Origin of the sequence: Methanimicrococcus hacksteinii, assembly GCF_032714515.1 — an archaeon.
GTDB lineage: Archaea > Halobacteriota > Methanosarcinia > Methanosarcinales > Methanosarcinaceae > Methanimicrococcus > Methanimicrococcus hacksteinii.
In genome coordinates, this window is sequence record NZ_JAWDKC010000007.1 from 1 (window position 1) to 57,671 (window position 57,671).

The window sequence follows — 57,671 nt, forward strand, 5'->3', positions numbered from 1 at the left end:
TCAGGTTTCCGTTTGGCACAGATTACCTTCAGGTTTCCGTTTGGCACAGATTACCTTCAGGTTTCCGTTTGGCACAGATTACCTTCAGGTTTCCGTTTGGCACAGATTACCTTCAGGTTTCCGTTTGCACAGATTACCTTCAGGTTTCCGTTTGGTACGGCTGCCTCAGGGTTTCGTCAATACAGTTGCAGACTTGCCGGCCCGTCTGCTGCCGCTGCTCTCTGCCTGCTGCCGCCGCCATTTGGCGCGCGCGAACGGCACAATTTTGAAAATCACTCAAAACCGAATATCGGTTTTTGAATAATTTAAACAAAAATGAGATGAACAAAATCAAATCAAACCAAATCAAACCAAACCAAAAGAAAAACAAAAATGAAAACAAAAAAAGGAAAAAACGGGCCTATTGCGACTCGAACGCAAGTCGACGGATGCCTTCACAATTTGTTTGTTTCGAAGTCCGTCAGGATATCCGCTACCCTATAGGCCCTGTTTGAAGTTTCGGGCTCAAAGACGGTGTCTTTGATTTTATAGTTTTTGCAAACGCCCGATTCGAAATTGAGTTAAACGAATTTGTTCATTCGGTCATTTAAAGAGGCCGAGGATGAAGCCGCTGATGTGAGGCCAAATGAACATAAGGATGAACGACAGGAAAATGAAAGCCGTCAAATAAGAACTGACTCTGAAGGAGAGGCGCGTCGCTTTTTTGGGCTCCATTTTCAATTTTTCGGCAATCTTGACGAAATAAGTTCTGAACAAATGACCGCCGTCTAAGGGAATGGCCGGCAGGCAGTTGAAAAGGCCGACATAAAAGTTCAGCCAGGCGACCCAATAAAGGAGATTTGCAATCCAGAAGATGCCGATTCCGAGCGGTTCGGCCCATCCGGCGGGCTCAAAGAACTGCATCATGGTCCCCGTAAAGCCGCCGAAACCTTCGCCGAGGATGCTTAAGAAAGGCATCATCATGACAAGAAGCCAGGCGGAAATCATGGTCGTCAAAGATTCTTTCGGCTGGGAAATGTCAAAGGAAACAAGCAGAGACGGCAGAGACTTCAGGAAATCCAGGTAACCGCCGGCATTGAATTCGCCGACCGAAATGTCCAAAAGACCGATGTACAGCGGTCCCGGGGAATAAAAAATGCCGATATATGCTTTGGACGCGTTGTTCGGCGTCTCGCCGAGCACGACGGAAATTTCCCGAGCACCGGTTTCGGCACCGATTTCGGCGCCTGTTTCAACCCCGGTTTCAGCCCCGCTGCCGTCATATTCCCGAACCGTAAAAACGACCGTATCGCCCGGCTTTTTTTCAGACATCGTGTTTGAAAAATGTTCGGAATCAATGACATAATCGCCGTCGATTTTAAAAATCAAAGAATTCGGCTTCAAGCCGGCAGCTTCCGCCGGCGATTCGTCGGCAACGGAAGCGATTAAAACACCGGCGTAATTGATATTTTCCGCCGCCGGATTTGTCGGAATCGTATAATTTTCAATCACCCGATCATAAGAAGCGCGTACGGCAACAGAATTCCCGGGAACCGTCTCCGAAAGAGCCCGATTCACGGAATCAATATCCGTCACTTTATAGCCGTTGATTTCAACCAAAACCATTTCCGGCGTCAAACCCGACTGAACGGCGGAGTCGCCGGCATCCGTGATTTGGAAATTGCCGATCGGCGCCATTGCCCCGATGACGGGTCCGAAGAAGAGAACCGCCGCAATCAGCGCGACGCAGAAGTTGGCCATCACGCCGGCCGCCAATATGCGCGAACGCTGTGTTTTCGTGGCGGCTTTGGGCGCCTCCGATTTGGCGGGAGCGTTTTTCATGTATTCAAGACGCTTTTCGGCCAGTTGTTTGCTTTTCATTTGATTGCTTTCAGGCTGTTCAGATTCCAAGCGTTCGGTTTTCAATTGTTCAGATTCCAAGCGTTCGGTTTCCAGCTGCTCAGCTTCCAAACGTTCCGTTTCCAGCCGTTCGGCCTCCAGCTGCTCGGCTTTGAGCCGTTCCGTTTCCAGCCGTTCGGCCTCCAGCTGTTCGGCCTTGAGCCGTTCCTTTTCCAGCCGCTCATGTTCCCGAATTTCTTCAATGGATGCGGTCATATCGTCAAAGCCGTCAAAATTATCGCCGCCGGTATCTTCAAAGGATTCTTCAATATCTTCAAATTCGTCGCCGTAAAGTTCTTTTTCATCGATTTTGGCAAAACCGCCGATCGGGAACAGCGCGACAATCAATCCGACGGAATGGACGCGAATGTCTTCGACGCGGGCAAGCACCGAGTGCATCATTTCGTGAATGAAAACAGCGACAATTAAAGCAATTAAGCCCCAGACAAATGGGATAAACTGATTGACGCCGGGAATTAAAAAGATGTTTTGGATTTCCGTGTATTCGTTCGGCTCCATGACCGTGCCGTCCAGCGCGGACTGAAGAAGAGCAATGTCTGAAAAAACGACAAGCGAAAACATGAAAATCATGCCGGCAAACATTAAGATGATGCCGATATTTGCAAACAGGCGCCAAAATCGTTTCGGGAGCGCGATTTTATCCAGCAGATGAAGACCTTTGTTTGTTTCAATCATCAGTATCGGGCCGAATGTGGAAATATTGTATTTGGCCAATATGCCTCTTTTTTTGAGCAGATAAATAACGGCCCAATAAACCAAAAAGACCAAAATGAAAAGCTGTGTCGTTGTTTGCAAAGAATCACCTTAAATTTCAGAGCATTCGGGAAAATCCGAGAAAATCCGGGAAGGCGGAAATCCGGCGAAAACCTGAAGGCTGTTTAGACAAGCATTAGACAGTCATAAATTAAAATCATTTGGATTTTTATTGATTTTTCAAAAAGAATGATTTCTAATTCAAATAAACAATTCAAACAAACCTAATTCAAACGAAACCTAATTCAAACAAACCTAATTCAAACGAAACCTGCAAACCCAAACATCCCTTTTCATAACTTTTCAAACCCGAACCCCCTCTTCCGCAAAATAATAAAAATAAAAACGGGGTTCGTTTTTCTTTAACATTAAATAAAAACGATGTTTCAATTCGAAAAATAAATAGAAAATCAAAACAACTGCCGCGAATGATGCGTTTTGTGAGCGGCAGCATTTCCATATGCATCATCTCATTTTTATCACATCCGCTCGCTACGCGAGCGTGGGCACAGATTACCGTCAGGTTTTCGTTTGCTGCAGATTACCTTACTGTTTTTCGTAAATACAGTTGCTGACTTGCCGGCCCGTCTGCTGCTGTCTGCCACTACTGCCTGCCGCGCGCGAACGGCACAAATTTAAAATAAAAAATAAAACCAACCTGCGGTTTTGAAAAACATAAAAAATCGAAAATCGGCAACAATATACGCAAAAAACAGATGAAAAATAAAACAAAAAAAAACCGGCTGAAAGCCGGCTTTAGAAATGATTAAAATTAATGGCTGCCGATTTCGCCTTTAACAATGTTGACGACGGTGATGTCGAAAACCAATGTTTTGCCGGCGATTTCACGGTTGAAATCGATTGTAATGGATGTTTCCGTAACTTCGGTGACGGTGCCTTCAACGACGGAACCGGTGGTTGTCATCATCATTAATTTTTCACCGACAGCGGGGACAGCGCCGAGGCTTTCAACAACATCTGCTCTGTCGTATGTCATGACAAGCTCGGGGTAGTACTGGTACGCGTCTTCCGGTGCGATTGTCACGGTTTTGGATTGATGGACTTTCATTCCGTGGACTGCGTTTTCGAATCCGGGGATGACTTCATGATTTCCCAAAACGAATTTTAAAGGTTCTCTGCCGTCTTCGCCCGTATTGGAGTCAAAAACAGTGCCGTTTTGATATTTTCCGACATAGTGAACAGAAACAGTGTCACCGTCGGTGGCTTCCATAACAGACGGTCCCGGATAAAGGACGACTGCGATAATTGAAAAAAGCAAAAGGACGCCGAATAATCCGCCTACAATTGCCAACATTGGATTTATTTTTTTTGCCATATGCATAACCCGAATGAGTTTGTTTCATTTATGATTTTTTTATTTTATGATTTGAAAAAATCAACATGAATCATGAGTAATAAACATGATAAATTGAATCGTCATCAATAAAACGATTTTTAAGATGTGTAAAAACCGAAAAATGTTAAATTTAAACAAATTCCAGAGTTCAAAAAATTGCCGGACCGGAAGTTCAAGACGTAATTCAATACGTGAAACAGCGGCGGCAATACAATTGATTATGAAAAGAATCCTTTATTTAAAAAAGTTACCTTTGGAAATGTCATTTTCGCGCTTAGATTAAAATTTCAATTCCAAAATTCAATTCCAATATTAATTCAATTCAATTCCCGGGAAATGTCAAATTCGGAACAGGAATATATAAATAAAAACGGATGGATTTATCATATGTATATTTATAAAAATCCGTGAGAAATCATCGGACTTTTTAATAAAACAAAATGACAAATAAATATTAACAGAGAGGGAAAAAAATGGAAGAACAAACCGGAAAAGAAATCGTGCAAAGCATCGGCGAAAAAATGGGATTTACCCCCCATGTTCTTGAAACGCTGGCTGAAATTGACGAAGACTTTGTTGTCCGTTACGGACGCTGTGACGGCAGACTTTTGACCGACGGCGTTCTGCCCGCAAAAATGAAAATCTTAATGGCACTTGCCGTTGTCGCTTCGAAACAATGCGAATCCTGCGTGATGTCACAGATGAGAAGCGCCATTCACAACGGCGCGACCAAAGATGAAATCATGGAAACCATGGAAGTCATTTCAATCACATCCGGCGCACCCGCCGTTGCCGCCTGCCGCGAAGCATTAAAAGTTTTGCTGATTGAAGGAAAAACAACCGGCGGAGATGTTCAAAGAGATTGAACAATATTTTAGTTTATTAGAAAAATAATTTATTAGAAAAAGGGTCATAACAAAAGATCAATCAGAAACTTAAATTATGGCCCGATTTTTTTAAAATTAATAATCGAGTATGAAAATTAATTCAAAACTAAAATAATACTAAAAAATAAAAACGAAATTTACTGTTTTCTTCTTTTTGAACGTAACAAAGAAAACAAAGACGGATTTTGAATTATCACGAGCGGGCTCAATTTTGAATAATCCGTGCCCGTTGCTGTTTTATCTCCGGTGGGAAATGAATTTTCATCTCTTTTTGTGTTTTTCGTTCAAATTCCTCCAATCAATTGTTTATTTTTTAAATAAAAGTAAATGACAGCTAAACAAGCTGAACAAACAGCGGCTAAAAACAAAATGAGTGACAGCCTTAAATAATTTACTCTTTTGTTGTTCATCTCTCTTTTGCAAATATGAATATCATTCAATGAGCCCAAGTATATATTCTCTGATGATTCTTCACCCACATTTTTCTTATAGGCTTTATCAATTTCTCCCGCACTTCCCAAATTCTAATAAGCATATCTCCATTGAGTGATAATCGCAAAAATAAAACTGAAGATCAAAGGTGTAAATGTCATGCCGATTATTGAAATTGTTTGATTTGAATCAAACCCGATTTTTTCAAGAGAAATAAAAGACAACAATGCCACCGTAAAAATTGAAATGGAAGTCAGCATCTTCCCGGACTGATCAAAAAGATTTTGTTCTCTTTTTTCTTCGATACCGTAAGTGAGCAAACTGAGTTCCTTTGTTTTTTCAAACAAATCTTCCGGCGTGTCATTTGTCATAATTTCTAAGAAATCGTTGTCTGTAAAAATGTTTTTAAATAATTTGGATTCGAATTTAAATATGAATTATAAAGAATGCAAAAATAAAAAATAAAAATAAAAATAAAAACAAAAATAAAAAAAATAAAAATAAAAACAACAATAAAAAAATAAAACGATAAAACAAATTTTTTCGGAAATAAAACCTTTTTATAACCCAATCGTGTTTACCATTCTATTTCAAAAACAACCAACATGTTGATATTTAATAGAAAGGAGATTTATTTTTATGACCGGCCCTGAAATTCCGAAAGAATACAATGCCGCCGAAATTGAAATTAAATGGATGAACGAATGGGATTTATCCATGTATCATTTTGATTGGGCTGACCGCACGAGACCGCAATACATTATTGATACGCCGCCGCCGTACCCGACGGGCAATTTCCATATCGGCAACTCACTCAATTGGTGCTACATCGATTTCGTCGCCCGCTACAAGCGCATGCGCGGATTCAATGTCATGTTCCCGCAGGGATGGGACTGCCACGGACTGCCGACAGAAGTGAAAGTCGAAGAAACGCACAAAATCACAAAGAATCAAGTGCCGCGCGCGGAATTCAGAAAAATGTGCGAAGAAATGACGCACGGAAACATTATCAAAATGAGAGACACGATGAAGAGGCTCGGTTTTTCCAATGACTGGAGCAACGAATTCATCACAATGGAACCGTCTTATTTTGTGAAAACACAGCGCTCATTCTTGAAAATGCATGAGAAGAATTACGTGTATCACGAAGAGCATCCGGTCAACTGGTGCCCGCGCTGCGAGACGGCAATCGCGCTTGCCGAAGTCGAATACAAGGCAAACGTATCAAAACTCAATTTCCTTTATTTTGCGCTTGCCGAAGATGAAAATGAAAAAGTTCACATCGCGACATCACGTCCCGAACTTCTTTGCGCCTGCGCGGCCGTTGCCGTCAATCCCGATGACGCCCGTTACGGAAAATTCGTCGGCAAAGAACTCGTTGTTCCGATTTTCGGACAGAAAGTGCCGATTATTGCCGACGCCGATGTTGACGCGGAATTCGGAACAGGTGCCGTTATGATTTGTACGTTCGGTGACAAGCAGGACATTCGCTGGACCAAAACGCACAATTTGAAAATTACAAAAGCCATCGACAGAAACGGAAAAATGACGGCAGCTGCAGGCAAATATGAAGGTATGAGCATTCCCGAATGCAAAGCCAACATTATTGAAGATTTGAAATGCGGCGGATTCCTTTACGAGCAGCAGGATTTGGATCAGAATGTCGGTCTCTGCTGGCGCTGCAAAACGCCCATTGAAATCCTTTCCGAAATGCAGTGGTTCGTCAAAGTCAAGCCCGAAGAAATTTTGGCCGGCGCCGACCAAATCGAATGGATTCCCGAATACATGAAAGTGCGTCTCGAAAACTGGACGAACACGATGGAATGGGACTGGTGCATTTCCAGACAGCGTATTTTCGCAACGCCGATTCCGGTCTGGTACTGCAACAAATGCAATGAAGTGCTGGTTGCCGAAGATTCCTGGCTGCCGATTGACCCGACACAGGAAAAACCGCCGGTCGCCTGCCCGAAATGCGGTGCCGATGATTTCCACGGCGAAACCGATGTGTTTGACACGTGGATGGACTCGTCACTGACCGCCCTTCACGTAAGCGGCTGGGACAGCGAGCACGAACTTCGTGTTCCGACACAGCTTCGGCCGCAGGGACACGATATTATCAGAACATGGGCGTTTTATACGATTCTTCGAACCGAAGCGATTGAAAATAAAATCCCGTGGGAAACGATTATGATTAACGGCATGGTGCTCGGCCCTGACGGTCACAAGATGAGCAAATCCCTCGGAAATATCATTTCCCCCGAGGATGTTTTGGTCGAACACAGCGCCGATGCTTTCCGTCAATGGGGCGCGCTCGGCGGCAGTGTCGGATCCGATGTCATGTTCCGCTGGAACGATGTTGTTTCCGCCTCCAGGCTGATTCAGAAATTGTGGAACATTTACCGCTTCTCACTTTCCAACATGGACGGTTTTTCCGAGCAGGATGCTGTCTCTTTCGATGTGTCGCAATTGAAGCAGGCCGATTATTGGCTTCTCTTCAGGCTCAACGAACTGATTGACGAAGTGACCGGCGCAATGGAAGCTTACAAGTTTGACGACGCGTTTAAAGCGATTCGTGTTTTTGCCTGGGACACTTTGGCCGACAACTATATCGAGCTTGTCAAAGGCCGTTTGTACGGCGACGACTTAAACGGCAAAAACGCGGCCAGATTCACGCTCTTTACAGCTGTTTCGACATTGTCCAAACTGCTGGCGCCGTTTACGCCGTTCCTTGCCGAAGAGATGTATTCAAGACTCGGCGAAGGCAGTGTTCATCAGCAAAACTGGCCGGCAAAAGTCGGCGGCATTCCCGCTGACGCTGAAGCAAAAGGCGAATTAATCAAAGGCATTACAGGCGCGATTCGCTGCTACAAGTCGGACAATAAAATGGCGCTCAACGCCCCGCTGAAAAAGATTGAAATTTACAATGCGGACGTTGACACGGCAGACATTTCCAACACCGTGACATCGCCGACGGACTTAATTGCAGGCGCGCCCGAATTTGAATCTGTCCCGGTCGAAGTCAAACCCAACATGGGCATGCTCGGGCCGATGTTCAGAGACAAAGCCGGTGCCGTCATCGGGGCGCTTAAAGCGCTGCCGCCCCAAACCGCTGCGGAAATGAAAGAAGCCGGAAAAGTGACGGTCACCGTCGCCGGCGAAGAAATTGAGCTCGGCGCCGATGCTGTTGAGATTAAAAGCGAAATGGTTTCGGCCGGCCGCGAGATTGAAATTCTCCATGCCGACGATGCCGTAATTGTGATTGTCAAATAAAACAGCAATCAAAAATAGAATTTCATTTAATGTAAAAATCAGGATGCAGCAATTTCTTGCTTGCATTCTCTTTTTCTTTTTTTCAGAAATATTTCATAAAAACCAAAAACGGCTGAAATCAGATTCTTGTCAGAACGATTTTATCGGACAGCGTTTTTGAAAGATGATGATCTTCTCCGCAGCGGCCGCATTTGATTAAATCACCGACTTCTTTTTCGATGATGTAAATCCAATTGCCGCATTTTCTGCATTTTCGGACAAGATTCATGATAATCATACCTGTTTAAAAAAAGAAATGAATCAAAAAATAATTCTGTTTGATAAAACCGCTTGCGTGTTTATATTTCTTGTCGTCTTTTTAAGAAAAGAGAAAGCAGAACACAAAAATGAATAGAACATAAAAATAAACAGCAAAACGGTTTTTTAAAAAATTCAAGATTCGGAAGCTAAAAAATGAATTTCGTTTAAATGAAATAAAAAATAAAAGCGAAATAAAAAATAAAAATAAAATTCAAAAACAGCCGGGATTAAAGAAAATCATTCTTTAAAAGCCAGCCGAAGATGGTTTCATAAACTTCTTTGCGGACTTTTTCATCCGACAAAAGCAAATCGTAAACGCCGCCGTCAAATTGGACGAAATCGATTTCGCCGTCGATGTTGTCGGATACCGCGGAAATATCGCGGACATCTGAAACAATGTCCGATAAATGAATTTTTTTCCGTTCCGTCAGATCGATTAAAGATTCTCCCGAACACATCACCAAGACGGGTTTTTTCACTTCAAAGCGGTTTAAAAGCTCCCGGTGCGCGGAAAAAGCCGCGCGAAGCCAGCTCAATGGAATTTTCGGGGCGCGATGCGGCTTCCAATTCAAATTGTAGTTCCATTCGCCGCGGCTGTCTTTGTGAAGGCTTTTGCCGTATTCCTCGGAAAACGACGTGCTGATTTCAACATCCGGCATGATGCGTGCCAAATGAGAAGCAAGAGTCAGCCATGTCTTTTTTGTTCGGACCGTATTGAAGCTGTAAAACGGGCTGTTCAGAATCAAGCCGTCAAAAAGGTTTTCATCGGAATAATCTTTTGCAAAGAGCGTCAGAATCAGACCGCCTAAGGAATGCCCGAACAAAACGACATCCTGATTGCCTTCCAGATAGATGATTTTCAGGACTTCCAATATTTCTTCATGATAAATGCGCATGTCTCCGATGCCGTCAAACTTTTGGCAGGAAGAAGCGGAGCGGCCGCATTTGCGAAGGTCCAGCCCGTAAAAATTGTATCCTTTCTCGTTGAAAAAATAAGCCGCTTCCTTTTGGAAAAAGTAGTCGTTGAAACCGTGAACGTACAAAACGGCTTTCTGAACAGAAGGGTCCAGATTTTCACCCGAAGAGCAGTCTGCAAGGCGGCGGACAAGAACGGCTGTTTCAGTGCCGCCGGAATCCGCCTCAAGATTAAGAATACGCTGCTGAAAGCCGTTATGAAGAATGTCTTCAAGATAAGCAGGATTGTCATATTCACCATTCAAAAGCAAACATTTGGGCATATATGGAATAATAGGATCAAATGTATATAAATTTGCGTAAAATAATAAGAGAAGAGCATTTGATAAGAATTAATCAGATAAAAATCAGATAAAAATCAAATGCAAAATTAGTGAATTTGAATTTAACTTAAAAAATTAATACAAAATTAATACAGAATGAATTTAAATTCGAATTAAAAAATTAAATATCAATTAATTGCAGATGAGTGCAATTAATTGAAAAATTCAATCTTAAAAATTAATAGAAAACTTCGCCCGTCCGAATTGTAATTGCTTTTTCGACCGGAACAACAAAGATACGTCCGTCTCCGATTTTGCCGGAACAGGCGGTTGTCCGGATAATTTCAATCACTTCGTCCGCTTTTTCATCGCAGGTGGTGAGCTGAATTTCCGTTTTTTGAATCACATCGACGTTGATTGGTCTTCCGCGGTACTGAAGACAGACGCCTCTCTGTTCGCCGCGCCCGGAAACATCTGTTACGGTCATGCCGAAATAGCCTTTATCCGCCAGCGCCTGCTTGACAGCGTCAAATTTTTCGGGGCGGATGACTGCCATAATCATTTTCATACTTATTTCTCCTGATATTGAATTTTTCAGATTTTGAATTTATTTCTGAATTCATTTCTCATTTTTTTCGATTTTTTTCAATTTGTTTCGGTTTTTTTCCAATTTGTTTTCGATTATTATTCGATTATTAATTCAATTAGATTCGACATTCTGTCATCGTTTTCATTAAGCGCGTTCCCCGTGATTTGAAATATCCAGGCCGAGCTCTTCTTCGATTTCGGAAACACGCAGTCCCGTTACTTTCTTGACAAAAAGCGCAATGACGTAAGTGACAGCGAACGAGAAAACAACGGCAATGACCGCATCTCCCGCGTTGACGGCAAACTGCATGACGTTGCCTTCAATCAGGCCGCCGACACCGGCAAGCGCGGAAGAGGCAAAAATGCCGGTCGCAACGGCTCCCCAAAGGCCGCCGACACCGTGAATCGCCCAGGCGTCCAAACTTTCGTCCCAGCCTTTTTTAACGCGGAAAAGAAGCGCATAATAACAAACGACAGAAGCAACGCCGCCGATGAGAATTGCGGGAAAAACTTCAACATAGCCGGCAGCCGGCGTAATGCCGACAAGACCTGCCAAAGCGCCCGACACCAGCCCGACAGCACTCGGCTTTCCTTTGACTGAGCTGACGGCCATCCAGACCAGCGCACCGGCAGCCGCGGCAAGCGCCGTGTTCATGACGGCAAGCGCTGCAATACCGTCGGCGGCCAAAGCCGAACCGCCGTTAAAGCCGAACCAGCCGACCCATAAAAGACCCGCGCCGAGAAGTGTGAGCGGAATGTTCTGCGGGGCCGACACCATTCTCGCCTCGCCGAATCCGGAGCGTTTGCCGATGACGAACGCTGCCGCAAGCGCACCGAAACCTGCGCTGATGTGAACCACTGTTCCGCCGGCAAAGTCCAATGCGCCGAGCGCGTGTGCCCAGCCGCCGCCCCACGCCCAGTGCGCGAGCGGATCATAAACAAGTGTCGTCCAAAGAAGGCCGAAAAGGATGAATGCGCCGAGTTTAACGCGTTCGGCAAAACCGGATGTGATAATCGCAAGAGAAAGACCTGCAAAAATCATCTGAAAAGCAATGAAAAGAAGATCGGGAATGCCTTCAACAAGAGTATCGTCAAGGCCGATTCCGATGAGGCCGACATAATCCAAGCCGCCGATGAGACCGGCGATGTCGGGCCCGAACGCCAGCGAATAGCCGACGAGAACCCACTGGATACTGGCAATTGAAAGCGCGAGGAAACTTAAAAAAACCATTGAAATAATATTTTTCTTCCGGACCAGGCCGCCGTAAAACAGACCGAGCGCGGGAACCATAAGTGTTACGAGTGCGATGCAGATAAGTACAAAAGCCGTTGAGCCGCTGTCTATTGCCAAAAATTTTCACCTTTTATAAAAAATTACAATATTGGAACAAAATCGTATTCGTCATCGATACAAATTTTCGGCGGCCTCCGTTTGAATGATGATTCAATATTTTAATTCAAACGGACAGCAAACCGAAAAGTCAGGTTGTGTTTTCGGATTGAATGAAGCTGAATGAAGCTGAATGAAACCTGTATTTGCCCGCCTGCAGATGATTCATTTACGGATTTATACAAGACAGATCCAAAATCAAAAGCAATCGGCATCCAATCCCGTTAACAATTAATTGAAAAATTCGCAAATATATAATATTTGTGGTTCTGAAATATGCATACAAGTAATATTTCCAAAAACAGACATTCTAAAAAATGGAATGAAAAACAGACACACCAATATCGAATTTATGAAGTTTTATAATTATTAAAAATAAAGATTCATTGAATAATCATGACAAAACGGTGTTCAAAATTTTTTATAATGTGGCCGTTTTTTGTCATAAATTTGACAAAACCGCCGTTATAAATTTTTTGTTTTCAAAAATTTCAAAAAATATATGTGTCGTCACTGAATCGGAATATATGGTGATTTTATGAAAACAGAATACAAACTTGTCTTTATTTTATTTGTAATGGCGTTCTCAACTGTTTTTTTGCTTTATGCCGTTGTTTCAAACGATTCGGGCCAATTTTCGGGCGGCGCGCCGGTTATTCCGACCGCAGACGACATCGGAAAAACGGTTTACGTTGAAGGAACCGTTCTCAGCAAAAGATCAACGTATCAAGGCGAACATCTGATTGTCAATATCGAATGCAGCGACCGGACGATTTTAATGGTTTTTGTTTCCAAATCCGTCGGCGCCGCTTCGGTCAGCCAAAAAATCAACGTTAATGATTTTGTCGGAATTCAGGGAACCGTTCAGGAATACAACGGAACGTTGGAGATTGTTTTAAAAAATGAATCACAATTTCTGAAATTGAAATGACCGGCTGAAAGAATCGGCCGTATCCGTTTCAATCGGTTTTTCATTTTTGTTTACCGGCGTTATCAGCAAATATATATCTGATTAAGAAAATATCTAACCGCTGAACGAAAACGTTCACCCTGAATTCATTTTATTATGATATGAATTGAGATTTAATTCCTCTGCCCCGCTGTTTTGGCGGAAATTGCCGTCAATGGAACAAACGGCATGAGATCCTGTCGGCAGAGATTTCCCGAGATTTATTTCACGCGGGGATAAGTGAAATAAATCAAATGAATTAACAGAAATGATGAACCATGTTCACAATAGAAAATACAGAGGGGTTCAGTCAAAAAGTTCTTGACCAGATGAACGCCGAAGTGAAAGAAAAAATGAAAAAATACGACCCGAAATCAAAAGATTATAAAAAGAAATTGGCGGAAGTTGAAGATGAAGTCTTTGACGATTATTGCTTCAACGCTTTTTCGCCGTCCATGAAATTCTGATTTTATCGTGTTGATGAAAATTTAACAAAGTCAATAAAACAAGGAAAACAATTCCTTGTTTTCTTTTTATTTTTGGTTCCGTTTTTATTTCATTTTGAGTTATTTTTCTTTTGCCTTTTTTTCTGTTTTCTTCTATTTTTTTGTTTTCTTCTGTTTTTTTGTTTTCTTCTGTTTTTTTGTTTTCTTCTGTTTTTTTGTTTTCTTTTATTTTTTTCTTGCTTTCCTTTTATTTTTTGATTCTCTTTGCTTCGTCTGATTTCCGTTTCATTCTTCTTCAGTTTTTATTTTTCATTTATTTCGTTCATTTATTTCGTTTCATTTATTCCGTTTCATTTATTCCGTTTCATTTATTCCGTTTCATTTATTCCGTTTTATTTTTCCGTTATTTTCCGTTATTTTTCTTTTATTGTTCATTTTCAGCCGGCCGGCCTGTTTTTGCCGCCGCCCGCGCGCGCGCGAACAGACAAAATTTGAAAATAAATCAAAAAGGGGGACGAATTCTTCGGATGCTTTTTTTAAACAGGGGACAACATCAACTATTTATACTTCTTTTTTAATATCTTTAAATTTAAGTTAGCATAAGACAATTTTCAGCTTGAATTGACATGCTGAAATTGTTCGATTAAAAACAATTGTCAGGTCAAACGCGTTAAATATTAATTAGGGTAATTAATTATTAATTCAAAAATAACTAAAATGGATCGAATCCATGAAATCAGGATCAATTTTAAGGCAGGAATTCAAAATATGAAATATATTGTTGTTACGGGCGGAGTGATCAGCGGTCTCGGAAAAGGCATTACGACGGCTTCAATCGGAAGAAACCTGAAAAACAGAGGGTACAAAGTAACGGCGATCAAAATTGATCCTTATTTGAATGTCAACGCGGGAATCATGACGCCGCTTCAACACGGTGAAATCTGCGTTCTCAATGACGGCGGCGAAGTTGATTTGGACCTCGGCAACTATGAGCGTTTTTTGGATGTTGACTTAACGGCCGACCACGACATTACGACCGGCAATGTTTATTCAACTGTTTTAGATCGCGAGCGCCGCGGCGAATTCCTCGGAAAAACCGTTCAGATTATTCCGCATATCACAAATGAAATCAAGCACAAACTCAGAACAGCCGCCAAGAGAAGCGGTGCCGATGTTTGTTTGATTGAAATCGGCGGAACGGTCGGCGACTACGAAAGTATGTTTTACATGGAAGCCATCCGCCAGATGAAAACCGAAGAACCGCAGGGAAATATGAAATTTGTTCATGTCACGCTTTTCTTTGACGACACGCAGGGCGAACAGAAAACAAAACCGACACAGCACTCCGTTAAAGAAATGAGAACGCTCGGTTTGTCTCCGGACTATATTGTCGGCCGGTCGGCACTCCCGCTGAAAAAAGAAACAAAAGAAAAGATTTCCCTTTTCTGCGACGTTCCCGAAGAATGTGTAATCAGCGCCTTTACGGCAGAAAATTTATACGAAATCCCGAAAAATTTGGACAATCAGGGATTAACGGATCATCTCATTCAATCTTTGAATCTCGCGGCTCCCGAAAATCCGCCGGCGGCCGACTGGGATGAAATGGTTGACAAAATGAAAGAAGTTGCAAAACAGCCGGACTCCGAAGCCGTCCGTTTGGCAATGGTCGGCAAATACACCGATCTTCCCGACTCTTACATCAGTATTTTTGAAGCCGTCAAACACGGTTCCACCGCAGCCGGCATTAAAGCTTCCATTGATTTGATCGGTTCGGAAAAAATCGAATCCGACAAATCCCTTTTGGAAAGTCTGAAAGAATATGACGGCATCATCGTTCCGGGCGCATTCGGCGAAAGAGGTTCCGACGGCATTTTCCAAACCGTGACATTTGCACGTGAAAATGATATCCCGTTCCTCGGAATCGGCTTCGGAATGCAGGCGGCAATCATTGATTTCGCAAGAAACGTTGCCGGTCTGAAAGACGCCAATACGACAGAATTGGACGAAAAAACAGAATACCCCGTTATTGACGTCACCTCTAAAGAAAGCGACATTTCAGGATTCCGCGGAATCATGAAAGTCGGCGAATATGAAGTGGCCGTCAAAGACGGAACGCTTGCCAGAAAGATTTACGGCAAAGATGCGATTTCCGAACGTTTCAGAAACAGATATGAAATCAACAATGAATATGTGAAAATTCTTGAAGAAAAAGGTCTCGTCTTTTCAGGCGACATCAACGGTGCCAAACAAATTGTGGAGCTGCCCGATAAAAAATTCTTCATCGGCACTTTGTATCACCCGCAGTTTAAATCCAGACCACAGCGCGCCGAGCCGATTTTCACGGCATTGGTGAAAGCGGCGAAAGAAAATAAGAAGTGAAGTTTTTGGCTTCACAACTTTTTATTTAATTTTTTTGTTTTTCTTATTGTCTGATTTTATTTCTGTTTTTAATTTTTGTTTTTAATTTCTGTTTTTTAATTTTTCCATAAATTTTATGAAAAATTTAGGTTTAATTGTTGAAAGTTCGGTAACAACAATATGATCTTTGGGCCTGAGAGAATCAAGCGGATTGTGCTTTTTTAATTTTTCCGAGTCATTCGTTCCCATACAGATATTCTCCTGTTCTTAACAACCATTAATAGTAAAACAAGTAAGATATTTGATATTTTTTAAATTTTTTAAAAAAATATCAATATCAAGTGAATAAAAATAAACGGATAATATTCTTAAAAATTACATCGACATATATCACAATAATTATATAAAAATAAATAGTATTTGATATGGTGATAAAAAATGGATGATGAAAACACGAAATTAAAACCGATTCATTACATTGTGATTATTTTAGTTTGTTTAATTTTAATAACGGCAGTCGGAATTTTTTATTTTCTTTATTGAATCAAAAAACTGAATTCAAAAGAAATCAAAAACAAAGAAAAACAATCAAAAAACTGAATTCAAAAGAAATCAAAAAAAATAAAAAACAATCAGGAAACTGAATTCGAGATAAATAAAAAGAAATAAAAAACAATCAAAAAACTGAATTCAATAAATCAAAGCAAATAAAAAACAATCAAGAAACAAATAATCGAATAAAATGAATTAAAACAAATGCCGATATTAAAAAGATCAATTAAGAGTCGGAAACGGACTGAACCGAAACCGACTGCTTTTTTTCGGCCCGGCTTTTCTTAATTTTGTGATAAACGTCATAAAAGAAAATGACAGCCAGGCTGTACAAAATAACGAACCAGAACGTAAAGAATCTGAAGACGACCGCCGTGATGACCGCCTGCTCCGATGTCAGGCCGAACATAATCAACAGGCTTGAGAGCGTGACTTCAAAAACGCCCAGGCCGCCGGGAGAAACCGGAATCATGGCAATGAAATAAGCCGTCAGCGTCGCGCCCAATATCGCCAATGGGCTGATGCCGCTTTGGTACCGGCCGGCCAATATTGCCAGCTTAAACGGGAACAGCGCCCAGATGAAAACGGATAAGGCGAGCTGAAACAAAAGAGTTTTTCCGTTTCTGATTTTTTGTGCGTGTTCCGAAAATTCAATCAATCCTTTCTGCAGTTTTTGCAGAATCGGGCGCTTGAAATCATAAGAAGCGAGTTTGTCTGACAGAATTTGCGGGCGGAACAGCAAAAGGATGAACAAAATCAAAACGGCCGCCATAACCAGGAACAAAACAATTTTCAAAACAGGGGTTAAAAACGAAACGGACGCCGGTAAAAAGAGAAGCGCGATCAAATTCAGAAGAATCAATGAACCGACGCTGATGATTTTTTGAATCGCAACCAAAGAAGCCGCGTCTGCCGTTGAACAGCCGAATTCGGATTTAAACAAATACCCGCGGACAACTTCCCCGCCGACTTTCGCGCCGGGCGTAATCGCTTCTGTAAGCGTCCCCTTGCAATTGATGTAAAACATTTTCCAGAACTTTGCCTTCAAACCCATCGCGCCTGCGATATGGCACCACTGGTAATTGAGCAGAAGCTGCGTCAAAAGCTGAAGGCCCGCAAGCAGCAGCAAAAGCGGCAGGGTGATGGATTTCAAACTGTCTATGATTTCCGAAAGATTCATGGAGCGAAGAAGAACTGCAAAAAGCAGAAGAATGATAATCCACAAAATAATTTTGAAAAATTGTTTCCTGTTCATTTTCAATCATTGAATGTAAAATCGGATTAAAACACTTTACGGCAGTCACTTAACATAAATCGACGTTGAACCGACGTTTGCAAACAAGCCGTGTTTGACTTTTTCCCGCGGGGAAACATCTTCGTAGATGAACGAAGAAGAATCATGAGAATCATGAGAATCATGATGAACATAAAGTTTTCTTAACTTATGTTTCGGAAGGCGCATTAAAATCAGACTTCCCTCATCAGCTTTTTCCCAAACGGCATTGAAAACTTTTTCTTTGGGAGTAATCTGGGCAGCGATATGAATCACGGAAAAATTCGAAGCGTCCAGACATTCGCCGTCCTGAAGAACAACGGAAATGTATTTTTCAACGCCTTTGCGTTTTAAAAGTCTTTTAGAACAGCGTACGCTGGCTTCATCATTGTCAACAACCGTGACTTTCGCGCCGGTCATGGAATGAATCAAAAGCGCACTGTACGGACACGGGCCGCCGCCGATACATAAAACGTGATCATCGGATGTAATGCCCGCGTATTTTATTTCGCGCCTGACCATACTTCGATAATAAGCTGTTGTGATTTTGAAAATAAACGGATGTTTGCAGGCAATCCGCTCTGTTTTTTGTGTCCAATTAATATACTTCATTGACATACCAAACCCTGTAAAGATATAAAATAATATCTAAGAAGATTATAAACCTCACAAATTTGAACAAATAAAACGTTTTTAAATTTCAGCAATTTTAATAAAATTAAAATTGAATGTTTGCAGATTCGGATAATTAAAAATATTCAGAATATCTTCAAAGTATCCGAACCTTCCGATTAAATCAAATCAATGCGAATATGAATGATCCGACATGATTAATCACACCGCCCACAAACAGCGCCGAAACCGTTGTCAATAAAACAATTCCGACCGCCGTTTTCGCATTGAATTCTTTTGCCAGAATACCGAAAACCGAAAGGCACGGCAGATAAAGCAGCGAGATAATCGCGCCGATGTACATTTGAAAACCGCTTAAATGAAGCATCAGAAGCGGCGCAACGGACATTTCGCGGCGGACAATGCCTAAAATCAGAGCCATGACGGCTTCGCCCGGCAGTCCGAGCCAGCCGACCATAAAAGGCTCCAGCCAGACAGCCAAAAGATCAAGCATTCCCGTTTCTTTGAAAATCGCCGCGATAAAAACGGCCAAAAGCATCGGCCCTTCCGCTTCCCAAATGAATTGTTTGATACGGATCCAAAGCTTTTTGAAATAGGCTTTCCGGTTCGGCATCAGCAGATTCGGCACTTCAATCACAAGCGGATCGACTTTGCCTTTGAAAACTTTGTTTGCAAGAAGCGCAACCGAGATGAAGATAATGAAAGCCGAAATCAAAACCGCCGCGAACAAACTCATCGAATAATCGGATGTCATCGCGATTAAAACGCTCATTTGAGAAATACACGGAACGGAAAAGCAAATCATGGTCGTTACCATTAAACGCTCTTTTTTCGTGGTTGCCGAGCGCGTTCCGATGATTGCGGGAACAGCGCAGCCGAAAGCCAGCATAATATTAATCAAACTGCCGCCCTGAACACCTAATTTTCGCATAATGTTGTCAAAGAGAACTGAAATGCGCGGCAAATAACCGCAGTCTTCAAGGAACGTGAAAACGAACTGGAAAATAATAACATACGGAATAACGAGTCCTAAAATCCATTCGAAACTGATTACAAAAATACCGTATTCGCCGACGAGCACATTCAGCAGAATGCCTTCGGGAATGAAGCTTGTGAAAAGATTTTGGAAAAATGGAACAATGATATTGTTAATCAGCGGCAGAATGAGCGCGGCACGTAATGCTTTTCCGGCGCCCACAACAATTCCGAGAGAGAGAACGATAACAAAAATCGCAATCGGAATTCCCGGCCACGGCTTAACCATTTTGTCGCCGAGGCGGTCTAAAAAGCCGGGTTTGACTTCTTTTGTTTCCGTTACTTCTTTGGCAAGCGTTTTGGCTTGTTCCCAATATTGAACATATCGTTCACTTTTTTCTTCATCCGAACACGATGCACCGCATGAATTTGAAGATGAAGCGGAAGAAGACGAATCGGAAGAAGATGAATCGGAAGAAGAAGAACCGGAAGAACTGGGAGAAGATGAATCCGGGAAAGATGAAGCAGAAGAACCGGAGCAATCGCAGTTACAGCCGCAGGAAGACTCCTGAGAAGAGCTTCCTTTTTGAAGCGTTTCTTCCAAAACGGTTTTTAATTCATCGAATCCGTCTTTTTTGACGGCAACCGTGGGAATAACCGGCCCGCCCAATTTTTGGGAGAGAAGTGAAACATTAATATGAATGCCTTTTCTTTCAGCAACGTCGGTCATGTTCAAAGCGTAAACAGTCGGAAGGTTATATTCTTTTAATTCCAATGCCAAACGAAGGCCGCCTTCCAGATTTGTAGCGTCTAAAACAAAAAGAACCGCTTCCGGGCCGGATTGCGCGAATCGGACGGCGATTGCTTCCGCTTCAGAATTGGCGGACATTGTGTATGTTCCGGGAACATCGATTAAAGAATAAGACCGGCCGCCGAGCTCCATTTTTCCTTCCATGTAGCTGACGGTTGTTCCGGCATAATTGGAACTGACAACATGAATGCCGGTTAATGCGGAAAAGAAAACGCTTTTTCCGACATTCGGGCTGCCCATTAACAAAACTTTATTTTGAAAACCCAGAATTTTCGGGTCTTCTTGAAGGTCATGGCATCCCATGAATCATTCAGCCTCCCGAACGATAATCTGTGATGCCAGATCTTTGCCGACAGCAACTTTTCGGGAAGAAAGATGCAGAATGACCGGTCCGCCCAGCTTATAGCAATGGCTTTTTCGGATGACGGATTTCGGGTAAATGCCAAGGCAAGAAAGTAAAGCGGCATCCGGAACACTTTCAACAACAAACTCCGTGTTGTTTTGAGCTGTGTAAATGTTTAATTGATTTTCACCATGTTGAGTTATTTTAAACACCCCTATAAAGTTTAACTGAGTAGAATAAAATTCGTATAATCGAAACTAATTTTAGAACCAGAATAATTCTATAAATAACTAACCGTGAAAAAAGTTAGTCGATTTTGTTTTTTTCAAAAATATATATAATATAGAATAAATGGAAATCTGATTAAAACATCAGTTGTAAATTACTTTTTTGAAAAGGATTTGATTATTTGAAGCATCAATCACAATCAATTCCGCCGATTCGCCGGTTTTTAAAACATTTTGAGACGGCTTTTTTGTGCTTCCCGAAACAGGATAAGCCAAAACTGCGGTTTTGCTGCTTCCGATTCCGCAAACGGCAACGGATTCTCCAATCTTGAAAGTTTCACCGGAATAATAAGATAAATCCGATTCGGACTGATTCAGCAAAACCCGTATTTGAGACATTTGAAGCGGGGCGCCGCCGGCATGTTCCAGCCGGATGACAGTGTAATCGGTTCCGCTGACATTGACGGACTCGATGCGGGCATTCAAGCTCACCGGCTGGGACGGCGTTTGGAATTCGTAGCTTAACACTTCTGTTGCCAAGTAGCCGGCCATCACGACAGTGATTGCCAAAAGGAGCAAAACGCCGACAACAGGAGAAATTCCGCGGTTGTCGGACAGGAAATTGAATTCGGATTGAGATTTTGGATTTGTTTTGGAACTCATTTTAACACCAAAATGAAATGAGAAACAAAAGCGGATAAATGTTTTTAAATAATTCAAGAAGTTATGAAATAAAAACGATAAAAATGAAAAATGATAATGGAAACTTGTATGGAAACTTGGTATGGAAACTTGGTACGGAAACCTGGTAGGAATCAAAGTAAGCAAATCGAAATAAACAGCCAAAATAAACAACCAAATAAACAAAAATATTCAGAGAGATTATATCAGCAATTTTTCCCGACCATTTTCGTGACGTCACGAAAATGGTCAAAGGATGGATTCATAAAACAGCAACAGACGACAAATCGAATAATCGGAAACTCTTTTCAGACCAATTTCGTGACACCACGAAAATGGTCAAAGACCGGACCATAAAACAGAAACAGGCGACAAATCAAATAATCGGAAACTCTTTTCAGACCAATTTCGTGACACCACGAAAATGGTCAAAGGCCGGACCATAAAACAGAAACAGGCGACAAATCAAATAGTCAGAAACTCTTTTCAGACCAATTTCGTGACACCACGAAAATGGTCAAAGACCGGACCATAAAACAGAAACAGGCGACAAATTAAATAATCAGAAACTCTTGCCCGACCAATTTCGTGACACCACGAAAATGGTCAAAGATCAAGCCATAAAACAGAACAGGCGACAAATCGAATTAGTCAGAAGCTCTTGCCCGACCAATTTCGTGACATCACGAAAATGGTCAAAGATCAGATCCATAAAGCAGAAACAAGCGGCAAAATCAAATAACCAGAAACTCTTTCGACCATTTGCGTGACGCCGCGAAAATGGTCAAAGATCAGACCCATAAAACAACAACAGGCGACAAAAACAAATAATCAGAAAATTATCCCGACCATTTTCGTGGCGCCGCGAAAATGGTCAAAGACCGGATCATAAAACAACAACAGGCGACAAAAACAAATAATCAGAAACTCTTTCGACCATTTGCGTGACACCGCGAAAATGGTCAAAGATCAGACCCATAAAACAACAGCAAGCGATAAATCAAATAATCAGAAAATTGTCCCGACCATTTTCGTGGCGTCACGAAAATGGTTAAAGAGCGGGACCATAAAACAACAACAACAGCAGATGGATCAGATACATTTCGGAAGAAACATATTCATCCATAATAACATATTTTCTTATCGTTCCGGCAATTTTCCGGATTCTTTTTCAAGTTTTTTGCGTTCTGCTTTAACTTTGCGTTCTGATTTTTTAATGTCTTCTTCGGGAGGAAGATCTTCGGGCTTGATGCCGCGCTGACCGAGCATATCGCGGACACCTTCGTTGTTTTGAATATGCTCGGAAGTAATAGAGGATTCTCCTTGAAGGTCTTCCTGCAAAACATTGTAATTTGTCATTTCCGTCGCAAGATTTTTTGCGGCAATTGTTAAAGCCGGCAGAAAATCCGCCAAAGGCCGCGTTTGGATAATACCGTATTTCGCTTTCATGATTTGTGTTGTATTTCCGCCGAAAAGCGCCGCATCGCCCGCAGACCGGATCCGTCCGAAACCGACCTCGTCAACACCGCGGTCATAAATGTTTTGCGACAGCGTTTTTTCAGATTCGCGAAGCTTTTCTCTGACATTCATCCGGGTTTGCAGTTTCATTCGTTCTTCAATTAACTCTTGTTTTCGGGTTTGAACCGCAAAATAACTCTGTGCAAAAGCAATGTTTTCCTTTCGCGGGTCCCCGTTTTGAGCAACCAAATAACAAGCGTATCGGGTAAGCATGAAATCTTCAATGGGGCGTTCTGTTTTGCTGCCGATTCGGACCATTTTCGTGACGTCACGAAAATGGTCGTTCGGGTCAACACCCGCTGTTTTACAAGATTCTGCCGCTTTCCCGACAACAATTTTAAAATTTTCCCAACGCGAATAACCTAACGGTTTCATTAAATCGCGCGCAAACCAGAATTCAACGTCCTCTTCAGGCAATTGCCGGCTGATTTTATCAAAATGGTCTTTAAGCTGTCGAATTGCATCTTTTTTCATATGATTTGCCTCCGATATTTTTAGACATCAGAAACAGAATCAGGCTTAACTTAAAAACATTTCAAAATTTTAAAAATCGAAAAAATAAAATAGAAGAAGAACGGCGGATTACTGAAAATAAATAAAAAAAGGCACAGCGTGGTCGGCTGTGCCTTAAATGTTTGCTTATCTCGGATCAACCCTGTTGTCATTGTTTAGTGCGAGGGGTGGGAGTTGAACCCACGAATCCCTTCGGAACCGGATCTTAAGTCCGGCGCCTTTGACCACTCGACAACCCTCGCAAAGCGAGGGTTAATCTCACATTATAATTAAAAATGCAATAAGCAACCGTATAATCATAACAATTATATTTAAAGCTTATTCCCGAAGTTCATTTTTATTCATCAATAATCGCGCCGCAGCCGATGCAACTTGGCCGTGGGAAATGCAGCCGTCGCCGGGCGGCAGGTTTTTGTGTGTCATTAAATCAACGTCGTTTGCTTTCAATGTTTCTGCCAGGACGGAAATGATGTAATCGTTATTTGCAACGCCGCCTGAAACGCAAACAGAATGAATTCCGGTTTCGGAAACATGCTTTAAAGCCAAACGGCCGATACCTTCGGCAAAAGCGTGAACAAACATTGCCGCCAGCTCATTCTTTGAAAATTTTGAAGCGTTTGAATTTGAATTTAAATTTGAATTTTCTTTTTGAATTTCCGAATAAAGATCGAAAAGAAGCGCACTTGTATCCAAAACGGTTCGTATAGAAACAGAAGCGTCATTGGGATCAACAACATTGATTCCCTTTGTTTCAAGCTTAAAGTAACTCAAATCAGGGTTTTCCCGTAAACCGTAATAAGCCGCCGATTCTAGAACCATTGCCGGCTCGCCGTCGTAAGTCCGTTCACTGCAAAGTCCCAGCATTGCGGCGGCAGCATCCAAAACGCGCCCCGAACTGCTGGAAACGGCAACGTTGAAATCGTTTTTCAATTGCGATAAAACGATTTTTGCTTCAGCGGCACCCCGCGGGAAATAAAGATTCAAAGACAGCAAATCGTCTTCCGAAAGCGTTCCGTCTAAAACGTACGGATAAAGCATGCCGAAAACCAAACGCGACGGATATTTGGTTGCCAGGTCGCCGCCGGCCATCGGCTGCGGCGCAAGAGATGAAAGGCGTTCATAATTTGTGTAAGCGCATTTTAAAATTTCGCCGCCCCAAACCGTATTGTCGTCACCGTAACCAACGCCGTCAAGCGCAATACCGATGACCGACGAATCAATCGGAAGACCGTTGTCCGCCATCACGGAACAAATATGCGCGTGATGATGCTGAACCCGAATCAGTTCGGCATTGTTTTCGGCGGCATAAGCGACATAATCTTCTGCGAATTTGGTTGTATTAAAATCAGGATGCATGTCGCAAACAACAACTTCGGGAGAAATGCCCGTCAGCTTTTGAAGTGTTTCAAACGCTTCGGCGTGATAAGCCGCTGTCTGCAAATGTTTGGTATTTCCGATATACTGTGACAAAAAAATGTTTCCGTCCTTTGAAAATGACAGCGTGTTGTTCATTTCGGCGCCGACGCCTGCAATTCCTTGGGAAACGGAAAACGGCAGACAAATTCTTTCGGGAACAAAACCGCGCGAGCGGCGCAAAAAAACGGGCGCGCCGCTGACAAAACGAATCACTGTGTCATCGGTTCTGTTCTGAACGGTCCGGTTATGGAATAAGAAATAATCGGCGACACCGGAAAGTTTGAAAAAGGCATCGTCGTTGTCAATCACCATCGGGAGTCCCGGAAGATTGGCCGATGTCATCACAAAAACATCTGTTTTCAAATAATTGAATAAAACAAAATGTGCGGCAGAATACGGGAGCATAATACCGAGATTATGAAGTTTCGGGGCTGTCGACGGCGCCAATGCATAAGAACAGGATTTGTTGCAAATAAGAATCGGACGGCGCACATTTTCAAGAAAAGAACATTCTTTTCCTTCATCGTGCCGGATTTCCGCGTTTTTTTCGGCGGCGGCAATGTTTCGAACCATGACGGCAAACGGCTGTGCCGGACGTTTCAGCCGGCTGCGCAAAAGACGGACAGCCTCTTCGTTATGAGCGTCACAGACGAGATGGAAACCGCCGTCCCCTTTGAGGGCGACAATAAAACCGTCATCGATTGCTTTTGCGGCATTTTTCAAAGCCTCGTTTCCGGAAGCCAAAACAACTGTGTTTCTTTGAATATGAGAGTTTTTAGGATCCGCTTCTGTGATGGAACTTGTTTCCGTTTTTGATTCGATTTCAGATTCAACTGCCTGTTCAAACGTATGAATCGGCCCGCATTTCGGGCAGCAAGTCGGCTGCGCATGATAACGGCGGTCATTGACATTTGTATATTCTGCCAGGCAGTCCTCACAAAGCGGGAACGTGTCCATCACCGTATTTTTCCGGTCATACGGAAGCCTGCGGACAGTTGTGTAGCGCGGGCCGCAGTTTGTGCACACCGTAAACGGATACAAGTGACGTCGGTTTTCTTTTGTCTGCATTTCAGCCAAACAATCGCTGCAGACAGCTGTGTCCGGCGGAATAATGGAGTTGCCGGACTCACCCTCGGCGCTTTCTAAAATCAAAAATTCGTCTGAAAAGAAATCGGTACCGCTGAAATTTTCATTCGTGATGTCCAATTCATCAATTCTTGAAAGCGGCGGGTTCTTGGCGGTTAAATCAGATAAAAAAGAATTCATGTTTTCGGCGGTTCCTGAAGCGAGAATCTGAACCATGTTTCCCAAATTGACAACGGATCCTGAAATGTGATTGGCATATGCTGTCCGATAAACAAAAGGCCGGAAGCCGACGCCTTGAACGACGCCTTTAATCAGAATTTTTTTGTAAACCGCTGAAACCATATCTGAAGCCCTGTCTGTCACAAATTTAGTTTTTTAACAATTCATTCCGGGAATATTAAAACAGTCGGAGGATATTGAAAATATTGAAATATGAAATTATTGAAATATGAAATTATTGAAATATGAAATTATTGAAATATGAAATTATTGAAATATGAAATTATTGAAATATTGAAAATATCAGAACCAAAAAACAATCATTCCGCCGCTTCTTTTCGGATTTCTTGAAGCACCAAAGAAATAACGCGGTCAATTGCCGCTTCAACGGCGGGGCTCATTTCGGTCGTCAAATTCACTTCATCCGGATGTTTTTGAATTTCAACGCCGTAAACAACGATTTCGGGCAAACCTTGAACTTCGCGCGCGATTCCGAGAACCGTTGGAACGGAAACATCATGGGACGACATCATTCTTCCGACGCCTTCGCCGTCCAGCAAATCTTCGCCTTTGATTTTTAAAATTGCGCCGAGGTTTTGGTCGCTTTTCAAAGCGTCAATGATAATGATTTTATCAAAACCTTCCAAAAAGCAAAGCATATCCAAGCCGGAAACGCCGGCGTCCATGATATCGACTTCGGAAAGATAAGGTAAAGCGTCGGCCGGAAAATCCGAAAAGACCGGATCGGACAACGAAACCCCGGCCGCCAGTTTTTCTTTCATCACCGTCATTTTTTCAACCGTATGAATGCCGACACCGTCGTCACCCATCCATAAATTGCCGCAGCCCATGATCCGAATTGTTTTTGAAAGCGCCATAATTATCCGCCGGTTTTTAAATCATATTTTGAATTGAAATTATTTTGAATTGGATTGAAATTATTTTAAATTGAATTGAAATTATTTTGAATGGAATGGAAATTATTGATGTGAATGCTGATTTTTTGTAAAAGAATTCAATGGAAAAGAGATTGACAATATTGTATAAAAGGTCTTCTAAATCTGAAAAACCGAAAAAAAGAAATGTCAGAATGTTTTCATCCGAGTTTTTTGAGAAACGGACTGATTTCAAACCCAAACATCGGTTTTCATAAACTTTTCAAACCCGAACCCCCGATAAAACCATGAAAAAAGAAAAGGGCTCGAAAATTCATTCAAAAAACGGGGTTCGGTTTTCTTTAACATTGACAAAAACGATGTTTCGGTTCGGAAAAATTAAAGAAAAACCGAAACAACCACCTCCAACGACGAGTTTTGTGAGCGTAGCGAGCAAAAGGAGGAGTTGGAGATTCGTCCCAATGATTTCAATTAACTGCAAACAGCATTTTTAATGTATTTGTTTTTACTATTTTTTTGCTGTCATCTGCTTTTGCTGTCATCTGCTTCTGCTGCCACTTGCTTCTGCTGCCGCCTGCTTCTGCTGCCGCCTGCTTCTGCTGCCGCCTGCTTCTGCTGCCGCCTGCTTCTGCTGCCGCCTGCTTCTGCTGCCATCTGCTTCTGCCGTCATCTGCTTCTGCTGCCATCTGCTTCTGCTGCCACTTGCTTCTGCTGCCACCTGCTTCTGCTGTCATCTGTTTCTGCTGTCATCTGCTGCTGCCATCATCTGTACCAACTGCATGCGTTCCATATGTATCATCTCATTCTCATCACATCCGCTCGCTACGCGAGCGTGGGCACAGATTACCTTCAGGTTTCCGTTGCTGCTGCTACCTTCAGGTTTCCGTTGCTGCTGCTACCTTCAGGTTTCCGTTGCTGCTGCTACCTTCAGGTTTCCGTTGCTGCTGCTACCTTCAGGTTTCCGTTGCTGCTGCTACCTTCAGGTTTCCGTTGCTGTTGTTACCTTCAAGTTTCCGTTGCTGCTGCCTTCAGGTTTCCGTTGCTGCTGCTACCTTCAGGTTTCCGTTGCTGCTGCCTTCAGGTTTCCGTTGCTGCTGCTACCTTCGGGTTTCCGTTGCTGTTGTTACCTTCAGGTTTCCGTTGCTGCTGCCTTCAGGTTTCCGTTGCTGTTGTTACCTTCAGGTTTTCGTTGCTGCTGCTACCTTCAGGTTTTCGTTAATACAGTTGCCGATTTGCAGCTCTGCTTCTGCCTCTGCCGCCGTCTTCCGCGCGCGAGCCGCATAATTTTTCAAAAAAATCAAAATCCGAACCATGTTTTTAAAGATTGATCTCGGGATGAAACAAAACAAAATAAAACAAAATAAAACAAATAAAACAGCAACAGACAAAAATGAAATCGAATTAAAGTAAAAAAAGAAGAAAAGAAAAGGAAACAGAGGGTTTCCTTAAATTTTCCTTTTCATTTCAAAACTTAATGATGTTCTTCTTCGTCGATGACCTGAACAACCGGGCTGTCCAAATATTCTTTACCGTCGATGAAAATCGATCTCCAGTACTTGAACACTTTGGTATCGAATTCCAAAATGAACGCGTGGCAAATCAATTCAAAGATAAAGAAGTATGTGAGCGCCAAGTGGAGCCAGCGGGCGAATTCAAGACCGTTCATGTTCAGAATCGGTGAAATCCAGCCGAAGATGATCGTCAGCCAGTGAGCGATCGGGATTCCGACAATATTCCAGTCAACCTTGTAAAGGACGATTCCGGTAATGAAGATCAAGAAGATACACATACCTTCAACAACGATGAAAATTTTAAACATCGGGTGAAGTTTTGTCTTGTAGTGGCCGGTGGCTTTGTTGTAGACCGTAAATTCAGGATACTTCTCTTGCTTTCCGAAGAAATTGAGAACCATGCCCTTCAAACGATAGTAATCTTCCTTGTTGAAGATGTAACTGTAGTAGAAGTGGTTGATGACACCCTTGACACCGCCTTCCTGCCATCCGTGGGAAAGGATTCCGTACGGAACCAAACACCAGTTGGTCAAAATCAGGACGGGAACCATAATCATGTGCAAAATGCGCGCGTTATGGAACGAGATAATCTCTCCCCAGCCGAAGTAAATGGCCAGACCTGTAAAGATTAAAACCAGCATAGCGATGGCGTGGAACGTGTGTGTCCAGCGCTCAAGCCAGTTGTATCGTTCTACGGTTTTGGTTTTCTGTGCATTTGCTGACATTTAGAAAACCTCCTTAGAATAATTCATAGTCTTTCGGAGCATTCTTTCCTGTTGCATCAATTGTGTGAACGGCACACGCAATACACGGGTCGTAGGAACGGCCGACGTGGAGAATGGCGACAGGGTTTGTATAATCTGCGCCGCCAACATTGTCAACGCCTGAAATCGCATTGCCGACAAGTGCTTGTTCAATCGGGCTCGGAATTCCGTTTTCATCGCGGGGTCCCAAGTTCCATGTACTCGGAACGATGGCCTGATAGTTCTTGGTTTTTCCGGAACCGTCCGCGGAAATCCAGTGGCCGAGTGCGCCTCTGGGAGCTTCCCAAATACCCATACCTTGGTTGTCTTTTGCGGCTCTCATGTCAAGCGGTGTTGCAAAGGACTGTCCGGGGTCGATGTCGTTGAGGAAGTCAACAATCTTGTGCGCAATAACTGCAGTTTCCTGCATGCGGGCAAGCACTCTGGTGTAAACGTTTGCCGGAGACATTCCGTTGTCTGCGAATGCTTTTGCGAGACCGGTCACCAACGGGTCCTGTGCGACAATCATTCTGGCAAGCGGACCGACTTCCGCGGCAATGCCGTCGTAGCGCGGTGCTTTGAGCCAGCTGTATTTGTCAGTCGGGCCTGCATTCAGGTCAATCTTGTTTGTGTCGGAGAGCGGAACAGTGGTTCCGTCATACGGGTGTCTGGACGGGGTGTCGTCTTCGTAGAAAGCGCACTGAATGCTTTCGGAAATCTTGGCGGTGTCCAAGTCTTCAAACTTCAAGTTGCTTGCACGGACAATACCGGATGTCAAGAAACGCTCGCCTGTCGGGCTTGAAGGGGTGTAACCTTCTTTGGTGCTGTCATAGAACTCACCGTAGGACAAGAAGCACATCTTGCTTGCATCGCTGTAGCCGCCGAGTTTGTCGTGTCTTAAGCTGGCCGGAAGACCGAGGAGCTTTTCACCGACAAGTTCGGAACCGAATGCCGCATAGAATTCGACGTCTTTCCAGCCGCTTTCTCTGGAGAAATCCTTGGATTTGTCAATTAAACCGGAAAGGTGGTCAATGACGAATTTAACGGCTGCGTCGGGTGATTTTGCGTAGTGGGTGTTTTCGACCCATGTGTCAAGATCGACACCGAGCGTGTAGTTCTGAACGAATTCCATCACTTTCAAGTAAATGGCCGCTGCTTTTGAAATTTCGCCGAGGTCAGGCGTACAGGTGACACCGCCGGCAACGGTAACAGCCTGGTGGGGCATTTTACCGCCGAAAAGGGCGATTGCTTCCTGAAGTCTCTTTTTCTCGGGAATTGCGTTTAAGTAGCTGGTACCGACCGGAACCGGCTGACCGTCAATCTTGTAGGAAAGCGGTGCGAATCTGCCGACGAGTTCTTTCCAGACAGCTTCGCCGGTTGCGCCCAAATTAAGGGTGGAGCCGGTCAAAACATCTCTGTATCTCGGGTTGGCCAAGTCGGGGCCGAATAAAATGTAGATGTGTGTTGCGTGACTTGCAACAGTGTTGGCTGCCTGAATAAAGTTTCTGACAGCAAGCGCGTTCTTCGGAACGCTTTCTGCAACTTGGTACAAATCGTCAAGTGCGTTTGTTGCGGTCATGGAGTGTGAAATCGGGCAGACACCGCAGATTCTTGCAACATGAAGGGATGCGTCTCTGGGATCTTTGTTCTGAAGCATGCGTTCAAAACCGCGGAAAAGCATACCGCCGCTCTGTGCGGAGGTGATGATACCGTTGCTGTCGACTTCAGCGGACACTCTCATGTGACCTTCAATTCTTGTTAAGGGATCAACTGTAACTTTAACCATTTTTCATCACTTCTCCTTGTTAACTCTGCGGACAGCGTGAACAGCAGCGGCTGCGACAGCTGCACCGATTGCAAGGGCTGCGACAGTTCCGATGTTGACGCCGAACAGGACGCCTGCGCTTTCTCTCTCAACATAGTAGGGCATTGAGCCGTTGGGGAAAATCGGTTCGACACAAGCGATACACGGGCCGCCGGCCTGCATACAGACGCTTGTTCCGTTGTTCCACTTTCTGAGTGCACAGTCTGCGTGGACGTACGGTGCTTTACAGCCGACTTTCCAGAGACAGCCGCCTTCTGCGAATCTCTTGTCGAGAACGCCTCTGTCATAGAAGCCGCGTCTCGGGCAGTTGTCGTGGAGTGTGTTGTTCGGGGGATAGAAGACCTTGGGTCTGCCGTCGCCGTCCAAAATGCCGTCCATGTTGTTTAAGTCAATCTTGCCGAGGAGAACAGCTGCGACGGTTAAGAAGAACCAGTCGGGGTGTGCCGGGCATCCGGGAAGGTTGATGACGGGTTTGTTGTTGATTCCGAGAACCTCGTTCATTCCGCCTTTTTTGTTTTCGGTTTGGTTGACGCCCATAAAGTCGCAGTATTTCTTTGTGTCACAATCCGTGACAGTGATACCGCCGTAAGTTGCGCATGTACCGAGTGCGATAATCGCTGCTGCATTCTTTGCAGACTTTTCGTAAATGCTCTTGAAGGTGTGGTTTCCGATCATGTTGATTTTTCCCGTACCTGACGGGCCGTTTCCGATGGATCCTTCAACAACAAGGATGTAGCCGCCTTCTTTGACGAGTTCATCCAGTAAAATTTCACCGTTTAAATCAGATGTACCGACCAATTTACCGTCAACAAAGATACCCTGCTGCGCCAAAAGCGTCTCATGGTAAGCCAATGTGATGTTTAATTCGCTGAGCGCGTCCGCAAATTCCGGGCTGCTGCCGTTTAATGCGGATTCTGAACAGCCTGTACATTCTGCACCGTGAAGCCAGACAACCTTTGTTTCGGGGAAAGCGGCCAACGCGTCAGCCAACTGTTTTCCGTAAAGCGAAACAAAAGAAGTTGCTCCAAGGGCCGCCACCGCCTTTAAAAAAGTACGGCGGTCAACCTTGAGAATATCAAGGTTTTTGAATTGTTCAATCATATTCAATTTTTCACTAGCCATTTGAAAACCCTCTACTGTAAACACTATTAAGTAGTAGCATGAGACTATATCCGCTATGGTCTATATAAACATTACCCACATTTTTAAATAAAAAACGTGCAGGATTGGAACGAAAAATGATAAATGAAAAAAACAAATTTCGACATACAGAACAATCTTTTTTGAAAAATCCCGAAAAACACCGAATTTATGAAAAGAATTTGACGAAACGAAAACAAAATTCGACATCAATAAACCAAATATTGAACGTTAGAATATAAATCAAAATAAATAAATCATAATGATAATACATGATAATAAAGACACAGATAAAAAGCAAAAAATGACAAAATGTGACAAATAACTGAAGAAAAAAAGAAGAAAATTACAGAATTTTTTAAAAATTTTCAGAAATCATTAAAAATTTTCAGAAATCTTTAAAAATTTTTCAGAAAACTTTAAAATTTTTCAAATATCCCTAAAATTTTTCAGAAACCCTTAAAATTTTTCAAAAAATGATTAAAACACATATATTTCGAATTCTCAAACACAGATTTATTATAGGATGAAAGAAACGACACAATTAATCATAACATATAATGAATATGTCACAAACATATCATAAGCATATACAATTGCAACAAATATGTCACAAGCATATACAATGCAAAAATATGTCATAAACATGAATACAATGACATGAGAATGCTGTGAAAATGACATGAAATAAAAACAGAAAAGAGAGGCGAAGAGAGATGTGTATTGCAATTCCCGGAAAAATTTCCAAAATTATTTCTGAAAATCAGGCTGAGGTGGATTTCGGCGGCGTTTTCAGAGACGTAAATTTAGATCTGCTGGGCGGATCTTCTGAAATTAATGTCGGCGACCATGTTTTGGTTCATGTCGGTTATGCGATTTCAGTGATTACGGAAGAAGAAGCGCGTTTGACAAGAGAAGCGTTTGACGAACTTTTAGAAGCCAACGAAGAATTCGACCGGTCTGTCGGCGCTTAAATCGGAGAGGAGAAGATGACAAAAACAGACCCGTTCATTCAAAATCCGATAGAGGTGCAGAAAAAACTGATTGAAAATATCGCCGCCTATCCGAAACCGGCCCGAATCATGCACATCTGCGGCACACACGAGCGAACGATTGCCAAATACGGCATCCGCAGTTTGCTTCCCGGCAGAATCGAAGTGTTAAGCGGCCCGGGATGTCCGGTTTGTGTGACGCCCGACGATGACATTGACACGGCCATCATTTTGGCGAAAAAAGGACTGACGGTCGTCACCTTCGGAGATATGCTCCGCGTTCCGGGAACCGAAGAAAGCTTATTTGACGCCCGCGCCGAAGGCGCCGATGTCCGAATGGTCTACTCCATTGACGACGCCGTCAAACTGGCCGCCGAAAATCCCGACAAAGAAATCGTCTTTTTTTCAATCGGCTTTGAAACAACCATTCCGACAACTGCCGCTGCCGTTCTGCGCGGCCTTCCGCCGAATTTTTCCGTCTACACTTCTCTTAAATTAACACCGCCTGCAATCAGTCTGCTCGTTCAGGACATCAACGTCGACGCGTTCATCGCGCCCGGCCACGTTGCCGTCATTACCGGAACCGTCCCGTACGAAGAATTCGCGGAAAAAGACTATCCGATTGCCGTTGCCGGCTTTGAGTCCTATGACATACTGCTCGGCATCAAAATGCTTTTGGACCAGCTGGAAGCCGGCACATCGGCCGTTGAAAACGCATACATGCGCGCTGTCAAAACAGAGGGCAACCCGATTGCGGTGAAAATGATGAACGACGTTTTTGATGTTGTCGACGTCGAATGGCGCGGTCTCGGCATTATCCCGGATTCCGGCTACCGCCTGAAAGAAAAATATCAGGACCACGACGCGGCAATCAAATTCAAAGATACGTATGAAGACAGTTTAAACGAACTGCGCGAAATCAGAAAGAAGAAAAAGAAAAACTGCATCTGCGCAACAATTTTGACCGGAAAAGCAACGCCTGCCGACTGTCCGATGTTTGAGAAAGCCTGCCGCCCGGAAAGCCCGATCGGACCCTGCATGGTCAGCGACGAAGGCATGTGCCACAGCTGGTACAAATACTGCCGCGATTAAAAAACAAATCGGCATAAGCAGAGGAATCGGATAATGACAAAAATAGAATTCAGCGTCACACCATGGCCGGAAGACACCATGGAAAATTTCCGATGGCTGGATGAATTATTGCTGAAGCAGCCGGCGACTGAAAAAGAATTTCAGCCTGCATGGCAAGCCTATAAGTATTTGCTGCGGGGCAAAATGTATGCTTACATCGGCGTCAACGACCAAAACGGGCGCCCCGTCATCACTTTGAAATTGGAGCCCATGTACAGTGACATGCTTCGCCGCGATTTTGACGATATTGTGCCGGGTTATTATATGAATAAACTGCACTGGAGCACGGTCTATCTGGACAGCGATGTGCCGCGGGAAGTGATTGCCGACATGGTGTGTGCGTCTCACAGAGTCGTTCTGGCATCATTAAGCAAGAAAGCGCAGCAGGAAATATTGGAAAGACAGACAACGGAGACATTGTAAATGCATGAATATTCACTGGCAATGGACTTAATGGAAAGCGTGTTGGCGGCAGCCGCTGAAAACAACGCGTCTGTTGTCAATCACATCAGCGTGAAAGTCGGAAAAATCGCGCACGTCAATCCGACACAGCTGGAATTCTGCCTGAAATCCATCGGCGAAGGAACAATCGCCGAAAACGCGGAATATTCGTTTGAATACATCGAACCTGAAATCCAATGCGCCTGCGGTTATTTCGGAAAGCCGAACGAGACCGAAGACAGCCTGGACATGCTGGAATATTTAGTGTCCCTGGTCTGCCCGCTGTGCGGTAAAAATGTGGAAGTCATCGGCGGAACGGAACTGGTTGTTGACTCAATTGATATTGATTAATTCACTTCATAAAATTAATTTCATAAAACAAATTCAAAACAAATTCAAAACAAATTCAAAACAAATTCAAAACAAATTCAAAACAAATTCATAAAACAAATTCATAAAACAAATCATAAAGCAAATTCATAAAACAAATCATAAAGCAAATCATAAAATTAAAACAAATTCATAATTGATACAATACATAAAATGAAAAACAAGAGGAATCAAAAATGTGGAACACTTTTTTGGCAACGGGGCATATTATTAACATCGGTCACGATGTGTTTAAAGAAAACAGAAAACTTGCGGACAAAAACCGCGAAATTCTCAAGAAGGCGGGCGTTTTTTCCGTCAATATTATGGGCGCAATCGGCTCGGGCAAGACGACGCTGATTGAAGAAGCGATTAAAGCGCTTGACGGCAAATATAAAATTGCGGTTATTGCCGGCGACGTTATTGCCGACATGGATGCTTCCCGCTTTGAAAAGCTCGGGGTTAAAACAATTCCGGCCAACACGGGAAAAGAATGCCATTTGGACGCGCATATCGTCAACGATCTGCTTAAAAAGAATGATTTGAGCGGCTGCGATATTCTGTTTATTGAAAATGTCGGCAACTTGATCTGCCCGACTGACTTTGACCTCGGCGAAGATATGAAAATCGTTGTTGTCAGCGTCAGCGAAGGCGATGACATTGTCTTAAAGCATCCCGTCATCTTTAAAACATCCGATATGGCCGTCATTAACAAGATTGACATTGCCGAAGCCGTCGGCGTTGACCCGGCAACGATGGTCAGAGACGCAAAATCACTGAATGAAAACATTCCGATTCTGCTGACATCCAAAAAGCAGGAAGAAACTGTTGCCGAGTGGGTCAAGACCATTGAAAACGCAATGCTTGAGAAAAAAGCCGGCAAAAATTAAACGAATGTTGAATATTTACTGAAAATCAATGCTGAAAATATATTGAAAAATAATGCTGAAGAACCAATACTGAAAAGAGCGGAACACAATTCGGATTACAGTCATCGGGGACGGGATTTATGGCGAAAGAAAATAAAATTTCAATGGAACACGGTGCCGGCGGACAGCAGATGCAGTCTTTGATCGGCAACATCATTTTAAAGAATTTCACGAACACAAAAGCGGGTTCTGTCGGGCTGGAGGCGCTGGATGACGGCGCGACAATTGCTTTTGACCGCGCATTTATTGCCGAAAACAAAAATGCGGAGCTGGTGATGACAACCGACAGCCATGTTGTGAAACCGATTTTCTTTCCCGGCGGCGACATCGGAAAAGTGGCCGTCTGCGGCGCAATCAATGACCTGGCCGTCATGGGCGCCCGTCCGCTTGCCGTCAGCAGCGGCATGATTATTCCCGAAGGTTTCAGTATTGCGGATTTGGAAAAAGTGGTTCATTCGATGAACGACGCGCTGACGGAAGTCGGGGTTCCTTTGATTACGGGAGACACGAAAACCGTTGAAGGAACGGCGCTTGACTCAATTATGATTAATATTGCCGCAATCGGCATTTGTGACGCGCCGGTCCGCGACTGCGGCCTTCGGCTCGGGGACAAAATCATCATCTCAGGCTTCATCGCCGACCACGGCATGGCGCTTTTGACCAAACGCGAAGGCTTTGAATTCAGTTCGGATTTGGAATCCGATACGGCGCCTCTTTGGAAAATGATTGAACCGATTCTTTCGATTCAAGCGGCACCGGGAGAGCGGGCGGTCACCGCCATGAAAGATCCGACGCGCGGCGGCGTTGCCGACGCATTGAATGAAATGGCGCAGAAAAGTAAAGTCGGAATCCGCATTTACGAAGAAAAACTTCCGATTCGGGAGGCTGTTGTGACTTCCTGCGAAATGCTCGGATTAGACCCGCTTGAAATCGCAAACGAAGGAAAAGCAGTTATCGGCGTCCGCCCCGAATGCGCGGAAGCGGTTCTGGCTTTGCTGAAACAAAACACGTACGGCAAAGACGCGGCAATCATCGGCGAAGTCGTCGAAGAGAAGCCGGGCAAAGTTATTTTGGTCTCGGAACTCGGAAGCACGCGCTATGTGGACGTGCCCACCGGAGATCCGATCCCCCGTGTCTGCTGAGGATAAATTCAATGAATTCATAAAACAAAATAAAATAAAATGAACGGAGCGAATCAAATGCCTAAAAGTGAAAAAAAGAAAAATCAATACATTTTCATTTACGCGACATTTCCGTCCAAAAAAACCGTATTAAGCATTACGGAAAAGCTGATTGAAAAGAAACTCATCGTCTGCGCCAACATCAGCGAACATGATTCCATCTATGCCTGGAACAAGCGGATTTACGAAGAAAAAGAATACGGCGTCTTCTTTAAAACACGAGAAGACAAATGGAAAAAAACCAAAAAATACATTCTGGAAAAACATCCTTATGAAACGCCCGTCATTCTGAAATTTAAAATTCGCGGATTTAACAAAGGATTTAAAAAATGGATTGATGAAAGCTTAAAAGAGCAGGATTGAGTATGGATTTAATCAAAAACTTGATGCCGATACCAATCATATTAAAAAATGCAGTCAATCAAGCATGATTATCAGTCTTCAAATAAATCATCCAATCGGATTTCAGATTGAATCATGCTTGAATACATATTTTTAGAAATTCCATAAGTTGTTACCATTGTTAAATGAACAGCCTTTTTTGTTCCTGTTTCAGAAATAAAAACAGATTTTTTTTGACCCAAGTTTTCACTGTATTTTTTATCAATCACATACAATCCGGATCCTGAATACTTCATTTCGCATAAATTAATGACATCATCCTTTCGATCAATAACCATATCGATTTGAGCACCGGATTGTGAATTTTTACTTCTCCAAGATGAAATGTTTGTTAAAACACCCGAAATGCCTAACTTGTTCTTAATTTGCCGCGTATGAATTAAACAAACTTGTTCAAATGCATATCCGCTCCATGCTCTGTGCTGCGCGCTGTCTATGGAGTTCATCCAAGAATTCTCATCCGCATATTCATTGTCTTTGATGAAATTATAATAAAACAATGTGTAAAAATCGACAAGCTGATATAAATATCCCTTTTTTCGATCAAATGCATGATATTTTCGAATAAAACCGCATTGTTCTAACTCCTCCAGTATTCTGACCAAACTGCCGCCGTCAGATATTTTTGCAGTTTCGGAAATTTCGCTGCGTATCATTCCTTTTGCTTTTTTGCTCAAAGCCTCCACGACTCTAATGTGATTTTCGGAATTTTTAAACAAAGAGGCATATAAATTGAAAAATTCATCTTTAAGAATACCGTTTGAAGAGAAAAATAAATAATCGACATTTTGTGCTAAACTCATTTTTTTATCAAACAAACTCAAATAAAAAGGAATACCGCCTAAAATCATGTAAGCTTCCGCAATTTGGTATCGACTCATTTCAACATTATTTTCTCGGAAATACAATTCACATTCTTTAAGTGTGAATGGTTCAATAATCATTCTTTTCGTCACACGATTGTATAAACCGCCTCTGTTTTTAATCAAATGATTAATCATCCAAGATGTCGCAGAACCGCAGACAATCAATAAAATATCCGAACGAGCTGAAGCCCAGCTGTTCCAAAAATATTCCAGAGCGGGCAAAAACCCGGATCTTGGCGTATCGATCCAAGGTATTTCATCTAAGAAAATGACTTTTTTGCCGGAACATTGTTTATTTTCCAGCAAATGAATAAGCTGCTCAAAAGTATCTGCCCAATTACTTTTATAAGAATAGGATTCCAATCCGAATTTGTTTAAAGAAATATTAAAATTGTGAAGCTGATCTTTCAAACTCAGATTTGCCGACCCCGTAAAATAAAAAGCGAAATTATTTTCAAAAGTCTTTCGAACCAAAAATGTTTTTCCGACTCTTCTCCGGCCGTAAACTGCAACAAACTCTGATTGGTTTGATTCAAAACAATCATTCAGAATTTCCGTTTCCTTATATCTTCCGATAATTTTCATAAATGCTCAAAAATTATAATTGGCGAAAACATATAAAAAAGTATCTTTTTCGCCAATTATAAGAACTATAACTGGCGAAAAATAAGAAAATAATCCAATTTTCGCCAATTATAAGAATTATAGTTGGCGAAAATCGGCCAAAAATCACGATTTTCGCCAATTATAACAAATCTGCCGTTTGAAATACAATGCTGAAAAAACGATTTGCGGTTTTTAACCTGTTTTGAAATTTGTGCGGCTCGCGCGCGAAACGGCGGCAGACGCAAAATGAAACAAAAACAAAACAAACAAAAATAAAACAAACAAAAACAAACAAAAAAAACAAAACAAAACAAAACAAAACAAAAAATTGCCGAAAATTCCGGCAATTCTTTTTACAAATTTAAAATTTTAATTTTACAAATTCAGTTCTTTTCCTTTCGGATATTTGATGCTGTAAACCAATTTGAAAACTTTTGTTTCGCCCGGCTGCATTTCATATTCCCAGGTCACGACGCCGATGTCTTCTTTGTTGAAAGAAAACGGTGTCGATTCTTTGGAAAGCTCGACCGTGATTTCTTTGTTGGATGAAATCGGATACTGGTCTTTGAGAACCATGCGGGCTGCTTTGTTCTGATTGTTTCGGACCGTCAGCTGATAGGCAAATTCCTGCTTCATGTCGCTGCCGAACAAGGCTTTACTGCTGTATTCTTTCAGTTTTTCGCGCTTGACGGAAACGCGCCTGTCCGTTCCGAGTGTCAGGGACAATTTGTCACGCGTCGAATCAGCATCGATGTACGTCTCGCCGATGTAAGTGCCGTCATAGGTGACGTTGGCGCTTCCGCTGAGCAGGCCGAGCTTTTCCCAGCCGGAAATTTCGGCAATCAGATAGGTTTCGTAATCCAGCTTCGGCGCGCAGTAATACATGAAATCGGCTTTAACGGAATTGCTTTTGAGTTCAATGCTTTGTTCTTTGCCGTTTCCGGGAATCGAATACGGAAGTTCGATTTCATAAGTGACGTTCATCCGGTTATCGGACTCCGTGACGAAATCCAAACTGTTTTTCAGCGTCAAAACGTAAGCGCCGCCGGCCGCACAAGAGCCGAATGCGCCGATTGCTTCTGACGGATCCAGATATTTGTTTTCTTTGACCATAGATTGATCAATCGTATAGAAGTAACCGGAATCCACAATCGTTCCGTCAATCACATAAATCGGTTCAAGTGATTCTCTGTCATCGCAAATGTATTCGGCTTCTTCCTGTGCGTAAGAAACGCATTCGGCCACTTTCATGTCATAAGAATAAGCATTTTGAATCAGAGGCGCGCTTTTCTTTGCAGCCATCCGTTCCATAGCGGGCGGGCGCGGAACGGCAAAATCCAGGAACCAGGCGTTAAACAGGGGAGCTGTTTTTCCCATGCTCGGAACGGCTGTTGAGAGCGTGATTTTAACTTTTTCCCAGTCAATGCCGGTTGTCTGACGCACTTTCGCTTTGGAAATGATTTGAACCGGACTGCCGGCGGCGGCAACATTAATGTCGTGGTACGGATGCCAGCCGGCATTTCCGGTAAAGCAGCGGACGGTCAGACTGCAGCCGCCGTCTGCCGGCGCCGATAGGTTCAGCTTTAAAATGCCCGAATCTTTCGTATTCTTGGCCGACTCCTGATTGAACTGAGCCGACAAATCATTGACCTTCATTCGGAGTTCGGCTGCTTTTTCGCGGTCGTCGCGCAGGAGATCTTCGATTTCAACGGATTTCGTTTTGAAAAAGTCCATGGCTTTCATCAAATCATCGATATCGGGCCCGTTTTTCGGCCCGGACGCTTTCTTCTCGATGCTTTCCCGAAGCAGTGAAAGCATTTCTTCATGGATTTGAATGTCTGTTTCAATCTTATGCAGTTCTTTCTGCTTGTCTTTGATTTCCTCTTTCAGCTTTTGAGCGGTTTCGCCCAAAGATTCTTCTTTCAGATAATTCACCGAAAATTCAAAAGACGAGACGACAACACCGCCGCTTGTTTTAACCTTGATGCTTTTCGGATCCGTTCCCGGACTGAAGCCGCCGATTAAAACGTCACTGCTGCCTTTTTCAAGCGCCGCTTCTGCTTTGTGAACGAGTTCGGCGCCGTCGTAAAAAATAATCGCTTCCGTAATCTGAGACGGAATTAGATTCATAAGATCCATAAATATGTCCTCCAAAATATTGTTTCATAAAAAGCAAGGGACATCTTTTCTTGCGTTTGCTGCCGCGGCATGAAATTTAGATTATTGATTATTTTATTTGATTTATGATTCGGATTCATGTCCGCCGAATTCTCTTCGATAACAAAATGAGAATTCAAAACAGTACTTTTTTCATCAGCCTCTTTCTATCCGCCGTCCCGACATTTAAAGTTTCGCTTCAAAGTTAAAAAACGGAAATGAGAAACAAAACAAGAAAAGAGAAAAAAGAAAATAAAGCAGCGAAAACAAAAAAACAAAAAAACAAAAAAACAAAGAAACAAAAAACAAAGAAACAAAAAACAAAGAAACAAAAAACAAAGAAACAAAAAATAAAACAAAACAAGAAAATAAAAGATAATAAAAACAAAAAATAAAAAATTAAAGTGAGCGAGGGCATCAATCGAATCCCGACAATCCGCCTTTTTTATAGAACCGATAAATGAAAAAAGCACCCGTCAGATTGATGATTCCGGCAAGCAGAAAACAAATCGGTTTAACAAGTTTTGACGGAATAAATGAATCGCCTGAGTCGTTTTTGCTGCCGTCCGAATCGGAAAAGAGCGAAATCTGTTTTTTAAGATAATCCGACAAATCAACGGAGGTGTCGGCCGTTATTGCAATCGTAAGTTCTTCCTGCTGATAAGAATGAGAATCTGTCGATTCCCATCTTAAAATATAATTGCCGGCATCCACTCCCGCAACGGAATAATCGGAAAATCCGGTGTTTCGGCTGAAACCGAGGGAATTAAAGACAATCTCTTCCGTGCCGCCTGTCGACCGGTACAGCTGAATTTGAACCGGACCGGGCGCCTGAACATAAAGCGCAGGCTTAGTTTTTGCCGGCAAAACATTTCCTTTTGAAAAGCGCGGGGATTCGGGAATGTTAAAAAGGGACATCAGTGTCGGCGCAACATCTTCCTGAGCGGCCGGGCTGTCGTAAACAATTCCTTTTTGGACGGTGTTTCCGTAAATAATAAACGGAATATGAAGCGTTTCTTGAGTTTTGGCGTATTTTGCGGAACTGTGACCGCCGCCTTTTTTGTCCTGTGTTTCAAAAGACATGCCGTGATCGGCCGTGAACAAAAAGAACAGATTGCTGCGGCGGCATTTATCGAACAGCTTTTTCAAATCCGCGTCCAGTTTTTCGACGGCGTCCAAATAAGCGTAATAGCCGCGGTAATGTCCGGTTGAGTCAATGGCGCCGACATTGATGACCAGAATGAATTTTTGATTCGGATATTTTTCCATCACGGACAAAGCTTCATAAGCGGTGTCCAGTCCCCAGCGGTTGTAGCCGGCGTATTTTTCGCCCGTGTCTTTTGTGTCGGTATAAGATGAAGCGATTTTTCTCTGAGATTCAAAAACGGAAGCCAGGTCATTGACAATTCGCTGATCGGACCCGTTAAAGGAATTAACCTGAACCGTAAAATCCATGTTGTTGACCGAATTGGTTTTGTCGTAAATGATGACATCAAATTTGCCGCGCATGGATTCGAAATCGCCGCGCTGCATAACGCCGATGCAGAGAAATCCTTCTTGCCGCAAAATGTCCATGACTGTTGACTCCGAATAGCCGACGAGCTCCGAATCCGCGCTCGGGTTTCCGGTCACCAAAACGGAATGGCCCATTTCGGTCACGGGAACGGGAACTTTCATTTCAGAAACACGAAAGCCGTTTTTCCAAATATCGGTCAAAGTCGGAACAAAAGCTTTTGCCGTTGAATCGCCGTCCAGCGTTTCACCGTTCAGCTCGGGAAACAGATAATAAGAGCCGAGACCGTCAACAATAACAAACACCGCGCCGTTCGGAACGGAATCGGAGTCGGAGTCGTTCAAATAAGTTGAAAAAGATTCAGATTCCGGTGAAGCTGAAGCGGCGGAAATCGGAATGAAAGCGGCGGATATGAAAATTGCAAATATGAAAACAATTAATAGCGGAACCGCGCATAATGTTCTGATCCGGCGGGAATGACCGGCGTTGCTGTCGACACGATTCGAATTTTTGAAACGGCAATATTGCCCCGAGAGTTGGTCTGAAACTGTCATGAAAATGACAAAACACAAAAACCATAATTATCTGCCGAAATTTTTAAAATGAAAAACTTTAAATCTGAAGCTTCGTCTAGTTTTGAAAAAGGACGGTTCTCAATGAAAATTAATCCCAGGTGTACTTACTGTTTACTCTCCCGCGTTCATTATCAATGCAATTTGGCAACGGATGACGCGGATTTAATCAACGAAGTGATGAAAGAATGTATTTCGGCGCTGAATGACGCGTATGACCCTTCGGAAACGTCAACGCATGTCGGAACGGCTGTTCACCGCCGCTGTTTTGAAGTTCTCGGAAATCACGACCCGTATAAGGAAACGAAGGAAATCAATAACCAAACCGCTCTTGAATTGCTGCCGGAAATTCAAAAAATGATTTACGGGGAAAATGAGAAAGGCGAAACATACACGGCGGAAAACAGTCCGCGCCCGATTGAAGAAGTTTTTGAAAAAGCCGTTTTGGCGGCAGTTATCGGCAATTATTTTGATTTCGGAATCATGGGAATCGACGCATCGGACGACGGTTTCAGACAGAAGTTTGTGTCTTATTTTGAAAAAGGATTGGATATCAACGACACAAAAGAAATGATGAATTTGCTTCAAAACGTTGTTTATATCACCGACAACTGCGGGGAAATCGTTTACGACCGCGAGGTTTTGAAAGTGATTAAACGGATTCAGCAGGTTCAATATGAAAACAAATCTGAAATTCAAGAGGGAAGTAAAAATGAAAAAACGGCCGGCTCAAATGCTGCCCCTCCCGAATTGACATTAATTGTCAGAGGCGCGCCGATTTTAACGGACGCGACAATGAAAGACGCGGAAGAGTTTGAAATGTCAGCAACCGCGGACAAGATTCTGACAACGGGATCAAATGCAATCGGCGTCATATTAAAAGAAACGCCGCCTGAAACAATCCGGGCGATGGAAAACGCAACGCTTATTATCAGCAAAGGCATGGCGAATTACGAAAGTTTGTCGGATGAAAAAAGTATGAGGCCGATTGCATTTCTTTTGAGAACGAAATGTGAAGCTGTTGCGGATTCGCTGGGTGTTGCGCTCGGGGAATCAATTGCAAAATTAGAAATTCAGTGAAATGAAGAACAGTAAAATAAAGGCAAGATGAAATTAAAGTAAAGATAAAATGATGGAACAAGAAGAGCTCTATGACATGATCGTTGTCGGCGCAGGCCCTGCCGGCTGTACAGCGGCAAAATTCGCGGCAGATGCCGGTTTGAATGTTTTGCTTCTGGAAAGAATGAAATTACCGAGAGAGAAATCCTGCTCGGGTTTTCTGATTCAAAAATCAGTTCGTTTTATTGAGCAGCATTACGGAAATATGCCGGAAAATGTATTCTGCAAACCCGAAAATACAAGCGGTTTCATCCTGACAAATGAAGACGGCAAAGAATTTCGATTTGAAAGTCCCGGCTTCAATATTTGGCGCGGCGCTTTTGACAAATGGCTGGCGGAAAAAGCCGAAGATGCAGGCGCTGTTGTTGCAGACAACTCGTTTGTGACAAACATTGCAGAAACCGAAAGCAAATATTTGAATGTTTTTTTGAATAACGGAGCCGTATTTAAAACAAAATATGCCGTCATCTGCGAGGGCACCGTTGGAAATTTAAAGAACAAAATAACGGCACATCAAGGATATAAAAATGAAAAAATTATAACGTATCAGACATTTTGCCGCGGCTCCGTCCGTTTGGATCCGAAATTCTTTTACGCTTTCTTACAGGCGGAATTTTCCGAATATGACGCGTGGGTTAATTTTAAAGACGATTTGATTATCTTCGGGGTTGCCGTTGAAAATGCTGAAAAGATTCAACGATATCATCAAAAATTCGAATTGTTTTTAAAATCAGAATACGGGCTTTCGGTTCTGGAAATCGTTAAAGAAGAGAAATGGCTGATGCCGAAAATTTTACCGGAATGCCGCAAAGACACCGTTTACGGCCGAATTTTATTTGCGGGAGAAGCTGCCGGATTTTTGAATCCGATGGGCGAAGGGATTTCTTCTGCATTCATTACAGGAAAAGCGGCGGCATATTCCGTAAAAACCGCATTGGAGGCGGAAAATATGCCGCCTGCCCGACTCAAAGAAATTTATGAAAAAGAAATTGAGCCTGAATATAATTACATGCTGCGCCAATGGAAATTGATCGGCGGTATGTCCGCCCGATTCTTTCAACAATTATAAATAAGCCGTTTGCCTTGTCTTTAAAATTGTATTTTTATTATTTTTACTATTTTTTCAACGATTCTTTAAATTAGAAACAGGTACAGATGAACATGTCTAAGGTTAAAGTTGCAATTAACGGATACGGTACCATCGGTAAGCGTGTTGCCGATGCGGTTTCGCTTCAGGATGATATGGAAATTATCGGCATTTCAAAAACGCGCCCGAACTTTGAAGCCAAAACCGCCGCTATGAAAGGATATAACATCTATGCGCCGGCCGACAAAATCGATGCTTTTACGAAGGACGGCTACACGATTGCCGGCTCGATTGAAGATATGATCAAGGAAGCCGACATCGTTGTGGACTGCACGCCCGGAAAAGTCGGCGTCTCCAACAAAGCGCTTTACGAAAAGGAAGGTGTGAAAGCGATTTGGCAGGGCGGCGAAAGCAAAGACATTGCGCCGATTTCGTTCAACTCGGAAGCCAACTATGCGGATGCGCTCGGCGCCGATTTCGTCCGCGTTGTTTCCTGCAACACAACCGGTCTTTGCCGCGTGATTTATCCGCTGGACCAAAAATACGGCGTTGAAAAAGTCCGCGTGACCATCGTCAGAAGAGGCGGCGATCCGGGAGACATTAAAAGCGGTCCGATTGACGCGCTTGTTTTGGATCCGATCAAACTGCCGTCCCATCACGGTCCTGACGTGAAGACGATTATGCCGCACATTAATATCACATCGGCGGCCATCAAAGCCCCGACTTCTTTTATGCACCTTCACGTGCTGAACATTCAGCTCAAAGAAGAATGCACGGCAGACGACGTGAAAAATCTGTTTGCAGCACGCCCGCGCATTCAAATGATTGCCGACGGTATTTCCGCAACGGCGCAGATCATTGAATTCGGACGCGACTTGGGACGCCCGAGAAACGATATGTGGGAAAACTGCGTCTTTAAAGAATCGGTTTCCGTCGACGACGGCGAACTCTATTTCTTCCAGGCGATTCACCAGGAATCGGACGTGATTCCCGAAAATGTCGATGCAATCCGCGCGATGATGTCTTTGGAAAAGGACAATTTGAAGTCCATTGAAAAGACAAACAAATCCATGGGCATCGGCTTGTAAACGAATATCTGTTTGTAAACGAATATCTGTTTGTAAACGAATATCTTGTGTAAACGAATATCTGTTTGTAAATGAATATCTTGTTTGTAAGCGAATGTCTGTTTGTAAACGAATGTCTTGTTTGCAAAAGGATATTTGTTTGTAATTGAGATCAGCATATTAATCGAAATTAATCGGAATTAATCAAAAAAACGATTGCACCAAGACTGTTACCATGTCGGCAGAAATTGAAACCCACTCGGATTGGGCGGAAAAATACCGCCCGAAAACGTTCAAGGATTTGATCGGAAATAAGAAAGCGATTCATGAGCTTCGCTTGTGGGCGGAAGACTGGGAGAAAGGCTTTCCCGAAAAAAAGGCGGTCATTCTTTACGGCGCGGCGGGTGTCGGGAAAACTTCAACGGCTGCCGTTTTGGCGTCGGAAATGGGATGGGAATACGTTGAGATGAATGCCGGCGATCAGCGCACGGCGGACGTAATTGAACGGATTGCCGGCGCGGCGTCTAAGACGACGACGCTTTTCAGCCATGAGACGGATGAGAACGGCAAAAAATCATCCGGCAAACGATTGATTGTTTTGGATGAAGCCGACAATCTGCACGGTACTTATGATAAAGGCGGCAGCAAAGCGATTGCCGACGTGATTGATAAAACGACGCAGCCGATTCTGCTGATTGCGAACGACATTTACGGCATTACGCAGACGATTCGGTCGAAGTCGCTGGAAATTGAGTTCTCGCGGATTCAGACGAGGTCGATGGTTCCGGCTTTGACAAAAATCTGTAAGGATGAAGGCATCACGGCGGATGAGAAAGCGATTTTGAAAATTGCTGAAAATGCGGGCGGCGATTTAAGAAGCGCGATTAACGATTTGCAGGCGGTAACGGTCGGCAAGACGGAAATTAAAGAAGAAGACATTGTCGTTTCCGGCAGAGATGTGAAGGAAACGATTTTTAAAGCGCTTGTGAAGGTTTTTAAAGGGCATCATCGAACGGAAGCGCTTGACGCGGTCAAAACACTTGACGAGACGCCTGAAGATTTGATTATGTGGGTGGATGAGAATCTGCCGATTCAGTTTCCGAACAGGGACGAGAAAGGAAAAGATATCGCCGGAATCAATCCGGACGTGGCAAACGGCTACAAGGTTCTTTCAAAAGCAGATTTATACCTCGGGCGCGTGCGCCGCCGTCAAACGTATCGTATGTGGCGCTACGCGAGTTTTATGACGACTGTCGGTCCGATGTCGGTCCGCTCAAAAGAATATTCGGGCTTTATCAAATACACATCTCCGACGCGCTGGAAAAGAATGGGTCAGTCCCGGTCCGTCCGCGGCATGCGCGACAACATCGCCGTTAAAATTTCGGCCCGTCACAGCAAGTCTATGCGCACGTCCCGCAACGAAATCATCCCGTACTACCGCCGCCTGATGGAAAACGAGGATTATGCCGTCGCGCTCGCCGGCGAATCTGATTTTGACATGGACGAATTGGTTTACATGCTCAAAGCGAAATCGGCGACAAAAAAAGTGCAGTCGGTTTATGAAAAATCAAGATTTATCGCCGACGCCAAGCGCCCCGCCGAAACGGAATTCTTCAAAACCCCGGAAGCCGAAAAGAGAAGCAGCGCCGCAGCTTCTGACAAAAACCAGATGACGCTTGAAGACATGGCCAAAAAAAGCGAAGAAAAGAAGGCCGAAGAAGCGAAGGAAAATAAAGAAAAAGAAGAGAAAACGGAAGACAAACCGAAAAACCAGAAGAGTTTAACGGATTTCTTCTGAGTTTTTTTATTTATTTCTTTTACTTATTTTTCAATCTTTTTTTTCATTTCTAATTCGCTGAAAAACGATAGACGTTTTTTGATTCATTTTTGAAAAATTGTGCAGCCCGCGCGCGGCGAACAGCGGCGACGGCGGCAGCAGAAACAGGCCGGCAAGTCTGCAACTGTATTTACAAGAACGGCAAGACAGATGCAGTAAACGGAAGCGGGAAGGTAGCGCCGGCAAACGGAAGCGGGAAGGTAATCTGTGCCCACGCTCGCGTAGCGAGCGGATGTGATAAAAATGAGATGATGCACATAGAACACATATGGCAGATGCAAATGCAGCAGAAGCAGGCACAGATGGAAGCAGAAAAGCAGGCACAAATGGAAGAAAAAGCTGGCCCGAATGGAAGCAACCGATAGAAAAACAAAATAAAATGCTGTTTGCAGTTAATTGAACATCATGGAACGAATCTCCAATCCTCATTTTGCTCGCTTCGCTCACAAAAATCGGATTGGAGGAACGGATCATAGGGTTTTCATTTATATTTACAATTAATAGAAACATCTTTTTTACTAATGTTAAAAAAACGAACCCCGTTTTTTGAATGAATTTCAAATTATTTTCTTTTTTGTGGTTTTATCGGGGGTTCGGATTTGAAAATTTTATGAAAAGGGGTGTTTTGGGTTTGACGAACTAAAATTTTAAAATTTTCATATTTCAATGAAAAATTTCGATTAAAAACGGCATATTTTTAAAGATAAGGATGAATTCTCATTCATATATTTACAATTTCATTATTTACAATCATATCATTCAATTTTTAAATTCAAATTTGACCAAATGAGTTTTATTATGTCTGAAAAAAATTCCGTTCCGAATCCCGATTTGCTGGAACTTTGCCGCGCCGTTTACCGTGATGTCCGCGAAGCGATTTCGTCTTTGGAAGGCACAAACGCGGCTGACGAGTTCATGTTTGTCGGCGCCGACGGCACCGATACGAAACGCATTGACCTGGCCGCCGAAGACGCCATGCTGAAGCGTTTCAAACAATCCGGGCATTCGGTCCGCATCATCAGCGAAGAATGCGGTGAAACCATTATCGGTGATGTTCATAACATTGAATTTGCGGCGATTGTGGATCCGCTGGACGGAACGGCCAACGCCATTCACGACATTCCGTTTTACAGTGTGTCAATCGCGTTTTCAAAACCGGATTTCACAGGCATCTTTTTCGGCTATGTCTGCAATCTGGCCAACGGCGACGAATTTTACGCGGAAACCGGAAAAGGCGCTTACATGAACGGCGCAAAAATCGAAACATCCAAAGCGTCCACCGTCCGGGAATTAACCATCAGCGCTTACGGCTACCGCCAAAACACGGATCGGACAGCAAAGCTCTGCTCGCGCGTTCAGAAGGTGCGCGTTCTCGGAAGCGTTGCTTTAGAACTCTGTTACGTTGCGGCCGGCAAAATCGATGCCTTTGCGGATGTCCGGCGCATGCTCCGCTTGGTGGACATCGGCGCCGGCCAGCTGATTGTCAAAGAAGCCGGCGGAATCGTAACGGACGGCACCGGAAACACGGTGTTTCTGCCCGATAATCACATCAAGCCGGTCAATCTGGTCGCTTCAAATGGCATGATTCATCAAGAAATTCTGAATCTGATCACATTTCCCGAAATCGACTGCCGCGGCGACTGGTATTATTACAAAGGAAAAGTCAAAAAAATCGCAATCGTTTCCCGCTGCGACAGCGATGCCGCATTGGATATGATTCAAAAAATTATTGACACCTTCAAAGACCGCGTCGAAATTTATCTCTCTTCGTCGCCCGCCAAATATCTGAACATGGAAGAGCGCGGAATCGCTGTCGGAAAAATGAAAGAAGCCGGCATCGATTTCGTAATATCTCTCGGCGGCGACGGAACGATTCTTCGGAATATGTCCAAAATGCCGGACCCGATTCCGATCCTCGGCATCAACATGGGAACGCTCGGCTTTTTGGCCGACGTCGACCCGAAAGACGCGATTGCCGCCATTGACGAAGCCATTTCGGGATTCATGTATGACGAACGCCCGCGCCTGGAACTTTCAATCAACGGCGAATTCATCGGAAACGCAATCAACGAAGTTGTCGCCACCTCCGCCTATCCCGCCAAAATGATCACGTATGAAATTTATGTCAACCGCCGCCTTCTCGGCGAAATCCGCGCCGACGGCATTGTTTTTGCAACGCCTACCGGATCCACCGCTTACGCCATGAGCGCCGGCGGCCCGATCGTCACGCCGGAAGTGGACGCCATCCTCATCGTTCCGATTGCCCCGTTTAAGCTTTCGTCAAGACCATGGATCGTTCCGTTCGACAGCGAAATTACAGTCCGCGTGAAAATGCCCAAAAAAGAAATCGTCATTGTCACCGACGGCAAAGGCGTCACGCCGCCCGAAATTGAAACAGAAAGCGAAGAAGATTTCATTCACGTCAATGAAAACGACACCGTCACGATTAAACGCGCCCGCTACCCGGGAAGGTTCGTTAAGTTTTCAGACGCCTGTTTCTATGAAACGGTCCGGAAAAAACTGAATTAATTTGTGTGCCGGCTCGCGCGCGAGCCGCACGATTTTTAAAAATATATCAAAAACGAATCTTATTTTTTTGAAAATATGTGAATTGAGACAGCGGCGGCTGTAAACAAAAGAAGAAAAACGAAAAAAGAAAAAAAGGAAGAGAAAACAATAAGAGAAGAAAACAATAAGAGAAGAAAACAATAAGAGAAGAAAAATAATAAAACGAAAAAACAAACGTAATAAAATATAAAAAAGAAGAACAGAAGAAATCAATTTAGTTTTCTTTGTTCATTTTGGCGCTGATTTCGTCAAGAAGCTGGTCGTCGGTTTTGCCGGCGGTTTCAATTCCCTGATCTTTAGCCATTTTTTGGATTTTGGTTTCTTTTTCTGCGGGTGTTGTGTCTTTTAAGCTGTTTTCAAATTCTTTGTAAGAAATTTCAGCTTCTTTTTGCGCTTTTTTAAACTCGCCGGCAGATTTTCCTGCGGAGCGGGCAAGTTCGGGAAGCTTGGATGCCCCGAAAAGAAGGACAATCACTGCGACAATAAGAATAATTTCTGTTGTTCCAAGTCCACCAATCATGTTCTAATACCTCTTTTAATCCTCAATTGACGTGTTTAAACGGATATGTTTTTATTATCAAATTTGGGTTTTAAACCTTTCAGCCTTAAACCCGATAATGGTTCATCTATTTAAATGTCTTTAGGTTTTCAATGAATAATAATCATATAAATTTATTGCTGCAAATCCGATTCGGATTTTGAAAGGTCTGAAAAATCTGAATTTTCAGGATTCGAATTTCCGGCATCCGAATTTTCATTCATTTTCCCCGAAATCAAAACCAGCAATTCGTCTGTTGTTTTGCCTTCCGTTGAAATGCCGGCATCTTCCGCCATTTTGATAATTTTGTCATTTAAAGCGGCAGTTTCCTGCTTTTTCTTCTCGGCGTTTTCGCGGTTTAACTCATCAAATCCGCTCAAATCAAATTCAGCCGCCTTTTGAGCTGTTTTGAATTCCCCCATTGCGCCGCCGACCGCGCGCGCAAGCTCCGGAAGTTTGTTCGGGCCGAATAAAACCAGAACAACAATCAAAACAAAAACGACTTCACCGAATCCGAGACCGCCAATCATAGTAAAGTTTACATTTTAATCAACAGTTATAAAGATTTGCATTGTCTGTCATTATTTTCTGTTTTAAATAAAGCTGCCGTTAAATAAATTTCAATAAAAAGAATAAAATGAACAGATTTCAGCAAAAGAAAATTTTCAAAAAATCAAACCGAATTCAAAACTTCGAAGAATTCAAAAAATCAAACCGAACTCAAAAATTCAAACAGAATTCAAAAAACGGAATAGATTCAGCCGATTCAAACAAACTTCAGCAAAATCAAACTGAATTCAAAAAGAATAATAAGTGCAGCACCCGCAAGCAGCTGTGAAACCATTGTCGGATCCGGCGCAATCAAAAAAGCAAAGCCGACCAGCGCGCCGTAAACAACCCATCTGGCTTTTCGAAGCGTTTTTTCTTCAACAATTCCCATGCGGACAACAGACACCATCAAGAGCGGCACCTGAAAGACCAAACCGAAGCCCAGGACCAAAGAAATGATTGTATTGAACGTCTCACCGAGGCCGATTTGAGCAACAGCTGACTGATCCGAATAAAAAAGAACATAATTCAAAAACAAAGGCAAAATGATGAAATAAGCCAGCGCCGCGCCCATCAGGAATAAAATAAAAGACAGCGGCACAACTTTAATCAAAAACTTGCGCTCATTCCGGTAAAGTCCGCGGGACATGAATTTGAATAATTCGTACATCAAAAGCGGAAAGAAAATACAAACCGCAATCGCAACCGACAGTTTCAGGCGCGTCATCAAATATTCCGTCGGCGAATAAATCGACATGATGACGCTTTCCGGAATAAAACGGGCCCACAAATAAGCAATCGCTTCCCCCGAAAACGGGTAAGCAAGCAAAGCGCCGACAAGCAAAGCAGCGCCTGCAATGATAATGCGGTTGCGCAATTCTTTCAAGTGACCCGCAACGTGTTCTTCATAATCGCTGTCAGGTCTTTTCTTTCCGAATTCTTTCTGCGGCGGCAGGATTTCAGGTTTGGCTGCAGCAGGAGAATCGGATGCAACAGACATATCAGATACAGCAGGAGAATCGGATGCAACAGATGTATCAGATGCGGCAGGTGTAGCAGATGCGGCAGGTGTATCAGATGCAGCATCCGCCCCGGAAGCCGTCGGCGCAGCAGACTCTGCCGTCTCAGGTACAGGCGAAGAAAAATCAAGTTTATTCAATTCATCCGATAAAGAAGTCATACTGTAAAAGCCCCGCGGCAAAGAACTGATAAAGAATTATGAGTGAATTTTTCATTAATAAAACACGGTAACATTTAAACGTAACCGTAAATTGACACAACATTTTTATTTATCCTTCTTATTCAAACATTCACGGGTAAATTTTAAAAACCCGTACGGATTTTGTAAGTTCAATAAAGGCAACATAAATTAAAAAACAAAAATCGGGATTGTGGTATTATCGTTGAGCTGTCGGAAGGAATTCGAATTTTCTTAAAATTCATAGAATCCATTAAAAAGAAACTGATTATTCTTTTCGCTTTATTTTTGGTTGCCGCCGTTGTTGCGTATCCTGTCACGGATTATATCATCAGCGATGCAATCGACCGCAGTCTGCCTCACAATGTCAGAGGCACCGAAATTGAAAACTATTTTGACCAAATGGTCATCATTTATGACGGGCCGTTTACCAAAACCGAATTGGATATTAAAACGCTGCTGGATAATCCCGATATAAAAACATTGGTGTACACGCCGCCGGTAAACGCATCGGATACAGGCCAAGTGATTCAGGATGTAATCATCGCCAATACGGAAACGCAGTCTGTTTTAGACATTATTTCACTTTACATTCTCGGCGAAAGCGATTTGAATCTCAGTATGGTACTGGATGCCGTTATGCAGGGCGGCGTCACAAAAATGACGATTGAAGACCTGCCGGAAACATCGCAAATCATTCTTTTCCGGGCAATTCCTTATGAGAAAGATCTTTTGGAGACAAATACGCTTTCAGAGATCAAGGATGTTTTTGAGAACGTCACCGGCCGCGAACCGATGTCAACGCTTGCTCATTTGGAAAAAGACGAAAAAAGCGGATCCGGAAATCCGAGCGTCGTTTATACAAAACCGCTGGAAGTGCCGCTTTTAAAACTGAAGATGTCATTGATTATTGCAATCATTGCCGTCCTGCCGTTCCTGTTCTATTTGGGCGGCAAAGAAATTGTCAAATATGTTGACACCAAAAAGCTGAATCTGAAAGAAAAACTGCCGTTTAAAGCAAGATGGCTGGTTTTAATCGTCCTTGTGATGTTTCTTTCATTTATCCTCGGCGCGATTTATTCATACTTCTTCATGGCGCCGCTCTTCATTCAGTTCCTTTATCTCAGCGCCGCCGCGTCAGGCGCTCAGGCGACGTATTCGATTTACGAATTCGTCAGCTTCATTGCGATGCTGACACTGATTTTCGGATTAATTTTTGAGTTTCCGCTCATCATTTTCATTCTCAATCGTCTCGGAATCGTTCAAAAAAGAATGCTGACAAAATACAGAAGACATGCTTACGTCTTGTTTGTTATTTTAGCCGCCGTCATTACGCCGCCGGATGTCATCAGCCAGATTATCGTTGCCATCCCGATGATTTTCTTCTACGAGCTGAGCGTTTTGATTGTCAGAATATTCGGCCGAAAAGATCCTCCCGAAGGAACGAATCTCATTTGATCAGAGCCGATTTCATTGATCGTATCTGAATTCGGCTGTGGATTCATTAATCCAAATTAATCTTTCTCAAATTCATCTTTTCTAAATTCATTTTTCCCAAATTCAGTTTTGAATTCATCTTTCCCAAATTCAGTTTTGAATTCATCTTTCCCAGATTCAGTTTTGAATTCATCTTTCCCAAATTCAATTTTGGATTCATTTTTCCGAATTCATTTTTGGATTCATCTTTCCCAAATTCAGTTTTGAATTCATCTTTCCCGGATTCAGTTTTGGATTCATTTTTCCGAATTCAGTTTTGGATTCATTTTTCCGAATTCAGTTTTGGATTCATTTTTCCGAATTCATTTTTGATTTCGCATTTGTTAAATTAAGCCAAAAAATCAAAAATAACATAATAAACAATAAGCGTTGCCAAAATACTGTAAAGTGTTCCGATTAAAAAATATTCGGCGAACGGTTTGCATTTTGAAATCTGGTCATAGCGCACAATTGATTTTGCGGTCAGCACAAGACCGATTGCGGCAAATTGTCCGATTCCGATAAAAATGCCTGCCAAAAGCCGTTCCAAAGTTCCGATTGTTGCGCCGGCGCCGGACACAGAATCCGGGTCAACGCAGTTTTTATCTGTTGTTTGAGTCGGCTGATATTTTTCAAAAATTTTCTTAAAACTGATGTTAATCGGTTTTGCAATAATGATAATAAAAAGAAGATATTTGAGAAAAACGTATAATTCCGGAGAAATACCATCGAAGACGGCTGTATTTGAAGCGGTCATATTTGAAACAGCAAGATTTGAAACAATAAGATTTGAAACAGTGATTTCAGAAAGTAAAAAAGAAGCAATCACAATAACAAAAAGATGCAGAATTTGGTCTGCGGCATAAATATTTCTTTTAAAATGCGCCGAATTTTCAAATTCGGCCGATTTCGATTTTTCAAAAACGCATTTGGATAAATCAACAACAGCATGAAGTATGACGGCGGCAATTATGATTCCCGCCGCCGGCAAACTGAACAATTTCAAAAACATTAAACCCAAAAGAAGAACAGCGAACGGAACGGCATAAAGAATTGAATGGAGAATTGTATATTGAATATTGCTTTCTTTCATTTGTGCCATTTTATTTGTCTGCAAGTAATAATCTCCAATAAAATGACACAGAAGAAGCAGAATCAAATAAAATGAAAAAGCAGAGAAGGCAGAAAAGGCAGAAAAGACAGACTCCGGCATTATTTATTTCCCCAATGGTTTTGCAGCATCACACATACAGATTTTTTCAAACGTAAATAATTGTAATATCCTGTACTTTGAATTTTAGAATTAACTGTCTGTACAGTAATCCCTAATAAAGATGCCAGTTTTTTTTGCGGAATATTCGTTTCATATCCGAAATTTAAAACACTGATTTTGATTAACGCCCTTTGAGTGCTTCTCCATTTGTTTTCCGTATAATCGCAAAGTTTCAGACTTTCATTGACGACATCCATAAAATCCGTTTGTTCTTGTGCCGCAATCATAATTTTTGATTTTTTATAGTCGTTGTGATTGTGAATCGTGTTGATGGCGTCCCGCGCGCACCAATAAGCAGGCCCGTCCGCTCCGATGCTTGACAAAACATTAATTTCAGTATCAATTTCACCGATTCCGATTCCGAAACGCAGTTCAACAGGATCCAGCATGAATTTGATCTTATCCGTGATTTCAAGAAGCCTGTCGGCACTTTTGAGAAGACCTTGAAATTCATCCCCTAACGTCACCACGAAACGAGAAGCCAAATCGGCCTCATATTCCGTATTGACTTCATGAAGAATTTCATTCAGCCGATTTTGGAACGCATTCCGATCTTTTATTTTTCGAGACGAGATAATGTCTCCGATGACGGCAAAATAAATCATTTGTATCCCAATATTTTTCGATTTCAATTTTTGTAAACATTTGGTTAAAAAAATTAAGTAATAAACTACTTATTCTCAAAATATAAGTAATTTATTACTTAAAAATGAAAATTAAGTAGAATACTACTGAAATATTAGAATTAAGTAAAATATTACTGAAATATTAAAATTAAAGAAAAAACAGCTAAATTCAAACAGAAATATCTGTTTAAACAAAAAAATGAATTTAAAACAACATCAGACTCCGTCAAAAAAGAAGGACATAAACACAAAAATAAAAAATGAAAAAACAAAAAGAGGAATGAAAAAAACAAAAAAAATGAAAAAACAGAAAAAGAATGAAAAAACAAAAGAAGAGGAGCGAAAAAAAACAAAAAAGAAAAATAAAAACGATTATGAAACAGCTTTAAGCACGGCTTCGCCGAATTCGACTGCGCATTCCGGCCCGTTTCCGGTCACGATTTTGCCGTCTGCAACGACTGCTTTGTCTTTTAGATCGGCGCCCGCTTTTTTCATTTCATCAATCGCGGCATCATCGGGGAAAACGGTTGCATCTTTTCCTTTCAAAAGGCCTGCTTTTGCCAAAACGACGGGGGAAATGCAGATTGCTGAGACGACTTTTCCTTTATCAAACGCTTCGTTTAAAAGCGCATGCAGCTTCGGATTGTCCCAAAGGAAAGCTTTGGAACCGCCGCCGCCGGAAATGGCGATCGCGTCATAATCATCGGCAGAAACATCGTCAATCAAAACATCGACATCAACAGAACCGCCTTTAACACCGGCTGCTTTTCCGAGACGTGTTGAGCCGACAGTAACTTGATAACCGTTTTTTTCAAAAACATCGCGCGGTTCAAAAAATTCTTCGTCTCTGAAGCGTTCGGGCGCAACAATCATCAATATTTTTTTTGTTTCCAATGAAATCACCTTTTTTCATTTAATGGCTGAATATTTTAGAACTGAACATTA

53 protein-coding genes and 2 tRNA genes are annotated in these 57,671 nt (G+C 42.8%); 22 read left to right on the forward strand and 33 right to left on the reverse strand.

The features are described 5' to 3' along the window. Positions 1-304 (forward strand): hypothetical protein (locus MmiAt1_RS01090; RefSeq protein WP_318785062.1); only part of this gene is annotated, 304 nt, incomplete at its 5' end. A gap of 91 nt (positions 305-395) precedes the next feature. Here MmiAt1_RS01090 and MmiAt1_RS01095 read toward each other — a convergent pair. The 4 genes from MmiAt1_RS01095 to MmiAt1_RS01110 all read right to left on the reverse strand — a co-directional run bounded on the left by MmiAt1_RS01095 (position 396) and on the right by MmiAt1_RS01110 (position 3,988). Continuing rightward, positions 396-487: transfer RNA gene (locus MmiAt1_RS01095), tRNA-Arg, on the reverse strand. A 95-nt stretch (positions 488-582) separates the two neighbouring features. Then, a complete protein-coding gene (locus tag MmiAt1_RS01100; protein ID WP_318785063.1) occupies positions 583-2,694 on the reverse strand; it encodes a site-2 protease family protein in 2,112 nt (703 codons plus the stop codon). A gap of 187 nt (positions 2,695-2,881) precedes the next feature. Further along, positions 2,882-3,112, reverse strand: a complete 231-nt coding sequence (locus tag MmiAt1_RS01105) for a hypothetical protein (protein WP_318785064.1) — start codon at positions 3,110-3,112, stop codon at positions 2,882-2,884. A 312-nt stretch (positions 3,113-3,424) separates the two neighbouring features. Continuing rightward, the gene (locus MmiAt1_RS01110) at positions 3,425-3,988 is read right to left on the reverse strand and encodes an FKBP-type peptidyl-prolyl cis-trans isomerase (protein WP_318785065.1); all 564 of its coding nucleotides are present in this window, start codon (positions 3,986-3,988) and stop codon (positions 3,425-3,427) included. Between the two features lie 494 nt (positions 3,989-4,482). On the opposite strand from MmiAt1_RS01110, the gene MmiAt1_RS01115 reads away from it, so the two are divergent. Next, on the forward strand, positions 4,483-4,875 hold the full coding sequence (locus MmiAt1_RS01115) for a carboxymuconolactone decarboxylase family protein (RefSeq protein ID WP_318785066.1): 393 nt from the start codon (positions 4,483-4,485) through the stop codon (positions 4,873-4,875). Positions 4,876-5,180: 305 nt separating this feature from the next. Here the strand turns inward: MmiAt1_RS01115 and MmiAt1_RS01120 are convergent, their stop codons facing one another. Next, complete coding sequence (locus MmiAt1_RS01120) at positions 5,181-5,417, reverse strand: hypothetical protein (RefSeq protein WP_318785067.1); 237 nt, start codon at positions 5,415-5,417, stop codon at positions 5,181-5,183. Positions 5,418-5,420: 3 nt separating this feature from the next. Next, positions 5,421-5,699: a hypothetical protein gene (locus MmiAt1_RS01125; RefSeq protein WP_318785068.1), complete on the reverse strand. Its 279-nt coding sequence runs from the start codon at positions 5,697-5,699 to the stop codon at positions 5,421-5,423. Between the two features lie 268 nt (positions 5,700-5,967). On the opposite strand from MmiAt1_RS01125, the gene MmiAt1_RS01130 reads away from it, so the two are divergent. Then, positions 5,968-8,598, forward strand: coding sequence for a valine--tRNA ligase (locus MmiAt1_RS01130; RefSeq protein ID WP_318785069.1), 2,631 nt, complete (start codon positions 5,968-5,970; stop codon positions 8,596-8,598). 118 nt (positions 8,599-8,716) lie between these two features. Here the strand turns inward: MmiAt1_RS01130 and MmiAt1_RS01135 are convergent, their stop codons facing one another. The 4 genes from MmiAt1_RS01135 to MmiAt1_RS01150 all read right to left on the reverse strand — a co-directional run bounded on the left by MmiAt1_RS01135 (position 8,717) and on the right by MmiAt1_RS01150 (position 12,075). After that, complete coding sequence (locus MmiAt1_RS01135; RefSeq protein WP_318785070.1) at positions 8,717-8,866, reverse strand: hypothetical protein; 150 nt, start codon at positions 8,864-8,866, stop codon at positions 8,717-8,719. A gap of 259 nt (positions 8,867-9,125) precedes the next feature. Then, complete coding sequence (locus MmiAt1_RS01140; protein WP_318785071.1) at positions 9,126-10,118, reverse strand: alpha/beta hydrolase; 993 nt, start codon at positions 10,116-10,118, stop codon at positions 9,126-9,128. A gap of 256 nt (positions 10,119-10,374) precedes the next feature. Beyond that, positions 10,375-10,704 (reverse strand): P-II family nitrogen regulator, encoded by a 330-nt coding sequence (locus MmiAt1_RS01145; RefSeq protein WP_318785072.1) that lies wholly within the window; start codon positions 10,702-10,704, stop codon positions 10,375-10,377. Positions 10,705-10,869: 165 nt separating this feature from the next. Next, positions 10,870-12,075 carry an ammonium transporter gene (locus tag MmiAt1_RS01150; RefSeq protein WP_318785073.1) on the reverse strand — a complete coding sequence of 402 codons (1,206 nt, stop codon included), beginning with the start codon at positions 12,073-12,075 and terminating at the stop codon, positions 10,870-10,872. Positions 12,076-12,652: 577 nt separating this feature from the next. On the opposite strand from MmiAt1_RS01150, the gene MmiAt1_RS01155 reads away from it, so the two are divergent. The 3 genes from MmiAt1_RS01155 to MmiAt1_RS01165 all read left to right on the forward strand — a co-directional run bounded on the left by MmiAt1_RS01155 (position 12,653) and on the right by MmiAt1_RS01165 (position 15,888). Next, on the forward strand, positions 12,653-13,045 hold the full coding sequence (locus MmiAt1_RS01155) for a hypothetical protein (protein WP_318785074.1): 393 nt from the start codon (positions 12,653-12,655) through the stop codon (positions 13,043-13,045). A gap of 296 nt (positions 13,046-13,341) precedes the next feature. Beyond that, the gene (locus MmiAt1_RS01160; protein WP_318785075.1) at positions 13,342-13,530 is read left to right on the forward strand and encodes a hypothetical protein; all 189 of its coding nucleotides are present in this window, start codon (positions 13,342-13,344) and stop codon (positions 13,528-13,530) included. 747 nt (positions 13,531-14,277) lie between these two features. Next, complete coding sequence (locus MmiAt1_RS01165) at positions 14,278-15,888, forward strand: CTP synthase (protein ID WP_318785076.1); 1,611 nt, start codon at positions 14,278-14,280, stop codon at positions 15,886-15,888. 757 nt (positions 15,889-16,645) lie between these two features. Here the strand turns inward: MmiAt1_RS01165 and MmiAt1_RS01170 are convergent. The 10 genes from MmiAt1_RS01170 to MmiAt1_RS01215 all read right to left on the reverse strand — a co-directional run bounded on the left by MmiAt1_RS01170 (position 16,646) and on the right by MmiAt1_RS01215 (position 27,744). After that, complete coding sequence (locus MmiAt1_RS01170; RefSeq protein WP_318785077.1) at positions 16,646-17,644, reverse strand: lysylphosphatidylglycerol synthase transmembrane domain-containing protein; 999 nt, start codon at positions 17,642-17,644, stop codon at positions 16,646-16,648. Between the two features lie 75 nt (positions 17,645-17,719). Further along, positions 17,720-18,310, reverse strand: coding sequence for an SAM-dependent methyltransferase (locus tag MmiAt1_RS01175; protein ID WP_318785078.1), 591 nt, complete (start codon positions 18,308-18,310; stop codon positions 17,720-17,722). Positions 18,311-18,488: 178 nt separating this feature from the next. Beyond that, on the reverse strand, positions 18,489-20,414 hold the full coding sequence (gene feoB / locus MmiAt1_RS01180) for a ferrous iron transport protein B (RefSeq protein WP_318785079.1): 1,926 nt from the start codon (positions 20,412-20,414) through the stop codon (positions 18,489-18,491). A 3-nt stretch (positions 20,415-20,417) separates the two neighbouring features. Continuing rightward, positions 20,418-20,666, reverse strand: a complete 249-nt coding sequence (locus tag MmiAt1_RS01185) for a FeoA family protein (protein ID WP_318785080.1) — start codon at positions 20,664-20,666, stop codon at positions 20,418-20,420. 159 nt (positions 20,667-20,825) lie between these two features. Then, the gene (locus MmiAt1_RS01190) at positions 20,826-21,344 is read right to left on the reverse strand and encodes a type IV pilin N-terminal domain-containing protein (RefSeq protein WP_318785081.1); all 519 of its coding nucleotides are present in this window, start codon (positions 21,342-21,344) and stop codon (positions 20,826-20,828) included. Between the two features lie 1,158 nt (positions 21,345-22,502). Continuing rightward, positions 22,503-23,354, reverse strand: a complete 852-nt coding sequence (dinD, locus tag MmiAt1_RS01195; protein WP_318785082.1) for a DNA damage-inducible protein D — start codon at positions 23,352-23,354, stop codon at positions 22,503-22,505. 198 nt (positions 23,355-23,552) lie between these two features. Next, positions 23,553-23,635, reverse strand: a tRNA-Leu gene (locus MmiAt1_RS01200). A 76-nt stretch (positions 23,636-23,711) separates the two neighbouring features. Further along, complete coding sequence (gene hypF, locus MmiAt1_RS01205) at positions 23,712-26,237, reverse strand: carbamoyltransferase HypF (RefSeq protein ID WP_318785083.1); 2,526 nt, start codon at positions 26,235-26,237, stop codon at positions 23,712-23,714. Between the two features lie 197 nt (positions 26,238-26,434). Then, entirely contained in the window at positions 26,435-26,992 is a 558-nt protein-coding gene (locus MmiAt1_RS01210; protein ID WP_318785084.1) for a hydrogenase maturation protease, read from the reverse strand. Between the two features lie 485 nt (positions 26,993-27,477). Then, on the reverse strand, positions 27,478-27,744 hold the full coding sequence (locus MmiAt1_RS01215) for a hypothetical protein (protein WP_318785085.1): 267 nt from the start codon (positions 27,742-27,744) through the stop codon (positions 27,478-27,480). A 56-nt stretch (positions 27,745-27,800) separates the two neighbouring features. On the opposite strand from MmiAt1_RS01215, the gene MmiAt1_RS01220 reads away from it, so the two are divergent. Continuing rightward, positions 27,801-28,229 (forward strand): hypothetical protein, encoded by a 429-nt coding sequence (locus MmiAt1_RS01220; RefSeq protein WP_318785086.1) that lies wholly within the window; start codon positions 27,801-27,803, stop codon positions 28,227-28,229. Between the two features lie 252 nt (positions 28,230-28,481). On the opposite strand, the gene MmiAt1_RS01225 is transcribed toward MmiAt1_RS01220, so the two are convergent. From MmiAt1_RS01225 to MmiAt1_RS01235, 3 genes are read right to left on the reverse strand one after another with little or no spacing between them, the layout of a single operon-like run. Next, positions 28,482-29,246, reverse strand: a complete 765-nt coding sequence (locus tag MmiAt1_RS01225) for a cytochrome B (protein WP_318785087.1) — start codon at positions 29,244-29,246, stop codon at positions 28,482-28,484. A gap of 13 nt (positions 29,247-29,259) precedes the next feature. Continuing rightward, on the reverse strand, positions 29,260-31,050 hold the full coding sequence (locus tag MmiAt1_RS01230) for a nickel-dependent hydrogenase large subunit (protein WP_318785088.1): 1,791 nt from the start codon (positions 31,048-31,050) through the stop codon (positions 29,260-29,262). Positions 31,051-31,056: 6 nt separating this feature from the next. Further along, positions 31,057-32,211 (reverse strand): hydrogenase small subunit, encoded by a 1,155-nt coding sequence (locus MmiAt1_RS01235; RefSeq protein ID WP_318785089.1) that lies wholly within the window; start codon positions 32,209-32,211, stop codon positions 31,057-31,059. Positions 32,212-32,945: 734 nt separating this feature from the next. Here MmiAt1_RS01235 and MmiAt1_RS01240 point away from each other — a divergent pair. The 7 genes from MmiAt1_RS01240 (at position 32,946) to cutA (ending at position 37,635) form a co-directional block, all read left to right on the forward strand. Continuing rightward, entirely contained in the window at positions 32,946-33,203 is a 258-nt protein-coding gene (locus MmiAt1_RS01240) for a HypC/HybG/HupF family hydrogenase formation chaperone (RefSeq protein WP_318785090.1), read from the forward strand. Positions 33,204-33,218: 15 nt separating this feature from the next. Then, on the forward strand, positions 33,219-34,313 hold the full coding sequence (hypD, locus tag MmiAt1_RS01245; protein WP_318785091.1) for a hydrogenase formation protein HypD: 1,095 nt from the start codon (positions 33,219-33,221) through the stop codon (positions 34,311-34,313). Between the two features lie 33 nt (positions 34,314-34,346). Continuing rightward, the gene (locus MmiAt1_RS01250) at positions 34,347-34,775 is read left to right on the forward strand and encodes an MmcQ/YjbR family DNA-binding protein (protein ID WP_318785092.1); all 429 of its coding nucleotides are present in this window, start codon (positions 34,347-34,349) and stop codon (positions 34,773-34,775) included. After that, positions 34,776-35,144 (forward strand): hydrogenase/urease maturation nickel metallochaperone HypA, encoded by a 369-nt coding sequence (locus MmiAt1_RS01255; RefSeq protein WP_318785093.1) that lies wholly within the window; start codon positions 34,776-34,778, stop codon positions 35,142-35,144. It abuts the gene before it with no gap. A 215-nt stretch (positions 35,145-35,359) separates the two neighbouring features. Then, the gene (hypB, locus tag MmiAt1_RS01260) at positions 35,360-36,052 is read left to right on the forward strand and encodes a hydrogenase nickel incorporation protein HypB (RefSeq protein WP_318785094.1); all 693 of its coding nucleotides are present in this window, start codon (positions 35,360-35,362) and stop codon (positions 36,050-36,052) included. Between the two features lie 119 nt (positions 36,053-36,171). After that, positions 36,172-37,233, forward strand: coding sequence for a hydrogenase expression/formation protein HypE (gene hypE, locus MmiAt1_RS01265; protein ID WP_318785095.1), 1,062 nt, complete (start codon positions 36,172-36,174; stop codon positions 37,231-37,233). 57 nt (positions 37,234-37,290) lie between these two features. Beyond that, the gene (cutA, locus tag MmiAt1_RS01270) at positions 37,291-37,635 is read left to right on the forward strand and encodes a divalent-cation tolerance protein CutA (RefSeq protein ID WP_318785096.1); all 345 of its coding nucleotides are present in this window, start codon (positions 37,291-37,293) and stop codon (positions 37,633-37,635) included. Between the two features lie 71 nt (positions 37,636-37,706). On the opposite strand, the gene MmiAt1_RS01275 is transcribed toward cutA, so the two are convergent. Continuing rightward, entirely contained in the window at positions 37,707-39,125 is a 1,419-nt protein-coding gene (locus MmiAt1_RS01275; RefSeq protein WP_318785097.1) for an AAA family ATPase, read from the reverse strand. Between the two features lie 396 nt (positions 39,126-39,521). Further along, a complete protein-coding gene (locus MmiAt1_RS01280) occupies positions 39,522-41,285 on the reverse strand; it encodes a mucoidy inhibitor MuiA family protein (RefSeq protein WP_318785098.1) in 1,764 nt (587 codons plus the stop codon). A 236-nt stretch (positions 41,286-41,521) separates the two neighbouring features. Here MmiAt1_RS01280 and MmiAt1_RS01285 point away from each other — a divergent pair, with 236 nt between their 5' ends. Continuing rightward, positions 41,522-41,698, forward strand: a complete 177-nt coding sequence (locus MmiAt1_RS01285; RefSeq protein WP_318785099.1) for a hypothetical protein — start codon at positions 41,522-41,524, stop codon at positions 41,696-41,698. A 22-nt stretch (positions 41,699-41,720) separates the two neighbouring features. Here MmiAt1_RS01285 and MmiAt1_RS01290 read toward each other — a convergent pair whose 3' ends face one another. Further along, positions 41,721-43,370 carry a sulfatase-like hydrolase/transferase gene (locus MmiAt1_RS01290; RefSeq protein ID WP_318785100.1) on the reverse strand — a complete coding sequence of 550 codons (1,650 nt, stop codon included), beginning with the start codon at positions 43,368-43,370 and terminating at the stop codon, positions 41,721-41,723. Positions 43,371-43,472: 102 nt separating this feature from the next. On the opposite strand from MmiAt1_RS01290, the gene MmiAt1_RS01295 reads away from it, so the two are divergent. The 4 genes from MmiAt1_RS01295 to MmiAt1_RS01310 all read left to right on the forward strand — a co-directional run bounded on the left by MmiAt1_RS01295 (position 43,473) and on the right by MmiAt1_RS01310 (position 48,459). Further along, the gene (locus MmiAt1_RS01295; protein WP_318785101.1) at positions 43,473-44,468 is read left to right on the forward strand and encodes a damage-control phosphatase ARMT1 family protein; all 996 of its coding nucleotides are present in this window, start codon (positions 43,473-43,475) and stop codon (positions 44,466-44,468) included. Positions 44,469-44,517: 49 nt separating this feature from the next. Then, entirely contained in the window at positions 44,518-45,576 is a 1,059-nt protein-coding gene (locus MmiAt1_RS01300) for an NAD(P)/FAD-dependent oxidoreductase (protein WP_318785102.1), read from the forward strand. A 92-nt stretch (positions 45,577-45,668) separates the two neighbouring features. Next, complete coding sequence (locus tag MmiAt1_RS01305) at positions 45,669-46,682, forward strand: type II glyceraldehyde-3-phosphate dehydrogenase (RefSeq protein WP_318785103.1); 1,014 nt, start codon at positions 45,669-45,671, stop codon at positions 46,680-46,682. A gap of 214 nt (positions 46,683-46,896) precedes the next feature. Then, on the forward strand, positions 46,897-48,459 hold the full coding sequence (locus MmiAt1_RS01310) for a replication factor C large subunit (RefSeq protein WP_318785104.1): 1,563 nt from the start codon (positions 46,897-46,899) through the stop codon (positions 48,457-48,459). A gap of 83 nt (positions 48,460-48,542) precedes the next feature. On the opposite strand, the gene MmiAt1_RS01315 is transcribed toward MmiAt1_RS01310, so the two are convergent. Beyond that, entirely contained in the window at positions 48,543-48,755 is a 213-nt protein-coding gene (locus MmiAt1_RS01315; RefSeq protein WP_318785105.1) for a hypothetical protein, read from the reverse strand. A gap of 11 nt (positions 48,756-48,766) precedes the next feature. Here MmiAt1_RS01315 and MmiAt1_RS01320 point away from each other — a divergent pair, with 11 nt between their 5' ends. Both MmiAt1_RS01320 and MmiAt1_RS01325 read left to right on the forward strand, forming a co-directional pair. After that, positions 48,767-48,898, forward strand: a complete 132-nt coding sequence (locus MmiAt1_RS01320; RefSeq protein ID WP_318785106.1) for a hypothetical protein — start codon at positions 48,767-48,769, stop codon at positions 48,896-48,898. 398 nt (positions 48,899-49,296) lie between these two features. Next, positions 49,297-51,027: a bifunctional fructose-bisphosphatase/inositol-phosphate phosphatase gene (locus MmiAt1_RS01325; protein ID WP_318785107.1), complete on the forward strand. Its 1,731-nt coding sequence runs from the start codon at positions 49,297-49,299 to the stop codon at positions 51,025-51,027. 253 nt (positions 51,028-51,280) lie between these two features. Here the strand turns inward: MmiAt1_RS01325 and tatA are convergent, their stop codons facing one another. The 3 genes from tatA to tatC (MmiAt1_RS01340) form a co-directional block, all read right to left on the reverse strand. Then, on the reverse strand, positions 51,281-51,586 hold the full coding sequence (tatA, locus tag MmiAt1_RS01330; RefSeq protein WP_318785108.1) for a twin-arginine translocase TatA/TatE family subunit: 306 nt from the start codon (positions 51,584-51,586) through the stop codon (positions 51,281-51,283). Positions 51,587-51,738: 152 nt separating this feature from the next. Then, entirely contained in the window at positions 51,739-52,134 is a 396-nt protein-coding gene (locus MmiAt1_RS01335; RefSeq protein WP_318785109.1) for a Sec-independent protein translocase subunit TatA/TatB, read from the reverse strand. Between the two features lie 236 nt (positions 52,135-52,370). After that, complete coding sequence (gene tatC, locus MmiAt1_RS01340; protein ID WP_318785110.1) at positions 52,371-53,333, reverse strand: twin-arginine translocase subunit TatC; 963 nt, start codon at positions 53,331-53,333, stop codon at positions 52,371-52,373. Between the two features lie 306 nt (positions 53,334-53,639). Between tatC (MmiAt1_RS01340) and tatC (MmiAt1_RS01345) the strand changes: the two genes are divergently transcribed. Beyond that, the gene (gene tatC, locus MmiAt1_RS01345; RefSeq protein WP_338140871.1) at positions 53,640-54,809 is read left to right on the forward strand and encodes a twin-arginine translocase subunit TatC; all 1,170 of its coding nucleotides are present in this window, start codon (positions 53,640-53,642) and stop codon (positions 54,807-54,809) included. A 367-nt stretch (positions 54,810-55,176) separates the two neighbouring features. Here the strand turns inward: tatC (MmiAt1_RS01345) and MmiAt1_RS01350 are convergent, their stop codons facing one another. The 3 genes from MmiAt1_RS01350 to MmiAt1_RS01360 form a co-directional block, all read right to left on the reverse strand. After that, a complete protein-coding gene (locus tag MmiAt1_RS01350; RefSeq protein WP_318785111.1) occupies positions 55,177-56,040 on the reverse strand; it encodes a DUF3307 domain-containing protein in 864 nt (287 codons plus the stop codon). Beyond that, positions 56,040-56,705 carry a SatD family protein gene (locus tag MmiAt1_RS01355; protein ID WP_318785112.1) on the reverse strand — a complete coding sequence of 222 codons (666 nt, stop codon included), beginning with the start codon at positions 56,703-56,705 and terminating at the stop codon, positions 56,040-56,042. The genes MmiAt1_RS01350 and MmiAt1_RS01355 overlap by 1 nt, the downstream gene beginning before the upstream one ends. A gap of 393 nt (positions 56,706-57,098) precedes the next feature. After that, positions 57,099-57,620: a DJ-1/PfpI/YhbO family deglycase/protease gene (locus tag MmiAt1_RS01360; RefSeq protein WP_420891263.1), complete on the reverse strand. Its 522-nt coding sequence runs from the start codon at positions 57,618-57,620 to the stop codon at positions 57,099-57,101. Positions 57,621-57,671: the final 51 nt, after the last annotated feature.

Bases quoted from the DNA above. Each gene is read 5' to 3' on its own strand.
- MmiAt1_RS01165 (WP_318785076.1), top strand. From the start codon at position 14,278: ATGAAATATATTGTTGTTACGGGCGGAGTGATCAGCGGTCTCGGAAAA.
- MmiAt1_RS01145 (WP_318785072.1), bottom strand. From the start codon at position 10,704: ATGAAAATGATTATGGCAGTCATCCGCCCCGAAAAATTTGACGCTGTC.
- hypB (WP_318785094.1), top strand. From the start codon at position 35,360: ATGTGGAACACTTTTTTGGCAACGGGGCATATTATTAACATCGGTCAC.
- MmiAt1_RS01230 (WP_318785088.1), bottom strand. From the start codon at position 31,050: ATGGTTAAAGTTACAGTTGATCCCTTAACAAGAATTGAAGGTCACATG.
- MmiAt1_RS01295 (WP_318785101.1), top strand. From the start codon at position 43,473: ATGAAAATTAATCCCAGGTGTACTTACTGTTTACTCTCCCGCGTTCAT.
- MmiAt1_RS01210 (WP_318785084.1), bottom strand. From the start codon at position 26,992: ATGGCGCTTTCAAAAACAATTCGGATCATGGGCTGCGGCAATTTATGG.
- MmiAt1_RS01305 (WP_318785103.1), top strand. From the start codon at position 45,669: ATGTCTAAGGTTAAAGTTGCAATTAACGGATACGGTACCATCGGTAAG.
- hypD (WP_318785091.1), top strand. From the start codon at position 33,219: ATGACAAAAACAGACCCGTTCATTCAAAATCCGATAGAGGTGCAGAAA.
- MmiAt1_RS01115 (WP_318785066.1), top strand. From the start codon at position 4,483: ATGGAAGAACAAACCGGAAAAGAAATCGTGCAAAGCATCGGCGAAAAA.
- MmiAt1_RS01175 (WP_318785078.1), bottom strand. From the start codon at position 18,310: ATGTCAATGAAGTATATTAATTGGACACAAAAAACAGAGCGGATTGCC.
- dinD (WP_318785082.1), bottom strand. From the start codon at position 23,354: ATGAAAAAAGATGCAATTCGACAGCTTAAAGACCATTTTGATAAAATC.
- MmiAt1_RS01280 (WP_318785098.1), bottom strand. From the start codon at position 41,285: ATGGATCTTATGAATCTAATTCCGTCTCAGATTACGGAAGCGATTATT.
- MmiAt1_RS01215 (WP_318785085.1), bottom strand. From the start codon at position 27,744: ATGACAGCAGAAGCAGGTGGCAGCAGAAGCAAGTGGCAGCAGAAGCAG.
- MmiAt1_RS01160 (WP_318785075.1), top strand. From the start codon at position 13,342: ATGTTCACAATAGAAAATACAGAGGGGTTCAGTCAAAAAGTTCTTGAC.
- MmiAt1_RS01235 (WP_318785089.1), bottom strand. From the start codon at position 32,211: ATGGCTAGTGAAAAATTGAATATGATTGAACAATTCAAAAACCTTGAT.
- MmiAt1_RS01290 (WP_318785100.1), bottom strand. From the start codon at position 43,370: ATGACAGTTTCAGACCAACTCTCGGGGCAATATTGCCGTTTCAAAAAT.
- MmiAt1_RS01335 (WP_318785109.1), bottom strand. From the start codon at position 52,134: ATGATTGGCGGTCTCGGATTCGGTGAAGTCGTTTTTGTTTTGATTGTT.
- MmiAt1_RS01125 (WP_318785068.1), bottom strand. From the start codon at position 5,699: ATGACAAATGACACGCCGGAAGATTTGTTTGAAAAAACAAAGGAACTC.
- MmiAt1_RS01350 (WP_318785111.1), bottom strand. From the start codon at position 56,040: ATGCCGGAGTCTGTCTTTTCTGCCTTTTCTGCCTTCTCTGCTTTTTCA.
- tatC (WP_318785110.1), bottom strand. From the start codon at position 53,333: ATGACTTCTTTATCGGATGAATTGAATAAACTTGATTTTTCTTCGCCT.
- MmiAt1_RS01325 (WP_318785107.1), top strand. From the start codon at position 49,297: ATGTCTGAAAAAAATTCCGTTCCGAATCCCGATTTGCTGGAACTTTGC.
- MmiAt1_RS01355 (WP_318785112.1), bottom strand. From the start codon at position 56,705: ATGATTTATTTTGCCGTCATCGGAGACATTATCTCGTCTCGAAAAATA.
- MmiAt1_RS01135 (WP_318785070.1), bottom strand. From the start codon at position 8,866: ATGAATCTTGTCCGAAAATGCAGAAAATGCGGCAATTGGATTTACATC.
- feoB (WP_318785079.1), bottom strand. From the start codon at position 20,414: ATGGGATGCCATGACCTTCAAGAAGACCCGAAAATTCTGGGTTTTCAA.
- MmiAt1_RS01105 (WP_318785064.1), bottom strand. From the start codon at position 3,112: ATGGAAATGCTGCCGCTCACAAAACGCATCATTCGCGGCAGTTGTTTT.
- MmiAt1_RS01255 (WP_318785093.1), top strand. From the start codon at position 34,776: ATGCATGAATATTCACTGGCAATGGACTTAATGGAAAGCGTGTTGGCG.
- MmiAt1_RS01220 (WP_318785086.1), top strand. From the start codon at position 27,801: ATGTATCATCTCATTCTCATCACATCCGCTCGCTACGCGAGCGTGGGC.
- hypE (WP_318785095.1), top strand. From the start codon at position 36,172: ATGGCGAAAGAAAATAAAATTTCAATGGAACACGGTGCCGGCGGACAG.
- hypF (WP_318785083.1), bottom strand. From the start codon at position 26,237: ATGGTTTCAGCGGTTTACAAAAAAATTCTGATTAAAGGCGTCGTTCAA.
- MmiAt1_RS01240 (WP_318785090.1), top strand. From the start codon at position 32,946: ATGTGTATTGCAATTCCCGGAAAAATTTCCAAAATTATTTCTGAAAAT.
- MmiAt1_RS01310 (WP_318785104.1), top strand. From the start codon at position 46,897: ATGTCGGCAGAAATTGAAACCCACTCGGATTGGGCGGAAAAATACCGC.
- MmiAt1_RS01190 (WP_318785081.1), bottom strand. From the start codon at position 21,344: ATGAGTTCCAAAACAAATCCAAAATCTCAATCCGAATTCAATTTCCTG.
- MmiAt1_RS01110 (WP_318785065.1), bottom strand. From the start codon at position 3,988: ATGGCAAAAAAAATAAATCCAATGTTGGCAATTGTAGGCGGATTATTC.
- MmiAt1_RS01285 (WP_318785099.1), top strand. From the start codon at position 41,522: ATGAGAAACAAAACAAGAAAAGAGAAAAAAGAAAATAAAGCAGCGAAA.
- MmiAt1_RS01225 (WP_318785087.1), bottom strand. From the start codon at position 29,246: ATGTCAGCAAATGCACAGAAAACCAAAACCGTAGAACGATACAACTGG.
- MmiAt1_RS01250 (WP_318785092.1), top strand. From the start codon at position 34,347: ATGACAAAAATAGAATTCAGCGTCACACCATGGCCGGAAGACACCATG.
- cutA (WP_318785096.1), top strand. From the start codon at position 37,291: ATGCCTAAAAGTGAAAAAAAGAAAAATCAATACATTTTCATTTACGCG.
- tatA (WP_318785108.1), bottom strand. From the start codon at position 51,586: ATGATTGGTGGACTTGGAACAACAGAAATTATTCTTATTGTCGCAGTG.
- MmiAt1_RS01300 (WP_318785102.1), top strand. From the start codon at position 44,518: ATGATGGAACAAGAAGAGCTCTATGACATGATCGTTGTCGGCGCAGGC.
- MmiAt1_RS01320 (WP_318785106.1), top strand. From the start codon at position 48,767: ATGGCAGATGCAAATGCAGCAGAAGCAGGCACAGATGGAAGCAGAAAA.
- MmiAt1_RS01130 (WP_318785069.1), top strand. From the start codon at position 5,968: ATGACCGGCCCTGAAATTCCGAAAGAATACAATGCCGCCGAAATTGAA.
- MmiAt1_RS01155 (WP_318785074.1), top strand. From the start codon at position 12,653: ATGAAAACAGAATACAAACTTGTCTTTATTTTATTTGTAATGGCGTTC.
- MmiAt1_RS01275 (WP_318785097.1), bottom strand. From the start codon at position 39,125: ATGAAAATTATCGGAAGATATAAGGAAACGGAAATTCTGAATGATTGT.